The following is a 54316-nucleotide window of genomic DNA, read 5'->3' as shown; positions in this document are numbered from 1 at the left end:
GTCTCAGTCTTGTTTTATCAGTAGCTCTACTAACTGTTAAACGTAAAGAAAAGTAAGACTGATAACTCCCAGCTATAAAAAAGCTAATCGTTATAAATGAAGAGGCTGGGACAAAAGTCCTAGCCTCTCAATTGTCTTTGGAGTGTAGTTCAAGACGTAGTGGTTGAGTGGGCTCTACTACGCTGATTTCATAAGCTTTTACAGCCCTACTCAACTGTGCGGAGGTGGGACGACGAAATCGAATTCTAACGAATTATCGATTTCTGTCCCACTCTCTTTATTAATTGGGTAGTGAGGTGTATAATGAAAGTAAGAGAGTTTGAGGAGAAGGACCATGCTTGTAAAAGTTTGTAAAGCAGATTATAGTCTCCAGTGGGATGGAATCTATCAATTTGCTCTTGAAAACTATCCACAGATTCAAGAATGGGAATTGGAGAAGCTAGCAAAGTTTATTACTTATGAACAGGACCATCATCGTCAGACCATTGTGGAATGTGAGGATCTTGAATTAAATATACAAATTCATGATTACTTGCTAGAGCATAGCTTTTTTCCCCCCTACAGACCAAGTCATCGCCTTGTAGCTTCTACCTATGATATTCAGAGGAAGTTGGTTACCTCAAATTATTGTAGTCATACTTGTACAGTTGAAGTGGCTCAGGCTATTTTTCAGACTGGAAAACTCATGTCAGCGATTAAAGTATTTGGTAAAAGTGGGGCTGAGCTAGTTACAGATAGTCGTAATGCAGCTTCTGATCCAGCAGACTATTTTGACTATATCATGTTTGGATGGTCTAATACGACTTCGGGTTACCGACTCGCTATGGAGCGTTTGTTAGGACGGGCACCTTCTGAAGAGGAATTGCAAGAAAAGTTCATTCCTGGCGTTAGTTTTCATTTTCTGTATGAAGAATTAATTCAAGCACCAGGTTATATCTTTGATGGCTATCATGTTGCGAAGGTAAGAGATAGGTTAGATTTGGATACCTTTCTTCATTTGTGTATCATCCCGTCAAAAGATAAGGCTTGTTTTGAAGGTTTGATTCCTAGTCAATTACAAGATAGAGTGATTTACCTAGACTATGAGGGAGAAGGGTTACAGGATTGGAATACTAGGGTTAATCAAGTGTTACATAGTAAGGTTAAGTTGAAGGAGTAGTGTATGAAAGAGATTGATCAAGTTCTATTGAAAAAAGTTATCATCGAGCGTTCTTGCTCTAGTCATAAGGGAGACTATGGGCGTCTTCTCTTGATTGGAGGGACTTATCCCTATGGGGGAGCGATTATTATGGCTGCCTTAGGTTCTGTTAGAAGCGGTGCAGGCTTGGTGACAGTAGCAACGGATAAAGAGAATATTCCAGCTCTGCATAGCCATATGCCGGAAGCTATGGCTTTTGACCTTGGTGATAAGCAGTTACTTGAGCAACAGTTGCAGAAGGCTAATATTGTCTTGCTTGGACCTGGACTAGTGGATGATGAGCGTGGAAAACAGCTTCTCCAAACAGTGTTTTTTCATTTAAATCAAGATCAGACACTCATACTGGATGGTGGCGCCCTATCTATTTTAGCGAAGGTTGAAATGAAATTTCCTAAAGCCCATCTTGTTTTAACGCCTCACCAAAGGGAATGGCAAGTCTTGTCAGGCTTAGATTTGGATTCCCAAGGAAGCAAGGAAACTGGAGAGGCTTTGAAGAGCTTTCCTTCAGGAACGATTTTAGTCCAAAAAGGTCCTGCGACTCGAATCTGGCAAGCCGGGCATGCTGATTTTTATCAGCTGGGTGTTGGCGGTCCCTATCAGGCGACTGGTGGCATGGGGGATACTCTGGCTGGGATGATCACTGGCTTTGCAGGGCAATTTCCCCAAGCAAGTCTCTATGAAAGAGTGACAGTAGCGACCTATTTACATTCAGCAATTGCCCAAGAACTAGCTGAAGACAACTATGTAGTCTTGCCAACCATGATTAGTCAACAGATTCCAGCCTTTATGAAGAAGATACAAAAAGACACCTGAGGTTTTCAGGTGCTTTTTAATGATTAGAAGAGGCCTTTGACCTTATCAACAAGATTACCGATTCCTTCTGATCCTGAAATCAAACTTTGAGCCTGACTAAGGTACTCACCGAGTTGGTCCTTATTTTCTTCGACAAAGGTTTTTGCGGCAGCCAAATCTTTTTTCTCGATTAGCTCTTTTACTTGATTAAACAAATCTAATGGGTTCATGATGTCCCTCCTTTTCTACACTTCTATTCAATCATTTTTTATAAAAACTTGCAAGAAACTTGACCCTTTCAATAAAGTTCATGGATGTCAAATTGTGTAAATTTTGATATAATTTTTAATGATGAATTTTAGAAATGATCGGTACGTGGTCGTGGATTTAGAGGCGACTAGTACCGGAAGCAGGGCAAAAATTATCCAAGTGGGAATCGTGGTCATTGAAAATGGCGAGATTGTTGACCAATTTACAACTGATGTCAATCCCCACGAACCCTTGGATTCTCATATCAAAGAATTAACGGGCTTGACCGATCAGCGACTAGCAGAGGCACCAGAGTTTTCTCAGGTGGCTGGAAAAATTTTTAACTTGGTCAAGGACGGTGTTTTTGTTGCGCACAATGTCCAGTTCGATGCCAATTTGTTGGCAGAATTCCTCTTTTTTGAGGGCTATGAATTGCGCACTCCTCGTATCGATACAGTAGAGTTGGCTCAGGTTTTTTATCCTCAGCTTGAAAAATACAATCTGGGGATTCTCTGTCAAGAGTTGGGAATTCCTCTAGAACAAGCCCATACGGCCCTATCAGATGCCCAAGCAACAGCAGAGCTCTTTCTTTGTATGCGACAAAAAATGTTTGGACTGCCAAAAGGTTTATTGGAGCGCTTGTTAAGTTTGTCAGATGGTTTATTATATGAGTCTTATCTGGTCATCGAGGAAGTTTATCAGAAGCAGTCCATCCTAGTTGAACATGACTTGGTAGAGGTGCAAGGTTTATTTTTAAGAAAAGAAAAGCCATACCTTTCTCCACGTAAACTATCTAAAGATTTCCAAACCAATATTGCCTTGTTGGATTTGGAATATAGAGCTCCACAAGCTAGCTTTTCTCAAAAGGTTCAAGATTTTCTACAGAATGAGAAAATTGCTTTTGTGCAAGCTCAGACTGGAATTGGGAAAACCTACGGCTATTTGTTACCCGCTTTATCACTAGAAAACGAAAAAGGAATCCTTCTCAGTGTTCCTACTAAAGTTCTACAAAATCAAGTGATGCAAGAAGAAGCTCGTAGATTAGAAGAGGTCTTTCACCTTTCGATTCATAGTCTCAAAGGACCACAGAATTATCTAAAACTAGATGCCTTTCATCATGCACTAGAGGAAGAAGAGTCCAATCGCTTGTACACACGTTTTAAGATGCAACTCCTAGTTTGGTTGACCGAAACAGAAACTGGAGATTTGGATGAGATTGGACAGCTTTATCGCTACCAGCAGTTTTTACCAAACTTGGTACATGATGGGAATCTTCCCAAAGCTTCTCTCTTTTGGTTAGAGGATTTTTGGAGACGGGGTCAGAAAAAGGCTCGCTCTTGCCAGCTACTTGTGACCAATCATGCTTATCTCGTTACCCGACTTGAGGATGATCCCAGTCTACTAGAGGGCCGTCTCCTGATTTTGGATGAGGCCCAGAAGATCTTACTAACTTTGGAAAGTCTTTTACAAAAGAGTTTCGTTTTAAACGACATAGTAGACCAGTTAGATCAAGCTCTAGTTCGAGAAGAAGGGACGCTTCAGAGACGCTTGATGGAGAGTATTCGCTTTGAGCTTTGTCATTTGATGGACCAGTTCCTATCTGGCAAACGAAGAATGTGCCCTGCGACAACAATGGCACAACTCCAACAGGATTTCTCAGAGTTAGAAGTTCAAAGTTTTCAGGATTGTCAGCGATTTTTCTGCACTGATGGAGAATTTTGGCTATCAGCCTCAGACTTGTCTAGCAAGAAGGTTGTCATTTCTTCCAGTCGCAATCAACGTCTGCTCTTTTCGGAAATCTTTCCAGAGAGTTGTCAACTCTTAGCTGTCTCTGCAACCTTGGAAATTAGTAGCAGAGTATCTTTACCAGAACTAATGGGATTTCCGCATGCAGCTTTTGACCGACTGGAAGAGAATTTTCAAGAAAATCAAGAAATTTTGGTTGTCAAGGATTTTCCATTGGTGACAGAAACCTCCCAAGAAGACTATGCCCAGGCTCTTGTAGAAGTTCTGGAAGATTTGTCCTATCTTGAAGAACCCATGCTCGTTTTATTCACTTCAAAAGACCTTTTGTTGCAGGTATCAGACTCTTTATCTCTTTCTCATTTAGCCCAATATAAGAACGGGGATCCGGCTCAACTCAAGAAACGGTTTGAAAGAGGAGACTCTCAACTCTTACTAGGGACAGGAAGTTTTTGGGAGGGAGTTGATTTTGCGACTCACCCTCGAGTGATTGAAGTGGTGACACGCCTGCCCTTCCAAAATCCAGAAGATCCCTTTACGAAAAAAATGAATCAGGAACTGCGTCTGGAAGGGAAAAATCCTTTCTATGACTATCAACTGCCAATGGCTATTATTCGCCTCAAACAAGCAATTGGTAGAACCATGCGTCGTCTAGGGCAACGCTCCTCTGTCCTTATCTTGGATAGCCGAATGACAAGCAAGCGATATGGAAAGCAGATTGGCAAGGCCTTGTCACAGACTAGTCGAGTGAGAGAAGTTGGCAAAGAGCAAGTATTCTCAAAAGTTCAAGAATTTTTACACACAAAATAAAATAAACATCTGAAAGAATGAAGGAGACCTTTATGAAACGTTCTCTCGACTCTCGAGTCGATTATAGTTTGATTCTACCAGTATTCTGTTTGCTGGTGATTGGAGTGGTAGCTATTTACATTGCTGTCAGTCATGACTATCCACATAATATCTGGCCTATTCTCGGTCAGCAACTAGCTTGGATCGTATTGGGAATTGTTATCAGCTTTGTAGTCATGTTCTTTAATACAAAATTTTTATGGCAGGGGACTCCCTATCTTTATGCCCTAGGTCTAGTCCTCATGGTCTTACCCTTGGTTTTCTATAACCCTAGTTTGGTCGCAGCAACAGGGGCAAAAAACTGGGTGTCAATTGGTGGAGTGACACTTTTCCAACCTTCCGAGTTCATGAAAATTTCCTATATTTTAATCTTGGCTCGGGTCATTGTTCAATTCACACAGAAATACAAGGAAAGTGAACGAACGATTCCTTTAGATTTCCTCTTGATATTGTGGATGATTATCTTTACACTACCAGTCTTAGGTTTACTGGCCCTGCAGAGTGACTTAGGAACGGCCTTGGTCTTTGTCGCCATCTTTGCTGGACTCGTCTTGCTTTCTGGAGTATCATGGAAAATCATCATTCCAGTTATTGTAACAGCTGTATCGGGAATCGCAGGATTTTTGGCAATTTTCATCACAAAAGATGGGCGTGCCTTCATGCATCAAATCGGGATGCCAACCTATCAGATTAACCGTATCCTTGCCTGGCTCAATCCCTTTGATTATGCTCAGACGACCACCTATCAACAAGCGCAAGGGCAAATCGCCATCGGTAGTGGAGGCTTGTTTGGTCAAGGATTTAATGTATCCAATCTCCTCATTCCCGTTCGTGAGAGTGATATGATTTTTACAGTCATTGCAGAAGATTTTGGTTTTATCGGCTCTGTCCTCGTAATTACACTTTATCTTCTACTTATCTATCGAATGCTAAAAATCACTCTCAAGTCCAATAATCAATTTTATACCTACATTTCAACTGGATTTATTATGATGCTCTTGTTCCATATCTTTGAAAATATTGGGGCGGTGACAGGCCTACTACCTCTGACAGGGATTCCTTTGCCGTTCATTTCCCAAGGGGGCTCAGCCATTATCAGTAATCTGATTGGTGTCGGTCTGCTTCTATCGATGAGTTATCAAACGCATCTAGCCGATGAAAAGAGCGGTAAGACAAGATTTAAACGGAAGAAAGTTGTTTTGAAAAAAGTTAAATAAGGAGTAAATCATGGCTAAAGTTGCAGTTATCTTAGCAGATGGCTTTGAAGAAATCGAAGCCCTAACAGTTGTGGACGTATTACGTCGTGCCAATATTACTTGTCATATGGTTGGTTTTGAAGCCCAAGTGACAGGATCACATGCCATTCAAGTACAAGCAGATCGTGTGTTTGATGGTGATTTATCTGACTACGACATGATTGTCTTACCAGGGGGTATGCCAGGATCAGCTCACTTGCGTGATAATGAGCAATTGATTGCTGAACTTCAAAAATGTGAACAAGTCGGTAAAAAAATAGCTGCCATCTGTGCAGCACCAATTGTTCTGAATCGGGCTGGTCTCCTCAAGGACAAAGAGTTCACCTGCTACGATGGTGTTCAAGAGCAAATTGCTGATGGTCACTATCGCAAGGAAACAGTTGTTGTCGACGGTCAGTTAACAACTAGTCGCGGTCCAGCTACTGCACTTGCCTTTGCTTATAACCTAGTGGAACAACTTGGTGGCGATGCAAATGGTTTGAGAGAAGCTATGCTTTATCGTGATATATTTGGTTTAGATTAAGTGAAACGAGAAGAATCTGTCTATTAAAGGATTCTTCTCGTTTTTTACTGTTAAAATAGAAGGAAATCGTCGCTTTTTTCATAAAAAAATGCTATAATGAAGGGTATGAAATATCACGATTACATTTGGGATTTAGGTGGAACTCTACTTGATAATTATGAGACTTCGACCGCGGCTTTTGTGGAAACATTAGCTCAATTTGGAATCGAAGAAGAACATGATAAAGTTTACAATGCCTTGAAAGTGTCAACCGCTTTTGCGATTGACCGTTTTGCCCCAACAATAGAGAATTTTTTAGAAAAATACAAGGAAAACGAAGCGCGAGAGCTTGAACATCCTGCCTTATTTGAGGGAGTACCTGCTTTATTGGAGGAAATCTCAGACCAGGGAGGACGGAACTTTTTAGTTTCGCATCGTAATGACCAAGTTTTGGAAATCCTTGAAAAGACTGGAATTTCCAGCTATTTTACAGAGGTGGTAACAGCTAGTTCTGGCTTCAAGAGAAAACCCAATCCAGAGTCAATGATTTATTTGCGAGATAAGTACAAGATAAGCTCTGGCATCGTTATTGGTGATCGACCTATAGATATTGAAGCTGGACAAGCAGCTGGCTTAGCGACACATCTCTTTGAAAATATCGTGACATTGAGACAAGTATTAGACATGTAAGAAAAAGGAAAAAAATGACAGAAGAAATCAAAAAACAACAGGCACAGGATTATGATGCCAGTCAGATTCAAGTTTTGGAAGGTCTGGAAGCCGTTCGTATGCGTCCTGGTATGTATATCGGATCAACTGCCAAAGAAGGACTTCATCACCTTGTCTGGGAAATTGTAGATAACTCTATCGATGAGGCCTTAGCAGGATTTGCTAGCCACATCCAAGTCTTTATTGAACCAGATAATTCGATTACGGTTGTCGATGATGGACGTGGGATTCCAGTTGATATCCAAGAAAAAACTGGTCGACCTGCTGTTGAGACAGTCTTTACCGTTCTTCACGCTGGAGGTAAATTCGGCGGAGGCGGATACAAGGTTTCAGGTGGACTCCACGGTGTAGGTTCATCCGTTGTAAATGCTCTCTCAACTCAATTAGATGTTCATGTTCATAAAAATGGAAAAATCCATTATCAAGAATACCGTCGTGGGCATGTAGTAGCAGACCTTGAAGTGGTCGGCGATACGGATCGTACTGGAACAACCGTTCACTTCACACCAGATCCAGAGATTTTTACAGAAACGACTGAGTTTGACTTTGACAGATTAAACAAACGGGTGCAGGAACTTGCTTTCCTTAACCGTGGTCTTCAGATTTCTATTACAGATAAACGAGAAGGTCAAGAGCAAACCAAACATTACCACTATGAAGGTGGGATTGCGAGCTATGTTGAGTACATCAATGAAAACAAGGATGTCATTTTTGAAAACCCAATCTACACAGATGGTGAAATGGATGACATCACAGTAGAAGTTGCTATGCAGTACACAACGGGCTACCATGAAAATGTCATGAGTTTCGCCAACAACATCCATACCCATGAAGGTGGAACCCATGAACAAGGTTTCCGTACAGCCTTAACTCGTGTCATTAACGACTACGCTCGTAAAAACAAACTCCTCAAAGACAATGAAGATAATCTAACAGGTGAGGATGTCCGTGAAGGATTGACTGCTGTTATCTCTGTGAAGCATCCAAACCCACAGTTTGAAGGACAAACAAAGACCAAGCTTGGAAATAGCGAAGTTGTAAAGATCACTAATCGTCTCTTTAGTGAAGCATTTTCAGATTTCCTGATGGAAAATCCTCAGATTGCTAAACGTATCGTTGAAAAAGGGATTTTGGCTGCGAAAGCGCGTGTTGCTGCCAAGCGTGCGCGTGAAGTTACCCGTAAGAAGTCAGGTTTAGAAATTTCAAACCTTCCAGGTAAGTTGGCAGATTGTTCCTCAAACAATCCAGCTGAAACTGAACTTTTCATCGTCGAAGGAGACTCAGCGGGCGGTTCTGCAAAGTCTGGTCGTGACCGTGAATTCCAAGCAATTTTACCAATCCGCGGTAAAATCCTCAACGTCGAAAAGGCCAGCATGGATAAAATCCTAGCCAATGAAGAAATCCGTAGCCTTTTCACAGCTATGGGAACAGGCTTTGGTGCGGAATTTGATGTCAGCAAGGCACGTTATCAAAAACTCGTCATCATGACGGATGCCGATGTCGATGGAGCCCATATCCGTACCCTCTTGTTAACCTTGATTTATCGTTATATGAAACCCGTCTTAGAAGCAGGTTATGTTTATATCGCCCAACCACCAATTTACGGTGTTAAGGTCGGCAGTGAAATTAAAGAATACATCCAGCCAGGGGCAGATCAAGAAATCCGTCTCCAGGAAGCCTTGGCTCGCTATAGTGAAGGTCGTGCCAAACCAACTATTCAGCGATATAAAGGTCTCGGAGAAATGGATGATCATCAGCTTTGGGAAACAACTATGAATCCTGAACACCGTCTCATGGCGCGTGTATCAGTGGATGATGCTGCAGAAGCAGATAAAATCTTTGATATGCTCATGGGTGACCGTGTAGAACCACGTCGAGAATTTATTGAAGAAAATGCTGTTTACAGTACGCTTGACGTTTAAAAAAATTTGGAAATAGTTCCCATGGTTTGAAAAATATGATATAATCATTACAATTGTTTCAAGTATAAAAAGGAGTTTGATATGTCTGATAATCTGTTGATTATTATTATGATTGTAATCGCGACTCTACTGATTATTGCTTATGTTGTAGCGATTTTGTTACGCAAACGCAATGAAGGTAGGCTTGCAGTACTAGAAGAAAGAAAGGAAGAGTTATATAACCTTCCAGTAAACGATGAAGTAGAAGCCGTTAAAAATATGCACCTGATTGGTCAAAGTCAGGTTGCCTTTAGAGAATGGAATCAAAAATGGGTAGACCTATCCCTCAACTCATTTGCTGATATTGAGAACAATCTCTTTGAAGCAGAAGGCTACAATAGCTCTTTCCGCTTCCTGAAAGCTCAACACAAAATTGACCAAATTGAAAGCCAAATTACTCTGATTGAAGAAGATATTGCATCTATCCGAAATGCTCTGGCAGAGTTAGAAAAACAAGAATCAAAAAACAGTGGCCGTGTCCTTCACGCTTTAGATTTATTTGAAAGCTTACAAATGACAGTCGCTGAAGATTCTGAAAAATATGGTCAAGCACTTCCTGAAATTGAAAGACAATTGGAGAATATCCAATCAGAGTTTTCTCAGTTTGTAACCTTGAACTCTTCAGGAGATCCAGTTGAGGCAGCAGGTATTTTGGATAATGCTGAAAATCATATCCTTGCCTTGACTCATATTGTGGAGAGAATTCCTGCAATTGTTGCTAATCTAACAACTGCCCTTCCAGACCAATTGGAAGATTTAGAGGCTGGCTATCGTAAGTTGCTTGATGCCAACTATCACTTTGTAGAAACTGACATTGAATCTCGTTTGCAGTTATTGTATGAAGCATTGAAGAACAACCAAGAAAATATTAAAAAATTGGAATTGGACAATGCTGAATATGAAAATACTCAGGTTCAAGAAGAAATCAATGCTCTTTATGATATCTTTACGAGAGAGATTGCTTCCCATAAGGTTGTTGAGAACTTGTTAGCAACCCTTCCAACCTATCTTGACCACTTAAAAGACAACAATCAGGTCTTGGTGAAAGATATTGAACGCTTGAGCAAAACTTACTTGATGTCTGAGAGTGATGTAAATCACGTCCGTCGTATTCAAGCAGACCTAGATTCTTTAGATATCACCATCAGCGATATGACCTCAGAACAAGAGGAATATTCTGAAGCCTACTCTGTATTAGAAGAACGTTTAGAAAATGTTCAAGCTACATTAAAAGAAATTGAAGATGATCAGGTTTCAGTTAGTGAACGTCTGGTGCAAATTGAAAAAGACGATGTCAACGCTCGTCAAAAAGCAAATGTCTACGTCAATCGCCTCCACACCATTAAGCGATACATGGAAAAGAGAAATCTTCCAGGAATACCACAGAACTTCTTGAAATTGTTCTTTGCAGCTAGCCACAGTACCGAAGACTTGATGGCAGAGTTAGAACAGTCGCAAGTCAACATTGAGTCTGTCAACCGTATTTTAGAAATTGCAACTCACGATATGGAAATTCTGGAAACAGAAACATACAGCATCGTACAATATGCTACCTTGACTGAACAATTGCTTCAATACTCTAACCGCTACAGATCATTTGATGAAGGGATTCAACAAGCCTTCCACGAATCTTTAGAAATCTTTGAAAATGCCTTTGATTATCAAGCATCTTTCGAAAAGATTTCCCAAGCTTTGGAAGTAGCTGAACCAGGAGTGACAAATCGCTTCGTTTCTTCTTATGAAAAAACAAGAGAAACTATTCGTTTCTAAACAAAAGAAAGTCCTAGGGAGATCTAGGATTTTTCTTTTACCTTTCTTTGCCTTAAAATTGGACATTTTTCTATTTTTCATTGAAATTATAGTTTTGATTTGATATGATAAGACTATGACAAAAAAGAGAACAAACCGTAGAACAAACGACAAGAAGAAGAGAAATTTATGGATTATTGTGGGGCTTCTATTTTTCACAATCTTAGCATTAGGTGGAACCATCACTTATCAAGTTCTGACCAAGCAAGCTTTTGAACAAAAAATCCAAGCATTGAAAAAAGAAAAGGATGATTCCTATTCACAAGGCAGTCAGAAGGACCATTTTCGTAAGGGAAAGGCAGAGGTTATCACCTACTATCCTATGACAGGAGATAAAGTCATTGATTCTGTAAAGGATATCATTGTAAAAGATATCTCAGAAAAGGTAGAAGATAAAGAACATTTGATTTTTTACTATTCTGAAAAAGATATATCCTCTATCAAAGGTATTGAGAGTCACCTTATAAAAAAACAGGCCTATGACTTAAGTAATTCTAATGTTGTTGAATTGGAAAACACTTCATTGGAACAGCTTTACCTTAAAGAAGATGGTAATCCTTTCACACTTGATCAGCTATTTACTGATGCTAGCAAGGCTAAGGAAAAGTTACTAGAGGATATCAAGACCACGCTCCTTGATAAAAAGGTTGAGCAAACGCTTGTTGATCAAGTAATAGCTGATTTTTCAGCTATGGATTTAACGACCTGGAAGTTTGCCTATAAGGATAGCCAGTTGCTTCTTTACCCAGCCAAACAATCGGGTAATGGAGAAGAAATCGCAATACCGATCTCAAATTTCTTTGATTTTATCGAAGCATCTTACTTAACAGAAAAAGACGCAGAACTTTATAAAACAGTTCAAGCTGAAAAACATAAAAAAGTGATAGCTCTTACCTTTGATGATGGACCTGACGGAAATACAACACCACAGGCATTGGACACCTTGGCTAAATACAAGATCAAAGCAACTTTCTTTGTCCAAGGTAAGAACATCGCTGGAAATGAAGCAATTCTTAAACGTATGCAGGCTGAAGGTCATGAAGTTGGAAACCATAGTTGGAATCACCCAGTTTTAACAAAACTGTCATTGGAAGACGCCAAGAAGCAAATTACGGATACAGAAGATGCCATTAAAAATGTCCTTGGAAAAAGTTCAAAATTAATGCGTCCTCCGTACGGTGCGATTTCAGATGATATCCGCAATAGCCTTGATTTAAGCTTTATCTTATGGGATGTGGATAGTCTGGATTGGAAGAGTAAAAATGAAGCATCTATTTTTACAGAAATCCAACACCAAACGAGCGATGGGTCTATTATTTTATTACACGATATCCATCAGCCTTCAGTTAATTCGCTACCAAAAGTAATTGAGTATTTACAGGAACAAGGCTATAGTTTCGTGACTGTATCAGAGCTACTGAATACTCGTTTGAAGCCACATGAGATTTACTATTCTCGTAATCAATAGATTACAAGTCGGCAAAATAGAAAAAAATTAAAAAAAGATAGTTTTTATCTTGACAAGTAGGGGAAAACTTGATATTATATAGAAGTTGAGAAAAGCAGAAGTGAGAACTTCTCGCCTTGCGACTAACGTTGTCTGGCCCCTACGGATCAAGTTTCAGTAATGAACTATAATCATGTAGTGCGGATTTGCGTTAGCAAGTCCGCTCTTGTTTTTCTCTAAACTAAAAAAAGAGGTGAAAACCATAGCAAAGCAAGACTTATTCATCAATGATGAAATTCGTGTACGTGAAGTTCGCTTAATCGGTCTTGAGGGTGAGCAATTAGGTATCAAACCACTTGGTGAAGCGCAAGCACTTGCGGATGAAGCGAACGTGGACTTGGTTCTTATTCAACCTCAAGCTAAACCTCCTGTTGCTAAAATTATGGACTATGGCAAGTTCAAATTTGAGTACCAGAAGAAACAAAAAGAACAACGCAAAAAACAAAGCGTTGTGACCGTGAAAGAAGTTCGTTTGAGCCCTGTTATCGACAAGGGAGATTTCGAAACTAAACTTCGCAATGCTCGCAAGTTCCTTGAAAAAGGGAACAAAGTGAAGGTATCCATTCGCTTTAAGGGGCGTATGATCACCCATAAAGAGATTGGTGCAAAAGTTTTAGCCGAGTTTGCTGAAGCAACACAAGATATTGCTATCATCGAACAACGTGCTAAAATGGATGGTCGCCAAATGTTCATGCAATTGGCGCCAGCAACTGACAAAAAATAATTGTCAGAAAGTTAAATAAAGGAGAAAAAATCATGCCAAAACAAAAAACACACCGCGCATCAGCTAAACGTTTCAAACGTACAGGTTCTGGTGGACTTAAACGTTTCCGTGCTTACACATCTCACCGTTTCCACGGAAAAACTAAAAAACAACGTCGTCATCTTCGTAAAGCATCTATGGTGCATTCAGGAGATTTCAAACGTATCAAAGCAATGCTTACTCGCTTGAAATAATCGCGTATTTGTAAGTAAAGAATTCTAGGAAATATTTGGAGGAAATATAAATGGCACGTGTTAAAGGTGGCGTTGTATCACGCAAACGTCGTAAACGTATTCTTAAATTAGCAAAAGGTTACTATGGAGCTAAACATATCTTGTTCCGTACTGCAAAAGAACAAGTAATGAACTCTTACTACTATGCATACCGTGACCGTCGTCAAAAGAAACGTGACTTCCGCAAGTTGTGGATCACACGTATCAATGCGGCAGCTCGTATGAACGGTCTTTCATACTCACAATTGATGCATGGTTTGAAATTGGCTGAGATCGAAGTAAACCGTAAAATGCTTGCTGACTTGGCTGTTAACGATGCAGCAGCTTTCACAGCTCTTGCAGACGCAGCTAAAGCAAAACTTGGTAAATAATTATTAAAAAGTTTCATTCTGGCTCTTTTGGTCTTTAACCATTTGAGTTGGAATGAAACTTTTTTTTAAGGTTATACATTGGTTTTGATTATAGGGGGCAAGATTTACTATTCAAAAGTAGGAGTATTCCTGTATAATAGAAATATCTAGTAAAAGATGGAGTTTAGATAAGATGATTGTAGGGATTGATTTAGGGACAACCAATTCTTTAGTTGGAGTCTATCAAGATGGTCAGGTTAAGCTGATACCAAATGCTTTTGGTGATTTTTTAACGCCATCTGTTGTTGCCTTAGATGATAATAATGAAGTGATAGTTGGAAAGGCAGCAAAGGAACGTTTGGTTACTCATCCAGATAAAACAGTTGCTCAATTTAAACGTTTTATGGGAACCAGCCATAAAATCTTATTGGGGAATAGCACTTACACGGCTGAAGAATTAAGCTCCTTTATTATTCGTAAGTTGGTAGATGATGCAGAGACTTTTCTTGGTGAAAAAGTTGATGAAGTGATTGTTAGTGTGCCAGCTTATTTTAACGATGCTCAACGTTATGCGACAAAACTAGCAGGAAAATTTGCAGGTATTAACATTGACCGTATTATTAATGAACCATCTGCAGCTGCTCTTGCTAAGAAATTAGAGAGTGAGATTGATGATGACTCTTTTATCGTGGTCGATTTTGGTGGCGGTACTCTGGACATTTCTGTTGTAGAGTTGTTTGATAACGTTGTTGAGATTGTTTCTATCGCAGGAGATAATCGCTTGGGTGGAGAGGACTTTACTGGCGCAATTGCTGAGGAATTCATGCATGTAAATCAATTAAAAAGGGAGTCTATTTCACGAGAGTTCTATAGTAAAATCCTATTACAGGCTGAGAAAACAAAATTAGACTTAAATGAAAAAGAAGAAGTCCAGATGTCCGTCTTTGACCATAATAAAGAATATCGGCTAGACTTAAGCTATCAACGTTTTTATGAACTTTGTCATCCCCTACTAGTGCGCGTTAAGGCAGTTTTGGATCGAGCCTTGATGGATGCTCGCAATAGTCAGGTTTCATCTGATAATTTTGTTCTCGTTGGAGGTACTTCAAAATTAAGATTGGTGCAAGATTTCCTATCATTCTGTATCAATCAAGGGGTTGAAGTATCAGGGGACCCTGATAAAATGATTGCACAAGGATGTGCCCTTCTTGCAGGAATCAAGGAGCGTCAGGGAGAAATACGTGACTTGTTACTGTCTGATATCTGCCCATTTACACTTGGCATTGAGATTGTTGGTGGTCATTTTTCACCGATTATAGAGCGTAATTCTACTTTACCTACTTCACGTGTTGAACAATATTACACATCAGAACTGGGACAAAGTCATGTGAAAGTACAGGTCTATCAAGGAGAGATGATGAAGGCATCTCAAAACTTGTTCCTGGGGGAACTTGATGTTCCAGTTCCTATCAATCATAAGGAACATGAAGGGCTCACTGTTCGTTTCACCTATGATCTGAATGGTATTTTAGATGTTGAAGTGAAGATAGATACAACACAGGAAGTTTTCAATCATGTCATCTTGCAAGAGAGTATTACTTTGACGGATCAAGAAATTAAGAAAAAACAAGACGCCTTGGCTCGTTATAAGATTAATGCTCAGGAAACAGAGGTATATCGCTTCTTGATTGAGAAAGCCAACCGTCTCTACAGCATGATTTTAGGAGTAAAAAGGGAAGAACTGATGACAGCTACAAGGCAATTTGAGGAAGAAGTTAAACATTCCTCTATTCACCATCTTCCTAAGATCTATCAAGCCTTCTCTAGTTACTTGGAACTTCTAGAGAGAGGATTATAGGAAGGCGCTGGTATGAATATTTGGAAAATTTTAGGGATAGAGCCAACTCAAGATGTCAAGGTTATCAGGAGACGCTACGCTGAACTAGTTCGCTTATACCACCCAGAAGACCAACCGGAACTCTATCAAGAAATTGTTCAAGCTTACCAAGAAGCTTTAGCTTATGCACGATCTAGTAAAATTGGTCAAGAATCTGATACAAGAACTGGTTTTGAACAGCATCAAGGGCAGAAACAAGAGAAGTCAAATGAAACAAGAGTGAATTCACCCAACTTTGATACTTTTGAGTATGAAAAGGGATCACAGCAGGAGCAAGAAGAATTAAACTCGCTTGATTTTAGCGACTATAGAGATACTGCCTATTTAATTCGAACATCTATTGACAGTATATTAGGGAATGCTGACAATAGTTTTGAAGAACAAGAAAATCTGTGGCAGCAGTTCTTTTACCATTACCGCTATAGCATGAATATTGTAAAAGCGGTTCTCGAAGAAATGGATGTCTACACGTTTAATCGATATGAACATTTTGCCATCTTACTTCCTCTCCTAGAAGAATATATGATCGATTATCGAGACTGGGGCTACTATTATAAGCTCAAGTATTGGCAAAATCGAAGGGCTATTGCCAAAGAAAATGGCAGTCCTATGGAAACTGCAAAAAAGGAAACTGAGCAATTTTACGATTCTTATCTTTGGTGTCAAGATATTTTGAATGATTATCAAAAAGCAAATCAAATCAGAACTTGGATAGATTACTTTAAACACCCCTATGTTTCTGGCATAGTTCTCTTTCAAGTGAATCGAAAATACCAAACAATCGAGAGTATTCCAGTTTTATGTTACATTCTTGAGAAAATCAAGCAAAATTTAGATGAAGTGGATGAAGATTCCTACGAAGAATTAGTAGCTTACATTGAGGTATTAAAAGAGGAATCGAATGAAAAGATTGATTTACAACAATTCTCTCTCGATGATTCTGAAGAGGTTGAGCTAGCCTTTTATCATCTCCTCTATGCTTACTATTCTGATGAATATAGCCTTTTACGAGATTGGCAAACTCTATTTGAGCAGGTAGAGGACAAATCAATATTACTTGCTTTATTAGAAAAGATTGATGTCTATCCTCTAACAAATACTAAAGTTTTGTCTCTGATTCTTCCATTTGTAGAGAACTACAGTACTGAAAAAGATAGTTTCTATTTGAAGAAACTGCAATTCTGGAAAATTGTTCAATCTTATCCTGCTCTAGTACAGGAATTTGAACTGAATAAAAAAGAGAATTTTGAGTACTGGTATCATGAGGGCTATCTACTTGTAGAAAGGATAACAAGTAGTGATGATCTCATCAATGACTGGGATAAGTGGAAGGAATATCTTAAAGCCAAACCTCGAATAATAACTGTCTTTTTGGAACAGTTGTATAGGGAGTATCATCGCTTCAAAGATGGACAACTCTTGAGGTATGTTCTTGGAGTATTTCCTACATCAAAAATATCCCCTCAGATCATGACAGAGGAAACCGATCAAAAACTAGAAGAGATGACTGCTTATGCCTACGAACTCTGTTATCCCAAGTCAATAGTACCTTTTATGATTTGGAAAAAGGGAATTTCTGCAATGAACAAGCACCTTTTGGCTATCTTTGGGCTTCTGACTATTTTTAGTCTGATACAAAGTTTCAATGAAAAAGCTGGTTCTAATACCTGGGTCTATATTGGTATGCTATCGCTTTTTTACTTCTTTTTATTGAAGAAGCAACAAAGATTTATCGAAGCAGGGTTGATTACAAGATGGATAAAACCAAAATTGTACTACAACTTAACTTTGTGGGTTCTAGGAATATTGTCCCTTATCTTTTTCCTCCCTTCATTACCTCTTGGATTAATAGCAGCTCTATGTTTCATTACTCTTTTTACTTTCATTGATAATCTAAAAGTGGATAGTAAAATTATTTGGGATTATCCTATCGATAAAATCCATTCTGTTGGTTTTTTGCTGACTACTGGATTCATAACTTCCTTAATATTGCATAACGAATTCGTTATTGCTGTGCTATTCCTGTATTTCTTTCTATTTATAAATGTTTTTTTCCTCTTCTTATATAAATTCATAGATTTCAGTGTGCCCGCTTCTGCGAAGGAAGTCGGTATTAAGGAAGTTGGAATCCCTTGTTTTTTGAGTTTGCAATTGTTTCGTTTAGTACCATATTTTAAAAATCGAGTGAACTTGTTTAGTCCAATTATAATGAGTAAAGAAACATTTTCCTTAAGCTTATTACTATTTATAAATGCAATTGCCTTGTCTTACTTTACAAAAGAGAGGCGCTCGACTTTAGCTGTTAAAAAAATCTTTGTGATTTTTAGCTTACAACTCTTCATTTTCTTAAGACGTCTTTATAGAATTTTCTTTGGGCCGGTGTTAGACTTACTTAGCAAACAAATTGAACCAGATATTCTTTTACAGAACAGTGAGTTTGCTTTCTTCTTTCTAGAATTAGTCTTTATCCTCTTGTTGATACTGCTTGTACGAAATATTCGTAAGGAAAATGGTGAGGGTACTGACTGGAACTGAAGCATTGAGTAAAGATCTATGGTTCAATTTCCTAGTAAATTTTCCTAAATAAGAGTATAATAGAATTATTAATATGAAAGAGGTAATGAAATGGCTTCTAAAATGCTACACACTTGTTTGCGAGTAGAAAATCTTGAAAAATCAATCGCTTTTTATCAGGATGCTTTTGGTTTTAAGGAATTACGTCGTAGAGACTTTCCAGACTATGCTTTCACTATTGTTTATCTTGGACTTGAAGGTGATGATTATGAGTTGGAGTTGACTTACAACTATGATCACGGACCTTATGTTGTCGGTGACGGTTTTGCTCACATCGCCCTAAGTACACCTGACCTTGAGGCTCTTCATAAAGAACATAGCGACAAAGGCTATGAAGTGACAGCACCTAATGGACTTCCAGGGACTCAACCAAACTATTACTTTATCAAAGATCCAGATGGATACAAGGTAGAAGTGATTCGTGAGAATTCATTATAGTTCGTGAGAGTGGGACAGAAATCGGTAATTCGTTAGAATTCGATTTCGTCGTCCCACCTCCGCACAGTTGAGTAGGGCTGTAAAAGCTGATGAAATCAGCGTAGAAGAGCCCACTCAACCACTGCGTCTTGCTCGACAATCCAAAGACAATTGAGTGGCTAGGACTTTTGTCCCAGACTCTTTTTTAGAATTTGTGGTAGAATGAAAGAAAAAGAATGGAGGCAAGGTCATGAAAGTTCATGTAAAAGATGATTTTTGGCAACTATTTCCAGATGCTCAAATCTCTGTATTGGTGGTAAAAGGTCTCAACAATACTATTGATGAGAGTGACGATCCCTATTTTAAAGCTTTATTAGATGAAGGAACAAAAAAAGCCCGGACTTTTATAGCAGATGAAAATTTTACTCAGAATGAAGTGATTCAAGAATGGCGTCAGGCATTCACTAAATTCAAAACCAAAAAAGGTGCTCGTTCTTCTATTGAAGCCTTATTAAAGCGTGTAAGTCAAGGAAGAGAATTTAATCCAATAAATCCTTTGGTAGATATCTATAATAGCGTCTCACTTTCTTACGCTGTTCCTTGTGGGGGAGAGGATTTAGCTAAGATTGTTGGTGACTTATGTCTTGGAAGAGCTCAAGGGAATGAATCCTTCTTTCCACTAGGGGCTGAAAGTGATGCTCCTGCCTTAGCTGATGAAATGATTTATTTTGATGAACAAGGTGCAGTTTGTCGGTGTTTAAACTGGCGTGAAGCCCAAAGAACCATGTTAACAGAAGAAACCAAAGATGCTGTTTTAGTCATTGAAGCTATCAATGAAGAACAGGCATCACGAGCTCGGGAAGCAATGCTAGAATTACATACTAAAATTGAGGAATATTTTGGTGTTAGTGGCAAAATCAGCCACTTGACAGCTACAAATCCTATCTTGGAAATAGAATGATAAGTGAGAATCACGGTTAATTCAACTGTGGTTCTTTTTTCTACAAGGGAAGAAAGAAATTGTTTTTCTATTTTCTAAAATGGTATAATATAAGGAGAAAAAGGGAGGTGATAGTGAGTGATTGCACAACTTGATACTAAAACGGTTTATAGTTTTATGGAGAGTATGATTTCCATTCAGAAGTATGTTGACCAAGGGAAAGCTTACGGCTACTCAGCACTTGGAATCATGGATGTTGACAATCTCTATGGAGCTTATTATTTTATCAAAGAGTGCCAAAAGCAAGGGATCCAGCCCTTATTAGGTCTTGAGATGACCGTTCATCATAAGGAAGAACTGATTAATCTGCGCTTTCTAGCCCTATCAAATCGTGGTTATCGAAATCTTATGAAGCTGTCGAGTCAAAAAATGACAGGTAAAAAGGAATGGACTGATTTTTCTCCCTATCTAGAAGATGTTTGTGTTATTGTTCCCTATTTCCATGAAATAGCTCACTTAGATTTGGGACATGATTATTATATCGGAGTGTATCCAGATACAGCTCAGTCGAATTTTTCTCAACCCATCCTACCACTTTATCGTGTTAATTCTTTCGAACCTGAGGATTTAGAAACGCTTCAAATGCTCAAGGCGATTAAGGAAAATGTGACCTTGCGAGAGGTGGATGTTCAATCTCAACAGGGATTGTTTTTGCCAGCCCATCGCTTAGAGCAAGTATTTCAAGAAAAGTTTCCACAAGCTTTAGAAAATCTTTCTGGACTGATTGGAGCAACTACTTATGAGATTGATAGTAGTCTCAAGCTTCCACGCTTCAATCCAGAGAGACCAGCTGTTGAAGAGTTGCGCGAAAGAGTTATTAAGGGCTTAGAACTGAAAGGCTTACTAGATTCAGTTTATCAGACTCGTTTGGAAGAAGAGCTTTCTGTGATTCATGATATGGGATTTGATGACTACTTCCTGGTTGTCTGGGATCTCTTACGTTTCGGTCGTTCGCAGGGATATTATATGGGGATGGGCCGCGGATCTGCAGTAGGAAGTCTAGTCGCCTACGCCCTAGATATCACTGGTATTGATCCTGTTGCTAAGAATCTCATCTTTGAACGCTTTTTGAATCGTGAACGCTATACCATGCCCGATATCGATATTGATATTCCTGATATCTATCGTCCTGAATTTATCCGCTATGTTCGTGACCGCTATGGCAGTATTCACGCTGCTCAGATTGTCACCTACTCAACCTTTGGTGCTAAACAGGCCGTCAGAGATGTTTTTAAACGCTATGGTGTACCTGAGTATGAATTAACGGCTATTACCAAAAAAATCGGTTTCAAAGACACCTTAACAAGTGCCTATGAAGGTAATCTAGGATTTAGACAACTGATTCAAGGTAAGATTGAGTACCAAAAGGCTTTTGAAATTGCCAAGAAAATAGAAGGAGCACCACGTCAAACCTCCATCCATGCTGCGGGTGTCGTGATTAGTGACAAAAATCTAACGGACTATATTCCTCTTAAGTATGGTGAGGATATGCTCATTACCCAGTATGATGCTCATGGAGTTGAAGGAAATGGCTTGCTCAAGATGGATTTCTTGGGCTTGCGAAACCTCACCTTCGCTCAAAAAATGCAGGAGCTCTTACTTGAAACTCAAGGAATTCAGCTAAGGATTGAGGATATTGACCTTGAGGATAGGGAAACTTTGGCTCTTTTTGCAGCTGGGAAGACCAAGGGAATCTTTCAGTTTGAACAACCTGGTGCTATTCGCTTATTAAAGCGCGTGAAGCCTGAAAGCTTTGAAGAAGTAGTGGCAACGACTTCTCTTAACAGACCTGGAGCAAGCGACTATATCGATAACTTTGTTGCTAGAAAACATGGCAAAGAAAAGGTGACAGTTCTTGATCCTGTGCTAGAAGATATTTTAGCTCCTACCTATGGTATCATGCTCTATCAAGAGCAGGTTATGCAAGTAGCCCAACGCTACGCTGGCTTTAGTCTTGGAAAGGCCGATATTTTACGTCGGGCTATGGGGAAAAAGAATGCTGCGGAAATGCATCAAATGCAAGAGAGCTTCATTCAAGGTGCCCTTGAAAAAGGCCACGGAGCAGAGCAGGCTCAGCAGGTTTTTGCTGTCATGGAAAAATTTGCTGGTTATGGTTTTAACCGTTCCCATGCCTATGCTTATGCAGCTTTAGCCTTTCAGCTTGCCTACTTTAAGACACATTATCCAGCAATCTTCTATCAAGTAATGCTCAATTATGCAAGTGGAGACTATATCCTCGATGCTCTTGAGATGGGCTTTGAACTTGCGCCCTCATCTATCAATACGGTACCTTTTCAGGACAAGCTGGCAGAAAAAACAGTTCATTTGGGCTTAAAGAGTATCAAGGGAATGCCTCGTGATTTTGCCTATTGGATCTTAGACAATCGTCCTTTTACAAGTGTTGAAGATTTTGTCACACGCTTACCTAAAAATTATCAGAAATTAAGTCTATTGACACCTCTGGTCGAGATTGGTTTATTTGATAGTTTTGAAAAAAATCGCCAAAAAATCTTATCCAACTTACCTACTCTGTTCATTTTTGTGGAAGAACTAGGAAGTTTATTTGCTGATAGTAGTTACAATTGGATTGAGACTGAAGATTTTACAGAAGTTGAGAAGTTCCGTAAGGAGCAGGAGTGGCTAGGAGTTGGAATCAGTCAGCATCCTTTGGTACAGTTATCTAAGAATCCTTTATACCCCATTACAAGCTTAAGAGAGCTATCTGAAGGACAAGCGACTACTGTTCTTGTTGAGATCCAATCTATTCGTGTCATTCGGACAAAAAAAGGTGAAAATATGGCCTTCTTACAAGTCAGTGATAGTAAGACTAAGTTAGAAGTTACAGTATTTGCAGATCGATACCGGCAATTCAAAGATTTCCTACACGAAGGAAGCTTCTACTATCTAAATGGAAAAGTTCAGGCTAGAGATGGTCGTCTTCAACTAATCTTAAATAGTCTCAAAGAAGCAGTGAGTGAGCGTTTTTGGATTCAGGTAGCTAATCATGATTATGATTCTGAAATTTATCATATTTTAGATCAATATAAGGGACAAATTCCTGTCATTATTCGCTACGAAAATGAACAAAAAAATATTCTTTTGCCTGGTTATTTAGTTGCAAAAGACGCTGGCTTACAAGAATCTTTAAAACAGATTGTCATGAAAACGATTTATCGTTAAAAATCAATGAAAATAAAAGAATTTTAACTTTAAATATGGTATAATCAGTTAGAATGTTAAAAGAAAAAGGAGCAAAACCAAATGAAACGTATTGCTGTTTTGACTAGTGGTGGGGACGCCCCTGGTATGAATGCTGCCATTCGTGCAGTTGTTCGTCAAGCAATCTCAGAAGGAATGGAAGTTTTTGGTATCTATGATGGATACGCTGGTATGGTTGCTGGTGAAATTTATCCACTTGATGCTGCTTCAGTAGGAGACATCATTTCACGTGGTGGTACTTTCCTTCACTCAGCTCGTTACCCTGAGTTTGCAAAACTCGAAGGTCAACTTAAAGGGATTGAGCAATTGAAAAAACACGGTATCGAAGGTGTCGTGGTTATCGGTGGTGACGGTTCTTATCATGGAGCTATGCGCCTGACTGAGCATGGATTCCCTGCTATTGGACTTCCTGGAACAATCGATAACGATATCGTAGGTACTGACTTTACAATCGGATTTGACACTGCAGTAACAACTGCAATGGATGCAATCGATAAGATTCGTGATACATCATCAAGTCACCGTCGTACTTTCGTTGTTGAAGTAATGGGACGTAACGCAGGTGATATCGCTCTTTGGGCAGGTATTGCAACAGGTGCTGACGAAATCATCATCCCTGAAGAAGGCTTCAAATTTGAAGATATCGTAGCAAGCATCAAAGCTGGATATGAACACGGTAAAAAACACAACATTATCGTTTTAGCAGAAGGTGTCATGTCAGCAGCTGAATTTGGTCAAAAACTAAAAGAAGCTGGCGATACAAGTGATCTTCGTGTGACAGAACTTGGTCACATCCAACGTGGTGGTTCACCAACTGCTCGTGACCGTGTATTGGCATCTCGTATGGGCGCACACGCTGTTAAACTCCTTAAACAAGGAATCGGTGGTGTTGCTGTCGGTATTCGTAATGAGAAAATGGTTGAAAATCCAATTCTTGGAACTGCAGAAGAAGGAGCTTTATTTAGCCTAACAGCTGATGGTAATATCGTTGTTAACAACCCTCACAAAGCTGATATTGAACTTGCTACTTTGAACAAGAGCTTGTCTTAATCAACTTTAACTAATCTGGTAAAATGACCATAAAAGGTCGAATTATATAAAGGAGTCACAAAATCATGAACAAACGTGTAAAAATCGTTGCAACATTGGGTCCAGCGGTAGAAATCCGTGGTGGTAAGAAATACGGTGAAGATGGATACTGGAGTGGTAAACTTGATGTTGAAGAATCAGCACAAAATATCGCTAAATTGATCGAAGCTGGAGCTAATACTTTCCGTTTCAACTTCTCACACGGTGACCACCAAGAACAAGGTGACCGTATGGCTACTGTTAAACTTGCAGAAAAAATTGCAGGTAAAAAAGTTGGTTTCCTTCTTGATACAAAAGGTCCAGAAATCCGTACAGAATTGTTCGAAGGTGACGCTAAAGAATATTCTTACGTAACTGGTGAAAAAATTCGTGTTGCTACTAAACAAGGTATCCAATCAACTCGTGAAGTTATTGCCTTGAACGTAGCTGGTGGTCTTGACATCTATGATGATGTTGAAGTTGGACGCCAAGTATTGGTTGACGATGGTAAACTTGGTCTTCGTGTTATCGAAAAAGACGATGCGGCTCGCGAATTTGTCGTAGAAGTTGAAAACGATGGTATCATCGCTAAACAAAAAGGTGTGAACATCCCTAACACTAAAATTCCTTTCCCAGCACTTGCTGAACGTGATAACGACGATATCCGCTTCGGTCTTGAGCAAGGAATCAACTTCATCGCGATTTCTTTCGTACGTACTGCAAAAGACGTTAACGAAGTTCGTGCAATCTGTGAAGAAACTGGAAACGGACATGTTCAATTGTTCGCTAAAATCGAAAACCAACAAGGTATCGACAACTTGGATGAAATCATCGAAGCTGCTGACGGTATCATGATCGCTCGTGGTGACATGGGGATCGAAGTACCATTTGAAATGGTTCCAGTTTACCAAAAAATGATCATCACTAAAGTGAACGCTGCTGGTAAAGTTGTTATCACTGCAACAAACATGCTTGAAACAATGACTGAAAAACCACGTGCAACTCGTTCAGAAGTATCAGACGTGTTTAACGCTGTTATTGACGGAACTGATGCTACAATGCTTTCAGGTGAGTCAGCAAATGGTAAATACCCACTTGAGTCTGTTCGTACAATGGCAACTATCGATAAGAATGCTCAAACTCTTCTTAACGAATACGGACGTTTGAACTCAGATTCATTTGAACGTAACTCTAAGACAGAAGTTATGGCTTCAGCTGTTAAAGATGCTACTAACTCAATGGATATCAAATTGGTTGTAACTCTTACTAAGACTGGTCACACAGCTCGTTTGATCTCTAAATACCGTCCAAATGCTGACATCTTGGCATTGACATTCGACGAATTGACAGAACGTGGATTGATGTTGAACTGGGGTGTTATCCCAATGTTGACAGATGCTCCATCATCAACTGACGACATGTTCGAAATCGCAGAACGTAAAGCAGTTGAAGCAGGTCTTGTACAATCTGGTGACGATATCGTTATCGTTGCAGGTGTACCACTTGGTGAAGCTGTTCGTACAAACACAATGCGTATCCGTACTGTACGTTAATCTAATATTAAAAAGCCTATCATATCAAGCTTTCTAGCCTGTATGATGGGCTCTTTTTTTGTCTATGGGGCAAAAAGGGGGCAAAACTTTTTTTCCTATTTGATGATATTGAATCTAAAAGATCTAAAACTGCATTCTCCATGTTTTTAGTGATGTGAGTGGAGCTTTCACTGGTCACTTTAGTATCTTAATGGCTAATCTTAGCAAGGATTGTTTTTAAAGAGAAGTTGTTACAATAAAAAGCCTATAAGCATATAATTGAGTGAAGTTATAGATGTTTATTGTCGGAAGGAAAAGACAAAAGATGCGACCTAGTAGGACTCAGCAAAATAAAAAAAGCTCTCTGGTAAAACCAGAAAGCCTGAGAGGCATCTCCATGTGAGAAATCGGTTCACACAATTTCTCAAGGTCCGCTCCTGCGTTATGACCTCCTATGCTCAATAGTAGCTCTCGCTACATATCGACTCATCGCATCGTCTATTCTACTATAAGGTCCATAAAATGTCAAGAAAAAATCAGCTCCCTATTAAGGAACTGATCAACAATGCTAATTGCCGGGATCGAACCGGCGACCTCATCCTTACCATGGATGCGCTCTGCCTACTGAGCTAAATCAGCTTACTTAAAAAGTATACTATAGTTTCAAATCTTTGTCAATAAGTTATTTTCTTTAAAATATAATCGACTTTCCGCTCAAAAAAAGGCTTAAGGAGATAGTTCCTAAGCCAGTGTTTCTTTTAGCCTAATTTTTCTTTTATTTTGTCTGGATTCCAGATAAAGCTTGCGATAAAGCTAAAGATGATGGTAACAATTGCAACTAAGACAGCAACAATCAGTGCTGGTATGCGAATAAACCACCACAAAGGATTTGGTTTTTTATTTGTATGCCATTGTTTTGTTTCCTCATCCAGACGTTGGAATTCTGATTGGATACGTTCAGCAACCATCTCAATTCCTTCATCATTCATTTTCTTAATGTCCGAGATATCGATAGGATTTCCGAAGTTCATATCGACACGTTCACGACTGATGAGTCCTTTTAAGGTCATTGGACCAGTATAAGTAACTGGCATGATGCGAACCTTGGCCATTTTAGCAATCAGAGCTACGCCACCTTTTACATCGTTAGAATGACGACTACCGCTTGGGAACATGATGAGAGATCGGTCGCTCTTTTTAAGGACATTGATAGGATACTTAATGGCAGAAGCGCTAGGATTTTCCCGATCAATAGGAAAGGCGCCACACATACGAATCCACCAACCAAAGATTCGGTTGGAGAAAAGTTCCTTTTTAGCCATAAAAACAAACTGTTTCGGTTTGGTCGCAAATGCCATGTAGACAGGATCCCACCAGGTACGATGGGGAGCGACTAGGATATAGTTTTCATCTTGACTTGGAATTTTATCAGTATTATGGTAGTGAGCATTACCGTTGATAGACCATAGGATCAAGACAACAAGCCCACGTAGATAGGTATAAAACATGGTGTCTCCTTCAGTTTTCTTTCTTTTATTATACCTTATCATAGCAGGACAGGCAAACATTTTTTATGGGATCAAGATAGGGTTAGGATGAAATTAGAATTATTCTAAAAAAAGTGATATGATAGAATTTATGGATAAAAATAAAATGATGGGATTAACCCAAGCAGAAGTTAGAGACCGACAGTCACAGGGACAGGTCAATGATTTCCAAGCTTCAGCTAGCACGAGTACCTGGCAGATTGTAAAGCGAAATGTCTTTACTTTATTTAACGCCTTAAACTTTGCCATTGCCTTAGCGCTCGCTTTTGTTCAGGCCTGGACCAACCTAGTTTTCTTTGCTGTTATCTGCTTTAATGCTTTTTCTGGGATTGTAACCGAGCTACGTGCTAAACATATGGTTGATAAACTCAACCTCTTGAATAAAGAAAAAATTACGACAATTCGTGATGGACAAGAGGTAGCTTTGGACCCTGAAGAACTTGTTTTGGACGATGTGATTCGCTTGTCAGCAGGGGATCAGATTCCAAGTGATGCCATTGTTATAGATGGCTTTGCAGAAGTAAACGAAGCCATGTTAACAGGTGAGAGTGATCTAGTTCAAAAAGAAGTTGATGCCTTACTCTTATCAGGGAGCTTCTTAGCCAGTGGGACAGTTCTAGCCAGGGTCAATCATGTTGGAGCGGACAACTATGCAGCTAAACTCATGCTTGAAGCTAAGACAGTGAAACCAATCAACTCTCGTATCATGAAATCGCTAGACCAACTAGCTGGCTTTACTGGAAAAATCATTATTCCTTTTGGAGTTGCTCTCTTGCTTGAAGCCTTGGTCTTAAAAGGTTTGCCACTGAAGTCTTCTGTAGTCAATTCATCTACAGCTCTTTTGGGGATGTTGCCTAAGGGAATTGCTCTCTTGACCATTACCTCTCTTTTAACCGCTGTCATCAAGCTTGGGTTGAAAAAGGTCTTGGTACAGGAGATGTACTCTGTCGAGACTTTGGCGCGCGTGGATATGCTCTGTCTGGATAAGACAGGAACCATCACTCAAGGGAAGATGCAGGTTGAGACGGTCCTTCCTCTTACTCAAGCTTACACCAAAGATGCCATTGCCAAAATACTAACTAGTTATATGGCACACAGTGAGGATAAAAATCCAACAGCTCAAGCTATTCGAAAGCGTTTTGCGGGAGAGGTAGCTTATCCTATGATTTCTAGCCTTCCATTTTCAAGTGATCGAAAATGGGGAGCAATGGAGTTGGAAGGTCTAGGAACTGTTTTCCTAGGCGCACCGGAGATGTTGTTGGATGCTGAAGTTACTGAAGCTAGAGAAGCTCTTGAACGAGGATCTCGTGTCTTGGTGTTAGCGCTCAGTCAAGAAAAACTTGACCATCACAAGCCACAAAAGCCATCTGATATTCAGGCTTTGGCTTTGCTTGAGATTCTAGATCCGATTCGAGAAGGTGCTGCTGAGACGCTAGACTATCTTCGTTCTCAGGAAGTGGGATTGAAAATTATCTCTGGTGATAATCCAGTCACTGTTTCAAGTATTGCTCAAAAAGCAGGTTTTGCAGACTATCAGAGCTATGTAGATTGTTCGAAAATTAATGATGAAGAATTGATAGCCATGGCTGAGGAAACAGCCATTTTCGGACGTGTCTCGCCTCATCAAAAGAAACTGATTATCCAAACTCTGAAAAAAGCAGGACATACTACAGCAATGACAGGGGATGGTGTCAATGATATCCTAGCTCTCCGTGAGGCAGACTGTTCCATTGTTATGGCTGAAGGAGACCCAGCAACTCGTCAGATTGCAAATCTGGTCCTCTTGAATTCAGATTTCAATGATGTTCCTGAGATTCTATTTGAAGGTCGTCGTGTGGTTAATAATATTGCCCACATTGCTCCGATTTTCTTGATTAAGACAATCTATTCCTTCTTGCTAGCAGTTATCTGTATTGCCAGTGCTTTGTTGGGACGTACTGAATGGATTTTGATTTTCCCATTCATTCCGATTCAGATAACTATGATTGACCAGTTCGTGGAAGGATTCCCACCGTTTGTATTAACTTTTGAACGAAATATCAAACCTGTGGAACAAAACTTCCTCAGAAAATCCATGCTACGTGCACTACCAAGTGCCTTGATGGTAGTCTTTAGTGTTCTCTTTGTTAAAATTTTTGGAACCAGTCAAGGCTGGTCAGCCATTGAAATTTCGACTCTTCTGTATTATCTACTAGCGTCGATTGGTTTCATGTCTGTAGTTAGAGCTTGCTTGCCATTTAGTCTATGGCGTGTCCTCTTAATTATTTGGTCAGTTGGTGGCTTCCTTGGAACGGCTCTATTCCCAAGAATCCAAAAACTACTTGAAATTTCAACACTGACAGGACAAACATTGCCTATCTATAGCATTATGATGCTCGTCTTTATTGTGATTTTCATCCTGACAAGTCGTTATCAAGTTAAAAGATAAAGAAAGACTGCAATCCATGATTGCGGTCTTTTTAGGTGCAGGATTGCCAGATAAAATATGGTATAATAAAGGGAAATAGAGTTTTTGAAAGTGAGAGAAGATGATTTCAAAGAGATTAGAAACAGTAGCTTCTTTTGTTCCCAAAGGAGCTGTTTTACTGGACGTCGGAAGCGACCATGCTTATTTACCGATTGAGCTAGTTGAAAAGGGTCACATCGATCGTGCCATCGCAGGAGAGGTTGTAGAAGGTCCCTATCAATCTGCAGTAAAAAATGTTGAGAGTCATGGTTTGACTGAGAAAATCCAGGTTCGTTTAGCCAATGGTTTGGCTGCTTTTGAAGAGGCTGACCAGGTTTCTGTCATCACTATTGCAGGAATGGGTGGTCGCTTGATTGCTACGATATTAGAAGAAGGATTAGACAAACTTGCCAATGTTGAGCGTTTGATTCTTCAACCCAATAATCGTGAAGATGAGTTGCGTTCTTGGTTACAAGAGCATGGTTTTCAAATCATAGCAGAAAGTATTCTAGAAGAAGCTGGGAAATTCTACGAGATCATAGTTGCAGAAGCTGGTGAAATGAATCTATCAGCAACTGATGTCCGCTTTGGCCCCTTCTTGTCCAAAGAAGTCAGTCCAGTCTTCATCCAAAAATGGCAAAAAGAAGCTGCTAAGCTTGAGTTTGCCCTTAGTCAAATTCCAGAAAAAAATCAAGAAGAACGTCAGGTTCTAGCAGATAAAATTCAAGCCATCAAGGAGGTGCTCCATGAAAGCAAGTGAAGTGATTAAGCGTTATGAAGCCTATTGCCCTCAAGAATTTTCTATGGAAGGCGATAGTCGTGGTCTACAAATTGGCACCCTAGACAAGGAAATTCAAAAGGTCATGGTTGCTCTTGATATCCGTGAAGAGACAGTCGCTGAAGCTATTTACAAGGGTGTTGATCTGATTATCGTTAAGCACGCACCTATCTTTCGTCCGATTAAGGACTTGGTAGCTAGTCGTCCTCAAAATCAGATTTATATCAATCTCATCAAGCATGATATCGCCGTCTACGTCAGTCATACTAATATTGATATTGTTGAAAATGGTCTCAATGACTGGTTCTGCCAACTGTTAGATATTAAAGATACAACCTATATACAGGAAACAGGTCCTGAACGTGGGATTGGCCGTATTGGAACTATTAGACCTCAAACATTTAAGGGATTTGCTGACCATGTTAAGGAAGTCTTTGGTCTAGATAGCCTTCGTATGGTGTATTATCAAGAGAAGGATTTGCAAAAGACAATCTCAAGAGTGGCTATCTGTGGTGGCAGTGGGCAATCTTTCTATTCTGATGCTTTAGCAAAAGGAGCAGATCTTTATATCACTGGTGATATTTATTATCATACTGCCCAGGATATGTTATCTGACGGTTTGCTGGCATTAGATCCAGGCCACTATATCGAAGTGCTTTTTGTGGAAAGAATTGCAGCGCTCTTGAACGAATGGAAGGAAGAGAATGCTTGGTTGCTAGAAGTAGTCGCAAGTCAGGCTTCTACCAATCCATTCCATCATATCTAGTTAGAAGGTAAAGACAATGAAAAAAGTTGCCATTGTAGGAGCAGGAATTGTAGGGGCAACAGCTGCCTACTATCTCTCTAAGGAAACAGATGTCGAAGTAACTGTCTTTGATCATGGGTACGGACAAGCTACCAAGGCAGCGGCAGGAATCATCAGTCCTTGGTTCTCTAAACGACGTAATAAAGCTTGGTACAAGATGGCTCGCCTAGGAGCAGACTTTTATGTAGATTTATTAGCTGATTTAGAAAAAACTGGTCAAAAGGTTGATTTCTACCAGCGCTCAGGAGTCTTCCTTCTCAAAAAAGATGATTCCAAGCTCGAGGAACTCTATGACTTAGCCTTGCAACGTAGAGATGAATCTCCCTTAATTGGCGAATTAGCCATTTTGGACCAAGCTGCTGCAAGCAGCCTATTCCCTGGTCTAAAGGGATTTGAGAGATTGCTCTATGCTTCTGGAGGAGCTCGAGTAGATGGGCAACTCCTAGTGAGTCGTTTACTGGATGCCAGTCAGGTTAAGGTCGTAAAGAAAGAGGTTAGTCTAACTCCTTTATTATCAGGCTATCAGATAGACAATCAAATGTTTGATCAAGTAATTTTATCTACGGGAGCTTGGCTTGGACACATTTTGGAGCCTTTAGGCTATGAGGTGGATGTTCGTCCTCAAAAAGGTCAACTTAGAGATTATCAGGTTGATTTAGACATGGCAAGCTATCCTGTTGTCATGCCGGAAGGTGAGTGGGATTTGATACCATTTCCTGGAGGTAAGTTATCTCTAGGAGCTACCCATGAGAATGACATGGGATTTGATCTTACAGTCGATAAAAATTTGCTCCAACAAATGGCGGAGGCGGCGAGTCCATTTTATCCAGCCCTGGCTGAGGCAATTTTATCTGGTGAACGTGTGGGTATTCGGGCTTATACGAGTGACTTTTCTCCATTTTTCGGACAGGTTCCAAACTTATCAGGAATCTATACAGCAAGTGGTCTAGGATCTTCAGGATTAACGACTGGTCCTATTATCGGTTATCATCTAGCTCAAATGCTTCAGGGGAGAAGTGGTGTATTAGATCCAGCAGCTTATCCGATTGCAAAGTATGTCCAACGAAAAGAAATTAAGTAAATGTTTTACTTTATTTTACGTAATCTTTCGGGGTAGCAAATGACATTCCCCATCAAAAATGGTAAAATGAAAAAAATAATCTAAGAATCGAGGAAAAAAGATGCAAGAAAAGATTTTGGTAACAGGTGGTGCAGGTTTTATCGGAACTCACACTGTCATTGAGTTAATCCAAGCAGATCACCAAGTTGTTGTGGTGGATAACTTGGTCAACAGTAGCCGTAAAAGTTTAGAAGTAGTGGAAAGAATTACAGGAGTTGAGATTCCTTTTTATGAAGCTGATATCCGTGATACAGATACTCTTCGTGATATTTTCAAACATGAAGAGCCAACAGGTGTTATCCATTTTGCAGGTTTGAAGGCAGTTGGTGAGTCAACTCGTATCCCTCTTGCCTACTATGATAACAATATTGCCGGTACAGTTAGCCTTTTGAAGGCAATGGAAGAAAATAACTGTAAAAACATTATCTTCAGCTCTTCAGCAACAGTTTATGGAGATCCTCATACTGTTCCAATCCTAGAAAACTTCCCACTTTCAGCTACTAACCCATATGGCCGTACAAAACTGATGCTTGAAGAAATCTTGACAGATATTTATAAAGCAGACTCAGAATGGAACGTTGTGTTGCTTCGTTATTTCAACCCAATCGGTGCGCATGAGAGTGGAGATCTAGGAGAAAATCCAAACGGTATTCCAAATAACCTTTTGCCATATGTAACACAAGTCGCAGTTGGTAAGTTGGAACAAGTTCAAGTCTTTGGAGATGACTACGATACAGAAGATGGAACAGGTGTTCGTGACTATATCCACGTCGTTGACCTAGCAAAAGGACACGTTGCAGCCCTTAAGAAGCTTCAAAAAGATTCAGGACTAAACGTTTATAACCTTGGTACTGGAAAAGGCTACTCTGTTCTTGAAATTATCCAAAATATGGAGAAAGCTGTTGGGCGCCCAATTCCATACCGTATCGTTGAACGTCGCCCAGGTGATATCGCAGCCTGCTACTCAGACCCAGCAAAAGCTAAGGAAGAGCTCGGATGGGAAGCAGGACTTGGTATTACAGAAATGTGTGAAGATGCGTGGCGTTGGCAGAGCAAACATCCAAATGGATTTGAAGACTAAAATGATGATTTCAATCATAGTCCCATGTTTAAACGAAGAGGAAGTACTTCCTCTTTTTTATCAAACTCTTGAAGCTCTGATTCCAGATTTGGGAACAGAAATCGAATATATTTTTGTAGATGATGGGTCAACTGATAGGACTTTGGAAGTTTTAAAGGCATATAGGGAGCAAAATTCTGCAGTACATTATATCTCTTTCTCGCGAAACTTTGGGAAGGAAGCGGCCTTATATGCAGGATTACAGCAAGCAAGTGGAGATTTGGTTGTGGTTATGGATGCAGACCTTCAGGATCCGCCAAACCTCCTGCTTGAGATGAAAGAACTACTAGATCAGAATCCGGATTTGGACTGTGTGGGAACTCGTAGAACTAGTCGAGAGGGAGAGCCATTTCTACGTAGTTTCTGTGCCAATCTTTTTTATCGTTTCATGCAAAAAATTAGCCCAGTAGCTCTTCCCCTAGGGGTTCGTGATTTTCGGATGATGAGAAAATCAGTAGTAGATGCAGTGTTAGAATTGACAGAATACAATCGCTTTTCTAAAGGCCTCTTTGCCTGGGTTGGTTTTCATACTCACTATCTAGAATACCCTAATGTTGAAAGGCAGGCAGGTAAGACTAGTTGGAGCTTTAGGCAACTCTTTTTCTACTCTATCGAAGGGATTGTAAATTTTTCAGATTTTCCTTTGATATTAGCCTTTGTTGCTGGTCTTACGTCTTGTTTTATGGCTTTGGTGATGACCCTTTTTGTAGTTATTCGTACTCTTATGCTTGGGAATCCAACCTCTGGCTGGACATCTCTGATGGCTGTCATTCTATTTCTTGGTGGTGTCCAATTATTGACCATTGGTATTCTGGGAAAATATGTCAGTAAAATTTATCTAGAAACAAAAAAAAGGCCCCTCTATCTGATAAAAGAACAGAGTGAGCCGAGATAGGCTTTGATAAAAATTAGTCCTTCAAAAGACTATAATTTTCTGGAAAAATATGCTAAACTAGAAGAAGCGGGATTTAGAAATATAATCTCCATTAACGATTAAAACTGGTCTTTGATGAGAGCGCGAGTTGGGCAATTTTTAACAGCCTCTAAGACGTCTTGACTAGGAGAAATTTCTTTTTCTAGTTGATCAGGATCATCGTAAAAACGTACAATACCATTATCATGGTAATCAAATAATTCAGAATAAGTTTGGCATAGCCCACAGGCAATGCATCGTTCAGGTATAAGTGTGATTTTCATACTTATATTGTAATAAGAAAATAGAAAAAAAACAAGGAGTAAGGTATGGAAAAGGAACCGTGGCAAGAAGATATCTATAACAATGAGGAAAGCCGTTCGGAGCGTAGAAGCAGAGGAAATAAGGGAACAGGAGTGGTAGCCAACCGTATTCTAACCATTTTAGCTTGTATTTTCTTTGTAATCGTGGTCGGTATGATTGCTGTTTTAATCTATCTGTCTTCAGGTGGTAGTGATCGTACGGCAGCCTTGAAAGATTTTCATGATTCTTCTGCGCCTAAGGTAGAGGAAGTTTCTTCAACATCATCAAGTAGTTCAGTTGAAGCATCAAGTTCTGAAGCAGAATCAACTTCTTCAAGTAGTTCAGAGGGACATGCTAATGCCGAGGGAACTATTACTGTTCTTGCTGGTGAAGGTGAAGCGGCTATCGCAGCTAGAGCAGGAATTTCTATTGCCCAGCTTGAAGCCTTGAATCCTGGTCATATGTCCTCAGGTTCTTGGTTTGCAAATCCTGGTGATGTTCTTAAGACAAGATAGGAGTTAGAATGAAAACAATTCAGATCGCTATTGATGGTCCAGCTTCAAGTGGTAAGAGTACAGTAGCTAAGATCATAGCTAAGGATTTTGGTTACACCTACTTGGATACAGGTGCCATGTATCGTGCGGCAACTTATATTGCCTTACAGCATCAAATTAATCCAGAAGAATCTAGTCAACTCCTTGATCTATTGGATCAATATCCGATTAGTTTTGGGCGTTCTGAGGATGGAGAACAGCTTGTCTATGTCGGTGATGTAGATGTTAGCCATCCAATCAGAGAAAATACTGTGACCAATGCGGTATCAGCTTTTGCTGCCATTCCAGCCATTCGTGAAAAATTGGTAGCTCTCCAGCAAGAAATTGCCCAACAAGGCGGAATCGTCATGGATGGTCGAGATATTGGTACAGTGGTCTTGCCTAAGGCTGAATTGAAGATTTTTCTTGTTGCTTCAGTGGATGAACGTGCAGAACGACGTTATAAGGAAAATCTTTCAAAGGGGATCGAAACAGATTTGGAAACTTTGAAAGAAGAGATTGCTGCGCGTGATTATAAAGATAGTCATCGTGAAACTTCTCCTCTTAAGCAGGCAGATGATGCAATCTATCTGGACACGACAGGACTAAGTATTTTAGAAGTTGTCGAAAAAATTAAATCAGAAGCAGTTAAACATTTTTAATTGAAGCTCATAATCGATTGACCACGATGGTGGTCAATTTTTTACGATTTGTCAAATCTTCTATTTTAGGGTATAATAATTTCTGTTAAAGAAAATTTGACAATCAAACAATCATGCAACTATAAGGAGATAAAATGAACAATCTACCAAATTGCCCAAAATGTAATTCAGAATACGTCTATGAAGACGGAGCATTGCTAGTCTGTCCAGAGTGTGCCTATGAATGGAATCCAGCAGAACAAACAGAAGCTGAAGATGGTGTTGTTGCTATTGATGCTAATGGAAATAAATTAGCTGATGGAGATACAGTAACCTTGATTAAGGACCTTAAGGTTAAAGGTGCTCCTAAAGACCTCAAACAAGGAACTCGTGTGAAAAACATCCGTATTGTTGAAGGTGACCACAACATTGACTGTAAGATCGATGGTTTTGGTGCTATGAAGCTTAAATCAGAATTTGTGAAGAAGATTTAATCATGATTAAAAATGAAAAAGTAATATTTTATAGTCGTATCTTTTTATTTATAGCAGCCTTTACCGGTGTATACTTGGAGATTACCAAACGCGGTGGTTTAGGGATGTTGCTTTACTACACTGTACTTTCTAACCTTTTGGTTGTACTTTTTACAGGTTATCTTTTGTTAAAGATGCGTAGTGGTGGTGATAGTTGGCAGAGTCCTAGTATTCTACGTCTCAAAGGTGGTGTTACTATGAGTATTATGATTACTTGTGTCATCTATCATTTCATGCTAGCTCCTTTGACGACAGATTTTTACCGTTTGGAAAATTTCCTTTGCCATTATATTGTCCCTCTCTGGTTTTTAGCAGATACAATTATTTTTGATAAGAGTCGTCAATATAAGTTAGTTGATCCCATGCTTTGGACTAGCCTTCCTTTGCTTTATATGATTTTTGCCCTTTTAAACGGTTTTGTTTTAAAGATGGATGTCCCTAATGCTAAGGATAGTCCCTTCCCTTATTTCTTTTTGAATGCTACCAAACATGGTTGGGGCTTTGTCTTTAAATGGGCAGCAACTATCTTTGTTGCCTACATGGTTTCAGGATATCTCTTTTATCTTGTGAAAAGTATTAAGAAATCTAAGAATTAAAAGTACCCAATGTGGGTGCTTTTTTTGTGATAGAGATAATTGTACCCGGACAAATCGATTTATTTTATCTTGTTATGCAGTCTTTTATACCTTACAATAAAACTGTAGCTACCAATACAACTATTGAGGATGAAAAAAATGACTGAAAATCGTTATGAATTAAATAAGAATTTAGCACAGATGCTTAAAGGTGGCGTCATCATGGATGTTCAAAATCCTGAGCAAGCAAGAATTGCAGAGGCTGCGGGTGCGGCAGCAGTTATGGCTTTGGAACGAATCCCAGCTGATATTCGTGCAGCGGGTGGTGTCTCTCGCATGAGTGATCCAAAGATGATTAAGGAAATCCAAGAAGCGGTCAGCATTCCAGTTATGGCTAAGGTTCGAATTGGGCATTTTGTTGAAGCTCAGATTTTAGAAGCTATCGAAATTGACTATATCGATGAGAGCGAAGTTCTATCTCCAGCTGACGATCGTTTCCATGTGGATAAGAAAGAATTCCAAGTTCCTTTTGTTTGCGGTGCTAAAGATCTAGGAGAAGCCTTGCGTCGTATCGCTGAAGGAGCATCGATGATCCGTACAAAAGGGGAACCTGGAACAGGAGACATCGTTCAGGCGGTTCGTCATATGCGTATGATGAATCAAGAAATCCGCCGCATTCAAAATCTCCGTGAGGACGAGTTATATGTCGCAGCAAAAGAACTCCAAGTACCTGTAGAATTAGTTCAATACGTTCACGAACATGGAAAACTACCAGTCGTGAACTTTGCGGCTGGAGGGGTTGCAACACCAGCGGACGCTGCTCTCATGATGCAACTTGGTGCTGAAGGCGTCTTTGTTGGTTCAGGGATTTTCAAATCAGGTGATCCTGTTAAACGAGCAGCAGCAATTGTCAAGGCAGTTACAAACTATCAAAATCCTCAAATTTTAGCTCAAATCTCAGAAGATTTGGGAGAAGCCATGGTTGGTATCAATGAGAATGAAATCCAAATTCTCATGGCTGAGCGAGGAAAATAGATGAAAATTGGAATATTGGCCTTGCAAGGCGCCTTTGTAGAGCATGAGAAAGTCCTTGCCAAACTAGGAGTTGAAAGTGTTGAACTGCGAAATCTAGAAGACTTTCAGCAACATCGAGGTGAGCTGTCAGGTTTGATTTTACCTGGAGGTGAGTCGACAGCTATGGGAAAACTCCTACGTGACCAGCAGATGCTACTTCCTCTAAGAGAGGCTATTCTCAATGGTTTACCAGTCTTTGGGACTTGTGCAGGCTTGATTTTGCTAGCGAGACAAATCACTTCTCAGGAAGAGAGCCATCTATCGACTATGGACATAGTAGTGGAGCGCAATGCCTATGGACGTCAGCTAGGAAGCTTTTATACAGAAGCAGACTGCAAGGGTGTTGGCAAGATTCCCATGACCTTTATCCGTGGACCTATTATTAGTGAAGTTGGTAAGGGTGTTGATGTTCTGTCAGTAGTGAACAATCAAATCGTTGCTGCTCAAGAAAAGAATATGCTAGTGACCTCCTTTCATCCGGAATTGACAAATGATCTTCGCTTGCATCAATACTTTATCAATATGTGCAAATAAAAATAGGTCGGGATTTTCCCGGCCTATTTTTACATGTAATAAACAATGGCAATGTATTGGAGGGCAGAGGCAACAAGAATAAAGAGATGCCAGATCATGTGGAAGTAAGGTTTCTTCTTAGCATAAAAACCAGCACCAACTGTATAACAAAGCCCACCTGATACCATAAGAGTCCAAAAGATTGGATTTGTTTGACTGATGATTGCTGGTAGGATAGCCACAACTAGCCAACCCATGATGAGGTAGAGTATCAGACTAAATTTCTCATTGACCTTTTTGGCAAAAATCTTATAGAGAATACCAAATATAGTTGTTCCCCACTGAATGGCGATAATCAGATAACCAAACCAGTTATTCATCAAGGTCAAAACGACAGGAGTATAAGAGCCAGCAATCGCAACATAAATCATGGAATGGTCGATAATGCGCAAGACATACTTATGAGTGGAACCATAAGCCATAGAATGATAAATAGTCGATGAAAGGAACATAAGAAAGAGGCTGATGACGAAGATGGAAACTCCGATAGACGATAAGAAACCATGGGCCTCATAACTGTAAGTAGATGAAATGGGAAGTAGGATGAGCATGATAAATGCTCCTACAGCATGGGTGACACTGTTGGCAATTTCTTCTCCAAAACTAAGTCGTTTACTAAGTTTGAAACTAGTATTCATTTGTTTCCTCCTTTTCGGTTTCTGTATAGACTAGTGCAAGTGTTTGATGATAGAGTTTGACCGTTTGGCAGCTTGCCTGGATAATGGGATTAGCTGGGTCTAGGTCTTCATTCATATAGTCCACAAAAGCATTGTAAAGTTCTTGTGAGTTAGTCTCTGTGTGTAGGGTGTTTAGGGTTTGAGCAATTTCCTGGATTGAAAAAACAGACTTGAGTGTTGTGATAGCAATCAATCGAGCAATTTGTTTGCGTTGGTATTTTTTCTTTTCAGGTTTACTGATATAGCCGTGCTTCACATAGTTGTTCACCATTGATGCAGTTAAACCTTTCTCTTTAGCAAGAGAAATAGGGGAACAAACTTTATTCACATAAAGTAGGACCTGATCCAAATAGAGCTCAATGTTTGGAATTTCGTCCCATTCTGGGTAGGAAAAAGTAGCTTTCATTTCCAACTCCTGTTTATCTAGTTTTGATAACTAGATTATAAAATAATAGAAATAAAAAGTCAAGTTTTAACTGCTTGTAGAAACCCTTAAATTATGCTATGATGAGAGAAACTAGTCAGAAAAGAGGAGATAAGATGGAAATTCGTTTAGCCTTTCCAAATGAAGTTGATGCAATTATGCAGGTGATTGAGGATGCTAAAAAATGCTTGGCGGAAGCTGGTAGCACTCAGTGGCAAAACGGCTACCCAGATGCAGATACCATTATTGAAGATATCATCTCTGGTCAAGCTTATGTAGCCCTAGACGAAGGTGATCTCTTAGCCTATGCAGCAGTGACTAAGAGCCCAGAATCTGCCTATGAAGCTATTTATGAAGGCAAATGGCAAGGAGGAGAGACAGAGTATCTAGTTTTTCATCGTATTGCTGTGGCAGCAGATGTTCAAGGGCAAGGGGTAGCGCAGACCTTCTTGGAAGGCTTGATTGAAGGCTTTGATTACCTAGATTTTCGTTCAGATACGCACGCTGAAAATAAGGCTATGCAACATATCTTTGAAAAGCTTGGCTTTAAAAAGGTTGGGAAGGTTCCAGTAGATGGAGAACGCCTAGCCTATCAAAAATTAAAATCCAATGCCTAAAAAGTATGCAAAAATGCTCTATGTTTCTCCCATAGGGGAGCTCTCACTTGTTGCTGATGACCACTACTTGCTTGGCATTTGGTTTCAAGGTCAGAAACATTTTGAGAGAGGTTTGGAAGCTGGGTGTATCGTTGATGTTCCAAGCCATCCAGTTTTGAACCAAGTTGCTTCTTATTTGGATAGCTATTTTTCAGGACAAGTTCAAGACCTATCTGAGCTTCCTCTGGCTCCTATTGGAAGTGAATTTGAAAAGAAAGTTTGGTCTTATCTACGGGAAATACCCTTTGGGCAGACAGTTACTTATGGTCAAATAGCTAAGGACTTGCATGTAGCTTCTCCTCAAGCTATCGGAGGAGCTGTAGGCCGAAATCCTTGGTCTATCCTCGTACCTTGTCACCGCGTACTCGGTTCCGGCAATCGCCTGACAGGCTTTGCTTCAGGAATTGAGAAGAAGGCTTGCCTATTGAAGCATGAAAATGCAACATTTAAAGAGAAAAAAGAATAGAAAGAGAAGAAAATGTTAGAATTTATCGAATATCCAAAATGTACAACTTGTAAAAAAGCCAAAAAAGAGTTAGATCAACTCGGATTAGAGTATAAAGATGTTCATATTGTAGAAGAAACACCAACTGAGGAAGTGATTTTGACCTGGTTAGAAACTTCAGGTTTTGAATTAAAACAGTTCTTTAATACCAGCGGTATCAAATATCGTGAGCTAGGATTGAAAGATAAGGTCGGAAGCATGTCAAAACAAGAAGCAGCTAAACTCTTAGCTAGTGATGGTATGTTACTCAAACGGCCAATTCTTGTTAAAGGTGGACAGATTCAGCAAATTGGCTATCGTAAAGCCTATGAAGAGCTTGGTTTGAATTAGGTTTTATCTATCTCTTTGATAAAAATAATATATGTCTGGCTTTTCTAAAAGTGTGTTAAACTAGTATTTAGACCCAGAAAGTCTTTACCCGTAGCAAATATTTTTAATCAGAGCAGAAGTATGATAGAATGAATCATTATCAGGAGAGGATGTTTCTATGAACGTTACAACACTTTTAGCATCAGATTGGTATCAAAACTTGATGCAGTATATTCCAGACGGCAAACTCTTTAGCTGGCGTTCGGTTTTTGATGGCATTCCAAGAATTGTCCAACAATTACCCACAACCTTGATGTTGACAGTATGTGGTGCTTTTTTTGGTATTGTGCTAGCTCTACTCTTTGCTATTGTGAAAATTAACAGAGTTAGATTTCTTTATCCATTACAAGCTTTTTTCGTTAGTTTCTTAAAAGGAACTCCAATTTTAGTTCAACTGATGTTGACCTATTACGGGATTCCACTAGCTCTAAAAGCACTGAATCAACAATGGGGAACCTCTTTAAACATTAATGCAATTCCAGCAGCAACGTTTGCCATTGTAGCTTTTGCTTTTAACGAAGCAGCCTACGCCAGTGAAACTATCCGTGCCGCTATTCTTTCTGTCAATCCTGGAGAGATTGAAGCCGCTCGTAGTCTCGGTATGACGCGTGCGCAAGTCTATCGTCGTGTGATTATTCCCAATGCAGCAGTGGTTGCAACACCAACCTTGATTAACTCCTTGATTGGCTTGACCAAGGGAACTTCCCTAGCCTTTAGTGCAGGTGTTGTGGAAGTTTTTGCCCAAGCTCAGATTTTGGGTGGTGCAGACTATCGTTACTTTGAGCGTTTCATCTCGGTCGCCCTAGTTTATTGGGTAGTGAATATCGCCATTGAAAATCTTGGTCGCTTTATTGAGAAAAAGATGGCAATCGAAGCACCAGATAATGTGGAAACAGATGTGAAAGGAGACCTTCGCTAATGATTAAGATTTCAAATTTAAGCAAATCCTTTTCAGGTCAAACCGTCTTGGATCATTTGAATTTAGATATTCAAAAAGGAGAGGTTGTTGCCTTGATTGGTTCTTCAGGGGCTGGAAAATCCACCTTTCTCCGTAGCCTAAACTATCTTGAAACACCTGATAGTGGAAGCATTCAAATCGATGACTTTTCAGTTGATTTTTCTCAAATTACGCAAGAAGAAATTCTAACTCTTCGTCGCAAACTATCGATGGTTTTCCAACAGTTTAATTTATTTGAGCGTAGAACAGCCTTAGACAATGTCAAGGAAGGTTTGCTTGTTGTCAAGAAATTATCGAACGAAGAAGCAACTAAGATTGCCAAAGAAGAGTTGGCTAAGGTTGGGCTTTCAGATCGTGAACAGCATTATCCGCGTCACTTGTCAGGGGGACAAAAACAACGGGTAGCTATAGCGCGTGCTCTAGCCATGAAACCAGACGTGTTACTTTTGGATGAACCAACTTCAGCCCTTGACCCAGAGTTGGTCGGTGAAGTGGAAAAATCTATCGCAGATGCTGCAAAATCAGGTCAAACCATGGTTTTGGTTAGTCACGATATGTCATTTGTTGCTCAAGTAGCTGATAAGGTTTTATTCTTGGATAAAGGAAAAATTATCGAGACTGGAACTCCTGATGAGATTATCAACCATCCTAAAGAAGAACGAACAAAAGAGTTCTTTGCTAGTTACAAACGGAACTATATTTGATATAATAGAAGATAAGAAAAACTCAGTTGGCTAAGCTAACTGGGTTTGCTCTTTAAAAATGTTAGAAATGAGAGAGAGCATGCTACTTCAAATATTTTCCTTGTACTTCCAAAGTTTAGTTTTAACCATGCTACTAGTCTTGATTGTCTTGGGACTTTGGATTGGTTTAAGAGCCCTATCAGGTGTTGATAAAACAGCTAAGGCTCGCCAAGCCCATCTTTACGATATGATTATGATTGGAGTTTTAACAATTCCAGTATTGTCATTTGCAACCATGAGCATTTTGTTGGTTCTCAAGGCTTAATAGTTGTAAAATGGGATTTAATCCGTTAGAATAAAAATAGTTACAACAAGAAAGAAGGAAAGTGAATGTACGATACGATTATTATCGGGGCAGGTCCTGCTGGGATGACTGCAGCCTTGTACGCAGCACGTAGCAATTTGAAAGTTGCTTTGATTGAAGGTGGACTTCCTGGTGGTCAGATGAACAATACTTCTGACATTGAAAACTATCCAGGTTATGCTAATATTAGTGGTCCTGAGTTGGCTGAAAAGATGTTTGAACCTCTTGAAAATCTAGGTGTTGAACATCTCTATGGCTTTGTAGAAAATATTGAGGACCATGGTGATGTGAAGAAAGTAATCACAGACGATGAAGAATTTGAAACTCGCACAGTTATCGTAGCGACTGGTTCAAAACATCGCCTCTTAGGAGTTCCAGGAGAAGAAGAACTGAATAGTCGTGGAGTTTCCTACTGTGCGGTTTGTGATGGAGCCTTTTTCCGTGACCAAGATTTGTTGGTTGTAGGTGGAGGTGACTCCGCGGTTGAAGAGGCTATCTTTTTAACACGGTTTGCAAAATCTGTTACCATTGTTCATCGTCGTGATGAGCTTCGTGCCCAAAAAGTCTTGCAAGACCGTGCCTTTGCCAATGAAAAAATCAACTTCATTTGGGATTCTGTCGTAAAAGAAATTAAGGGTGAAAACCGTGTGGAGTCAGTTGTCATTGAAAATGTTAAAACAAATCAAGTGACTGAACATGCCTTTGGAGGTATCTTCATCTATGTTGGTTTAGATCCAGTTAGCGATTTTACAAAAGATTTACAAATCCAAGATGAGTCAGGTTGGATTGCGACAGATGACCACATGAAGACAAGTGTTGCAGGTGTCTTTGCAGTTGGAGATGTTCGTCAGAAAGACCTTCGTCAAGTCACAACAGCAGTTGGAGATGGTGCGATTGCAGGTCAAGAAGCCTATAAATATATTACTGAACATAGTTAAAAAGGCGGTGGGACAGAAATCGATAGACAAAGTCTCGATTTCGTAGTCCCAGCCCCGCGAGGATGATTAGGAGCTTTTTGGAGTCTAAAAGACGAACAAAAAGTTCAATCAGCTACCGCGTCAAAGTTTGATTACTAATAAAAAGTGAGGTCGGGATCTTTTGTCCCAACCTCACTTTTTTATAATCGATTGCGGAAGACTTCGTACATGAGGATAGCAGCGGCAACACTAGCATTGAGACTTTGTACGTGTCCATTCATTGGAATAGTGATCATCTCGTCCACTTGCTTTTTGATGTTACTTGAGATACCTTTTCCTTCATTTCCGATAATGAGGGCGACTTTACCACTTGTGTTCCATTTATGGCAAGGAGTCCCGTTCATATCAGTTCCAAAAGTCCAAAAGCCCTCTTCTTTAAGTTTGTCCAAGGTTTGACTGAGGTTAGTCACGCGAGCGATAGGAACATGCTCAATGGCACCTGTTGCTGTTTTAGCAACGACAGGAGTAACGCCGACAGCTCGATGTTTGGGAATGATGACACCCGAAACATTGGTTGCATCAGCTGTTCTTAGAATAGAGCCGAGGTTGTGAGGGTCAGTTAGTCCATCAAGGATCAATAGCAGTGGATTTTTCTCTTGACGGGTCTTGGCAAGAATCTGCTCCAGTTCAGTGTAGGCGAATTCTGAAACGCGCAAGACAAAACCTTGGTGAACAGCTCCTTCAGTCATTTCGGAAAGAGACTTTTTTGAAGTCCAAGAGATAGAGACCTTCTTCTCGGTTGCTAGTTCTTTGACTTTTTCAACATTTTTTCCTCTTAAGTCTTCTTGAACATAGAGCTTGTTGCCAGTATTGGCTAAGAGGGCTTCGGTAACGGCGTGAACGCCATAGACAATATCGTTTGTTTTCATAGTTTTAATTTTAAAGTTATAGGACTGAGGCAAACTTATATCATTTTTAGGATACCTGTTGACTCAGTAGTTGCTAGTTTATTCTAGGATGAGGAGTCCTTCTTTGATTTCAAAAGGATCTTTTTCATTGATACGATCGTAGAACATGACGCCATTTAAGTGGTCAATTTCGTGTTGAACGACGATTGAGTTATAGCCCTTGAGTTTGATGCGGTGCTTTTCTCCATCTTTATCAAAATAGTCCACAGTTACTCGAGCATGGCGGATAACATAGCCTGGAACGGCACGGTCGACAGACAAGCAACCTTCTCCCTCGCCTAGAGCAGCATCTTGGACTGAGTGGGATACGATTTTGGGATTGTACATAACAGCTTGTAAGTCATAGGCTTCTTGAGGTGTTTCACCTTCCTCGGTGATATTAGGAACTAAAACAGCAATGATGCGTTTTGAGATATCTAATTGTGGTGCAGCAAGTCCGACTCCTCCACGTAGACCTAACTTTTCAGCCATAACTGGGTCTTGTGAATGTTTCAAAAATTGCATCATTTTTTCTCCGAGAATGATATCTTGATTACTCAAGGGGAAGCTGACTTCTTCAGCAACGGCACGAAGAGTTGGGTTTCCTTCGCGGATAATATCTTTCATATCAATTAAATGAGCAGCTTTGGTAATTCTTTCTATAGCAGACATGTTCTCTCTCCTTTTCTTACTTTACATGATAACACAAAATAGCCTAGAATGAAAGCACATTAGTTCTATCAGGATGCATTCTCCAGATGAAATACTATCTTGTCTATGGTATAATAAGTTAAGGAGACTTGCATCAAAAAGCAGGGAGAAGAAATATGGAAAAACGTAGTAGAAGCAGAAAAAATGGCTCGAACTTTCAAGTTATCAGAACATCTGTTCGATTTTTTAGGAACTATAAACAGTGGAGCAATAGAACTTTTATTGTAGTTTTGTTGGCTTTTGTAGCTCTCTCCATGGTCACGACTTTGTTAGTAGAAGGGGCTCAGGGGATTTCATTGACCAGTAGTGACTCGACTGTAGTACATCATAAATCCAATGCTCAGGAAAAGAGTGAGGATAATGAGAAAGAAACCAGTGCTCGTATAATGGCTCATGGAGATTTGCTTTATCATATTCCTATTTATCGTACAGCTCTAAAAGAGGATGGGAGCTATGATTTTCATGAAAATTTTGACTATGTCAAACCTTGGTTTAAGAAGGCTGATCTAGTCATAGGAGACTTTGAAGGGACTATTAGTAAGGACCATTACCTAGCAGGCTATCCTTTATTTAATGCTCCAGGAGAAGTTATGGATGCGATAAAGGATGCTGGTTATCAGGTGCTGGACTTGGCCCACAATCACATCTTGGACTCCCAGTTGGAAGGAGTTATCTCTACAGCGGATGCGATCGAAAAGGCAGGCATAACTCCAATTGGAGTATATACCCATGAAGCGCGTGATAAGGCGCCTTTAGTGATTAAGGAAGTAAATGGGATTAAGGTTGCTTTCCTAGCCTATTCTTATGGCTTCAATGGTATTGAGGAATACATCTCTAAAGAAGATTACAATAATTACCTGTCCGACTTAAATGAAGATAAGATGAAGGCTGAAATTGAGCGAGCTGAAAAAGAGGCAGACATTACCGTTGTCATGCCTCAAATGGGAATTGAGTATCAATTAGAACCAACTGAAGAACAAAAGATTCTCTACCACAAGATGATTGACTGGGGAGCTGACCTTATCTTTGGAGGGCATCCTCACGTTGTTGAACCAGCTGAAACAGTTGAAAAAGATGGAGATAAAAAACTCATTATCTACTCTATGGGCAATTTCCTATCTAATCAACGGATTGAAACCATGCAGGATGAGGAAAATGCCAAGTGGACGGAGCGTGGAGTCCTCATGGACGTAACCATAAAGAAGAAAGCAGGCAAGACAACTATTGAGACTGCAGAGGCTCATCCAACTTGGGTTAACCGTACTCTAAAAGGCACCTATTCACCTGACGGCTATCCACTTTTTCTTTATCAGACCTATATCTTGGAAGATTTTATAGAAGGTGGGGTTCATCGTGAAAAATTGGATGAGGAAACCAAGGAGAGAGTTGACATAGCCTACAAAGAAATGAATGAACATGTTGGCTTGAAGTGGTAGTGGTATTTCTTAGAGGAGACGAGATGACGATAAAATTAATTGCGACAGACATGGATGGAACCTTATTGGACCCCAAAGGTCAAGTAGATATACCTCGTTTGGAGAAGATTCTTGATCAGCTAGAGGAAAGGGGAATTCGATTTGTCATTGCGACTGGAAATGAGATTCATCGTGTGAAACAATTACTAGGGCATTTGACAGAGCGAGTAGTTTTGATTGTAGCTAATGGGGCGAGAATTTTTGAAGGAAATCAACTTTTACAGGCTCAAACTTGGGATGATGACATGGTTAATCGGGCTTTAGAATTTTTCAAGGGTCGAGAATGCCAAGAACAGTTTGTAGTGACCAGTATGAATGGTGGTTTTGTAAAAGAAGGTACTGTCTTTACAGAACTTGAAAATTTTATGACTCCAGAGATGATTGAACTTTTTTATCAGCGGATGAATTTTGTGGAAAAGTTAGAGTCTCATCTTTTTGGTGGAGTGTTAAAAATGAGCTTGGTGGTCGGTGAGGAGCGCTCTGACTCAGTTTTAGAGGAAATCAATCAGCTCTTTAATGGCTCCGTTCAGGCTGTTTCAAGTGGTTATGGCTGTATCGATATTCTTCAGTCTGGTATTCATAAAGCCTGGGCCTTGCAAGAGCTACTCAAGCGTTGGGACATCAAAGCTGAGGAAATCATGGCTTTTGGTGATAGTGAAAATGATGTAGAAATGCTTCAATTAGCTGGAATTGCCTATGCCATGGAAAATGCCGACGACAAGGCCAAAGCAGTAGCGACTGACTTTGCTCCATCCAATAGTCAGGCAGGAGTTTATCAGGTTTTGGAAGATTGGCTAGAAAAAGGAGAATGAAATGGCAGTGCAGTTGTTAGAAACCTGGCTCCTAAAAGAGCAAGAGAAAATCCAAAACAAGTATCGTGAACTCAATCAAATCTCCCTATTGGATCCAGATATCATTTTTATTGGTGATTCTATCATCGAATATTATCCCTTACAGGAGTTACTAGGACCTTCAAAGATCATGGTCAATCGAGGTATCAGGGGCTACCAGACAGGGCTTTTACTTGATAATCTTGATGCCCATCTCTATGGTGGTGCGGTTGATCAGATTGTTCTTTTGATTGGGACAAATGATATTGGTAAGGAAGTAGAGTTGGAGCAGACCTTGCATAATCTCGAAGCTGTGATTCAGTCAATTGCGCGTGATTTTCCGCTTACCCAAATCAAGCTTCTTTCTATTTTACCAGTTAATGAAGGAACAGAATATCAGCAGACAGTTTATATTCGTACCAATGAGAAAATCAAGGCCTGGAATCAAGCTTATCAAGACTTAGCTTCAGCCTATATGCAGGTAGAATATATCCCAGTATTTGATAGCTTCTTAGATGAAGCTGGACAATTAAAACCTACCTACACAACCGATGGCCTACACCTAAGTGTTGCTGGTTATCAGGTTCTATCAAAAGTGTTGAAAGACTATCTTTTTTAGAATTTTAACAAGTTTGAAAAAAGTAATAGATAAATAATTGACATAAAAAAATTCTTCTTGTAGATGTAAATAGTGATAAAGATTCACTGAAATCTATAGGTTGAATTTTTTCTTTTTATGATAACTTCCCTTGAATACAAAAGTATTTTTGCCATATTCAGTACCAAAGATGCATAAAAACCTATATTTAAATGGAAGAACTTGAAATTACGAAGAGTTAAATATTACTAGAAAATGAATATTATGCATTTTTAGAATAGTTTTAAGGGCGAATTAACCTTGATAGAAAGGCTAGAATATGGTATACTATTAGAGTTACTGTAATGCGGATGAAAGTGTTTTCTTTTCTGAAAATTCCAAATATTCTTGCATATTATTAGTAAAAATGTTTAAAAAAGGAGAACTTATCACATGATAAGAAGAGAGCAACAACGATTTTCTTTAAGAAAATACAAAGTTGGTGTCGCATCAGTTTTTTTAGGAACGACCCTTAGCTTCATGATGGCTAATGGTGGTGCGGTAAATGCTGCTGAGATTGTAGCACAAACAGCAGCTTCTGCTGGGAATACTGAACAAGTCGAAAAGGAAAAGTTGACAGAGCCATCCACGGATGTAGCAAATTCGGCTGTTTCTGAAACTTCAGAAGGTAAGCAAGAAACTTTAACATCTGAAGTTAAGCCTGAAGAAGTAAAATCAGAACCAACTGAAGTAAAATCAGAAGAAACAAAAGCTGAAAAACCTGAGGAAAAAACATCTGTTAGTCCTGAGGCAAAACCAGAGTCTTCTAAGCCAGTAGCAACAACTGCTTCAAAAGCAGAAGAAGTTGTAGTAGCTAAGCCTAAGGCAGAAGAAAAGACTGAATCTAAATCAGAGGAAAAATCTGAGCCTAAAGCAGAACTTTCAGCTGTAGCTGAGGCATCTAGCCTTGATACAAATGTCAGTATAGATAAGGTTGAAGCAAAACCACTCGTTGATAAAGCAACTCTTGCCTTAGCAGCGGAAAATACTGTGAATGCTGGTGCTTTGGCTACAGATGGCGGTCGTCGCCGTAATCGTCGTGCTGCAACTGACCATAACACAGAAGCAATAGCAACTACAACTACACTTAAAGATGGTGAAACAGCAGATCCAGATATGACAGATCCTGTTGGTGCAACTGTTAAGTCCCAGGATGTACCCGCAGGATACGAGAGAAAAGCTGGGGACTACTATACATTTAGTATTCTAGACCTTACAAGATTTAATCAACGCTACAACACCAACTACTATCTTCGTATCTATAAGAACTTTGATGCATCAACTGATTCAGTTGCAGAATTAATTGATAAGAATACAGGGGCTATTGTAGAAACAAAGACAATCACTGCAACCAGTGGTATTCAGCAGTTCTCTACAACAAAAACCAAGTCAAATTCTGAGTTGACCTTCCAAGTTGACTATCAGACTTCTATAGCAGCAGATAAAACAGTTCAGCCTTTTCTACAAACAGGTTATAAGGTGGCTGATAGAATTGCATCGCTAGTAAATCCAGATCATGAACTTACACCGACAGAACAAGCACTTTTGACAGCTGTTTATAATGCTCGTACAACTACTGATGTTATGAACGTAGTAGAGCCTACCTATAATGGACGCACGATTACGGATAGTAACTTCAAAATTCCACGAGTTGTTACCAAAATCACTCACTATAAAGTAGTTGACAAAGCCAATCCTACCTATAATGCTAGTAAAACAGATACAACTGTTCAAGATTATGAGGCGAATGGTAATGAAGTTGAATTAGCTAAGTATACATTGACAGCTACAGAAGGTCAAAACTTCACTGCTTCAGGGAAACGTCAGTTTGCAGGTTACAAACTCTATCAAGAAGCTCCTGCTGATAGTATGACGGGTTATGTTTCTCGTCCATATGTTGTTGGGACTAAATTCATGGATGCGGAGCGTGCGGGTATCAAGCGTATCAAAGAAATCGTCGGAGAAGATGGTTCAGTTGTCGTTCGTGTCTATCTTCTTGATCCAAAGCAACAAAGCAAGCGTTCTGACGGTTCCTTAAGTACAGATGGCTATATGCTCCTTGCAGAAACCAAGCCTATAAAACCTGGAAAGGTAAACACAGAAGATTTAGTTGTTAAGAAGACACCTCTGTACACGATTCCTTTTACTGATAAAAATGGAGTAAACTATCCAAACGGTAAGGAAACTGCATTTGACTTCCAAAGAGCTGCAGGATACACACCTAAGAAAACAGTCTTTGTTCCTTTCCTTGGAGATAATATTGGACACCTTTCTCCAAACGAACAATTAGTAAGGGGAAATAACGGTATTGGTACCAACGTTGACTTGCTTAATGGATTGACGCCATATACGGAAACAGTTTACTACTATGAAAAAGTAGATCCAGTAACCTACACCCCTGAAGTAAGTAAAGTCCTTGAAGGACGTACTTTAAATGATGGTGATTTTAGCTTTACTCTTAAACAAGAAGGTGGTACACACCAAGAAACTGTTACCAACAAAAATGGTAAGGCAACCTTTAGCCAACTAACATTCGAAAAACCAGGTACTTACACTTATAAGATTACAGAAGTTGCTGGTTCAGATACGAATGTTGACTATGATGGTATGGAGGTTACTCTTACAGTTACCGTTACACAAAATGCTCAGGATAAACTAGAAGTTGGAGCAGTCTATACATCAACAGGTGGTCATGCTGAGGGTGAGAATGACAAGGTCTTCAACAACTATGTTGTAGCTCCAGTTAAGACTAAGTTTGACTTCAGTAAGGCTCTGGCAGGTCGTGAGTTGAAAGCTGGTGAATTCAGCTTCGTATTGAAAGATTCAACTGGTAAGATCCTTCAAACCAAGACAAATACTAAAGAAGGTGTAGTAGCCTTTGATGATTTGACTTTTGACAACACACAAGTTGGTACTCACAAGTACACTGTAGAAGAAGTTCAAGGTTCTGAAGCAGGAATGACTTATGACCCAATGAAAGCTGAAGTAACGATCACTGTTACTAAAGAAGGTCACATTCTTAAAGCAACAAACACACTTCCTGCAGATACAGAATTCAACAATACCTTCACACCATCTCCTGTTAAAGTTAACCTTGAATTTGATAAATCACTTTCAAATGGTACCTTGAATGCTGGAGACTTTAGCTTTACTTTGACTGGTGATAACAATGTTAATGAAACTGTAACAAATAAAGCTAATGGTAAGATTAACTTCAGCGAATTGTCATTTGACCAAGCAGGTGTCTACAACTATACTGTAAAAGAAGTGAAGGGCAATAAAGCCGATGTAGACTATGATGCAATGACAATCGCAGTTAAAGTAACTGTAACCAAAGATGCAACTACTGGTCTTTTGTCAGCTAAAACTGAAATGACTTCAACAGGTGGTGAAGCAACTGGTGCAGATGATAAAATCTTTAACAACCATGTAGTGGCACCAGTAACAGCTCGATTTGACTTCAGCAAAGCTCTTGCAGGCCGTAAACTTAAAGCAGGCGAATTCAGTTTTGTCTTGAAAAATTCTGAAGGAACAGTTCTTCAAACCAAGCAAAATGATGCTGATGGAAAAGTTAAGTTTGATGCTTTAACATTTACAAATACTCAAGTTGGAGATCATAAGTACACTGTAGAAGAAGTTATCCCAGAAACTAAAGAAGCTGGTATGACTTATGACACCATGAAGGCTAACGTGACAGTTACTGTTACCAAATCAGGTCATGCACTTACAGCTGTAGCAACACTTCCAGCAGATAAAGAATTTAACAATACCTTTACCCCAACTGCAACACAAGCTCAATTCAAGTTCACTAAGAAACTTGAAGGTAAAGAGCTTACGAAGGATTCCTTCACATTTGAATTAGTTGAAAATGGCAAAGTCATCCAAACTAAGAAAAATGCGGCTGATGGAACTATCCAGTTTGACGCGATTTCTTATGATAAAGAAGGTACTCATACCTATACTGTACGTGAAGTAGCTGGAACAGATACAAATATCGACTACGATTCAATGAATGCAGAAGTAACCGTAAAAGTTACGAAAGATGCTACAACTGGTCTCTTGTCCGCAAAAGTGAGCATGCCAGAAGATTCAGAATTCAACAACTATGTAGTGGCACCAGTAGTTACTAAGTTCGACTTTACGAAGAAACTTGCAGGTCGTGCACTTCAAGCAGGTGAATTTAGCTTCGTATTGAAAGATTCAACTGGTAAAGAAATTGAAACTGTTACTAATAAAGAAGATGGAACAGTTACTTTCACTGAGTTGTCATTTGACAATACTAAAGTTGGTACACATACCTATACTGTTGAAGAAGTAATCCCAGCTTCAAAAGAGCTTGGAATGACTTACGACACCATGAAAGCAACCATTGCAGTTGAAGTTTCTAAGAAAGGCCATGCCTTAACAACTGTAACGAATGTAACATCAACTGGCGGTGTGGATGCTGAGGGAACATCAACTGATGGAACTGCTGATAAAGAATTTAACAACAAGGTTACTCCACCAGAAGCACCTCAATTCCAACCAGAGAAATTTGTTCTTAATACAGAAAAATACGATCTCACTGGTGAGAAATTGCTCGATGATGATGATGAGCTGACAGATGAATATGGTGAAACGAATGCGAATCCGTATGCTGATACAACTGAACATAATGAAGCAGAAAACATCAATACTAAGACGGTTGAACGTGGTGATAAGTTAGTTTATCAAGTATGGTTGGATACTACTAAATTTACTAGTCAGAACAATGTCCAATATGTAGGGATTTCTGATAAGTACGATGCAGAAAAACTTACAGTAGAAGCATCAGCTATTAAAGCTTATGATGGTAAAACTGGTATTGATGTAACTGATAAATTTGATATTACAGTTGAAAATGGTGTTATCACTGCAACCTCTAAGAAAGAATTTGTCAATGGTGACAATGTCATCGACACTACAAAATTCGCCTTTGGTCGCTACTATAAATTCGATATTCCAACAACTGTTAAAGATACTGTTAAAGCTGGTGCAGATATTGAAAACGCTGCAAACCAGATCGTTCATGTTTATAACCCAGTAAGCAAAACAGTCGAAAAACCAGAAAAACCAACTCAAAAACGTGTTAACTCTGTACCAGTTACAGTTGACCTTAAGTTTACTAAGAAGTTGGAAGGTCGTACTCTAGCCGCTGGTGAATTTAGCTTTGTTCTTAAGAAAGACAATGTTGCAGTTGAAACTGTTAAGAATGATGCAGAAGGTAAGATTACCTTTAAGACACTTAAGTTTGGTAAAGATGATCTTGGTAAGACTTATACATACACAGTATCAGAACTTACTGGTAGTGATTCAACAGTAACCTATGACGACATGGTTGCTACTGTAACTATTAAAGTAGCTCATGATGGTACTGCTAAGGCTATCGTAGCAAATGTTACAGACGCTACAGACAAAGAGTTCAACAACGTTGTAACTCCTCCAGAAGAACCTAAGTTCCAACCAGAAAAATACGTTGTAACTGAAGAGAAATTCGATATTACAGGCGACAAGCTTCTTGATGATGATTCTGAGT

49 protein-coding genes, 1 tRNA gene and 1 other annotated feature are annotated in these 54316 nt (G+C 39.6%); of the genes, 42 read left to right on the top strand and 8 right to left on the bottom strand.

The features are described from left to right. Positions 1-334: 334 nt before the first annotated feature. Positions 335-1159, top strand: a complete 825-nt coding sequence (locus tag HMPREF2987_RS10050) for a phosphate ABC transporter ATPase (protein ID WP_075230423.1) — start codon at positions 335-337, stop codon at positions 1157-1159. Positions 1160-1162: 3 nt separating this feature from the next. Continuing rightward, complete coding sequence (locus HMPREF2987_RS10045) at positions 1163-2011, top strand: NAD(P)H-hydrate dehydratase (protein ID WP_075230422.1); 849 nt, start codon at positions 1163-1165, stop codon at positions 2009-2011. 23 nt (positions 2012-2034) lie between these two features. On the opposite strand, the gene HMPREF2987_RS10040 is transcribed toward HMPREF2987_RS10045, so the two are convergent. Then, complete coding sequence (locus tag HMPREF2987_RS10040; protein WP_075230421.1) at positions 2035-2220, bottom strand: hypothetical protein; 186 nt, start codon at positions 2218-2220, stop codon at positions 2035-2037. A gap of 118 nt (positions 2221-2338) precedes the next feature. Here HMPREF2987_RS10040 and HMPREF2987_RS10035 point away from each other — a divergent pair, with 118 nt between their 5' ends. The 17 genes from HMPREF2987_RS10035 (at position 2339) to pyk (ending at position 25669) form a co-directional block, all read left to right on the top strand. Beyond that, entirely contained in the window at positions 2339-4792 is a 2454-nt protein-coding gene (locus tag HMPREF2987_RS10035) for a bifunctional DnaQ family exonuclease/ATP-dependent helicase (protein WP_180364518.1), read from the top strand. Positions 4793-4824: 32 nt separating this feature from the next. Next, positions 4825-6048, top strand: coding sequence for an FtsW/RodA/SpoVE family cell cycle protein (locus tag HMPREF2987_RS10030; RefSeq protein ID WP_075230420.1), 1224 nt, complete (start codon positions 4825-4827; stop codon positions 6046-6048). 10 nt (positions 6049-6058) lie between these two features. Then, positions 6059-6610, top strand: a complete 552-nt coding sequence (locus HMPREF2987_RS10025; RefSeq protein WP_075230419.1) for a DJ-1 family glyoxalase III — start codon at positions 6059-6061, stop codon at positions 6608-6610. Between the two features lie 105 nt (positions 6611-6715). Beyond that, positions 6716-7279 (top strand): HAD family hydrolase, encoded by a 564-nt coding sequence (locus HMPREF2987_RS10020; RefSeq protein WP_075230426.1) that lies wholly within the window; start codon positions 6716-6718, stop codon positions 7277-7279. Positions 7280-7293: 14 nt separating this feature from the next. Beyond that, positions 7294-9240 carry a DNA topoisomerase (ATP-hydrolyzing) subunit B gene (gene gyrB, locus HMPREF2987_RS10015; protein WP_075230418.1) on the top strand — a complete coding sequence of 649 codons (1947 nt, stop codon included), beginning with the start codon at positions 7294-7296 and terminating at the stop codon, positions 9238-9240. 81 nt (positions 9241-9321) lie between these two features. Then, entirely contained in the window at positions 9322-11049 is a 1728-nt protein-coding gene (gene ezrA, locus HMPREF2987_RS10010) for a septation ring formation regulator EzrA (RefSeq protein WP_075230417.1), read from the top strand. Positions 11050-11164: 115 nt separating this feature from the next. After that, a complete protein-coding gene (pgdA, locus tag HMPREF2987_RS10005; protein ID WP_075230416.1) occupies positions 11165-12556 on the top strand; it encodes a peptidoglycan-N-acetylglucosamine deacetylase PgdA in 1392 nt (463 codons plus the stop codon). Between the two features lie 86 nt (positions 12557-12642). Further along, positions 12643-12773, top strand: a sequence feature (ribosomal protein L20 leader region). 15 nt (positions 12774-12788) lie between these two features. Beyond that, a complete protein-coding gene (gene infC / locus HMPREF2987_RS10000; protein WP_075230415.1) occupies positions 12789-13319 on the top strand; it encodes a translation initiation factor IF-3 in 531 nt (176 codons plus the stop codon). A 32-nt stretch (positions 13320-13351) separates the two neighbouring features. Further along, positions 13352-13552 (top strand): 50S ribosomal protein L35, encoded by a 201-nt coding sequence (rpmI, locus tag HMPREF2987_RS09995; protein ID WP_001125942.1) that lies wholly within the window; start codon positions 13352-13354, stop codon positions 13550-13552. Between the two features lie 50 nt (positions 13553-13602). Beyond that, positions 13603-13962 carry a 50S ribosomal protein L20 gene (rplT, locus tag HMPREF2987_RS09990; RefSeq protein ID WP_000124834.1) on the top strand — a complete coding sequence of 120 codons (360 nt, stop codon included), beginning with the start codon at positions 13603-13605 and terminating at the stop codon, positions 13960-13962. 172 nt (positions 13963-14134) lie between these two features. Further along, complete coding sequence (locus tag HMPREF2987_RS09985; protein ID WP_075230414.1) at positions 14135-15799, top strand: Hsp70 family protein; 1665 nt, start codon at positions 14135-14137, stop codon at positions 15797-15799. Between the two features lie 12 nt (positions 15800-15811). Continuing rightward, positions 15812-18373, top strand: a complete 2562-nt coding sequence (locus HMPREF2987_RS09980; protein WP_075230413.1) for a molecular chaperone DnaJ — start codon at positions 15812-15814, stop codon at positions 18371-18373. Positions 18374-18463: 90 nt separating this feature from the next. Continuing rightward, the gene (locus HMPREF2987_RS09975) at positions 18464-18850 is read left to right on the top strand and encodes a lactoylglutathione lyase (protein ID WP_000157160.1); all 387 of its coding nucleotides are present in this window, start codon (positions 18464-18466) and stop codon (positions 18848-18850) included. Positions 18851-19079: 229 nt separating this feature from the next. Next, the gene (locus HMPREF2987_RS09970; protein WP_075230412.1) at positions 19080-19790 is read left to right on the top strand and encodes a B3/B4 domain-containing protein; all 711 of its coding nucleotides are present in this window, start codon (positions 19080-19082) and stop codon (positions 19788-19790) included. 117 nt (positions 19791-19907) lie between these two features. After that, on the top strand, positions 19908-23009 hold the full coding sequence (locus HMPREF2987_RS09965; RefSeq protein WP_075230411.1) for a DNA polymerase III subunit alpha: 3102 nt from the start codon (positions 19908-19910) through the stop codon (positions 23007-23009). 81 nt (positions 23010-23090) lie between these two features. Further along, positions 23091-24098 (top strand): 6-phosphofructokinase, encoded by a 1008-nt coding sequence (gene pfkA / locus HMPREF2987_RS09960; protein WP_075230410.1) that lies wholly within the window; start codon positions 23091-23093, stop codon positions 24096-24098. 65 nt (positions 24099-24163) lie between these two features. Continuing rightward, positions 24164-25669, top strand: coding sequence for a pyruvate kinase (pyk, locus tag HMPREF2987_RS09955; RefSeq protein WP_075230409.1), 1506 nt, complete (start codon positions 24164-24166; stop codon positions 25667-25669). A gap of 545 nt (positions 25670-26214) precedes the next feature. Here the strand turns inward: pyk and HMPREF2987_RS09950 are convergent. Then, a tRNA-Thr gene (locus HMPREF2987_RS09950) sits at positions 26215-26287 on the bottom strand. A 119-nt stretch (positions 26288-26406) separates the two neighbouring features. Then, on the bottom strand, positions 26407-27156 hold the full coding sequence (locus HMPREF2987_RS09945) for a lysophospholipid acyltransferase family protein (protein WP_075230408.1): 750 nt from the start codon (positions 27154-27156) through the stop codon (positions 26407-26409). Positions 27157-27286: 130 nt separating this feature from the next. Between HMPREF2987_RS09945 and HMPREF2987_RS09940 the strand changes: the two genes are divergently transcribed. The 6 genes from HMPREF2987_RS09940 to HMPREF2987_RS09915 all read left to right on the top strand — a co-directional run bounded on the left by HMPREF2987_RS09940 (position 27287) and on the right by HMPREF2987_RS09915 (position 34359). Beyond that, entirely contained in the window at positions 27287-29623 is a 2337-nt protein-coding gene (locus HMPREF2987_RS09940; protein WP_075230425.1) for a cation-translocating P-type ATPase, read from the top strand. A gap of 100 nt (positions 29624-29723) precedes the next feature. Continuing rightward, on the top strand, positions 29724-30401 hold the full coding sequence (locus tag HMPREF2987_RS09935; protein WP_075230407.1) for a tRNA (adenine(22)-N(1))-methyltransferase: 678 nt from the start codon (positions 29724-29726) through the stop codon (positions 30399-30401). Continuing rightward, positions 30388-31185, top strand: coding sequence for a Nif3-like dinuclear metal center hexameric protein (locus HMPREF2987_RS09930; RefSeq protein WP_075230406.1), 798 nt, complete (start codon positions 30388-30390; stop codon positions 31183-31185). Before HMPREF2987_RS09935 ends, HMPREF2987_RS09930 begins: the two co-directional genes overlap by 14 nt. 16 nt (positions 31186-31201) lie before the next feature. Continuing rightward, positions 31202-32305 carry an NAD(P)/FAD-dependent oxidoreductase gene (locus tag HMPREF2987_RS09925; protein ID WP_075230405.1) on the top strand — a complete coding sequence of 368 codons (1104 nt, stop codon included), beginning with the start codon at positions 31202-31204 and terminating at the stop codon, positions 32303-32305. A gap of 100 nt (positions 32306-32405) precedes the next feature. After that, complete coding sequence (galE, locus tag HMPREF2987_RS09920) at positions 32406-33425, top strand: UDP-glucose 4-epimerase GalE (protein WP_075230404.1); 1020 nt, start codon at positions 32406-32408, stop codon at positions 33423-33425. After that, positions 33409-34359, top strand: coding sequence for a glycosyltransferase family 2 protein (locus HMPREF2987_RS09915; RefSeq protein ID WP_075230403.1), 951 nt, complete (start codon positions 33409-33411; stop codon positions 34357-34359). Before galE ends, HMPREF2987_RS09915 begins: the two co-directional genes overlap by 17 nt. A 98-nt stretch (positions 34360-34457) precedes the next feature. On the opposite strand, the gene HMPREF2987_RS10550 is transcribed toward HMPREF2987_RS09915, so the two are convergent. After that, a complete protein-coding gene (locus HMPREF2987_RS10550; protein WP_083312457.1) occupies positions 34458-34661 on the bottom strand; it encodes a ferredoxin in 204 nt (67 codons plus the stop codon). Between the two features lie 45 nt (positions 34662-34706). Between HMPREF2987_RS10550 and HMPREF2987_RS09910 the strand changes: the two genes are divergently transcribed. The 6 genes from HMPREF2987_RS09910 to pdxT all read left to right on the top strand — a co-directional run bounded on the left by HMPREF2987_RS09910 (position 34707) and on the right by pdxT (position 38570). Next, complete coding sequence (locus tag HMPREF2987_RS09910; RefSeq protein ID WP_075230402.1) at positions 34707-35195, top strand: SAG1386/EF1546 family surface-associated protein; 489 nt, start codon at positions 34707-34709, stop codon at positions 35193-35195. A gap of 8 nt (positions 35196-35203) precedes the next feature. Then, positions 35204-35875, top strand: a complete 672-nt coding sequence (gene cmk / locus HMPREF2987_RS09905) for a (d)CMP kinase (protein ID WP_075230401.1) — start codon at positions 35204-35206, stop codon at positions 35873-35875. Positions 35876-36009: 134 nt separating this feature from the next. Further along, entirely contained in the window at positions 36010-36348 is a 339-nt protein-coding gene (locus HMPREF2987_RS09900) for a zinc ribbon domain-containing protein YjdM (RefSeq protein ID WP_075230400.1), read from the top strand. Positions 36349-36350: 2 nt separating this feature from the next. After that, a complete protein-coding gene (locus tag HMPREF2987_RS09895) occupies positions 36351-36983 on the top strand; it encodes a Pr6Pr family membrane protein (RefSeq protein ID WP_075230399.1) in 633 nt (210 codons plus the stop codon). 138 nt (positions 36984-37121) lie between these two features. After that, a complete protein-coding gene (pdxS, locus tag HMPREF2987_RS09890; protein WP_006153788.1) occupies positions 37122-37997 on the top strand; it encodes a pyridoxal 5'-phosphate synthase lyase subunit PdxS in 876 nt (291 codons plus the stop codon). After that, positions 37998-38570 (top strand): pyridoxal 5'-phosphate synthase glutaminase subunit PdxT, encoded by a 573-nt coding sequence (pdxT, locus tag HMPREF2987_RS09885; protein WP_075230398.1) that lies wholly within the window; start codon positions 37998-38000, stop codon positions 38568-38570. Positions 38571-38599: 29 nt separating this feature from the next. Here the strand turns inward: pdxT and HMPREF2987_RS09880 are convergent, their stop codons facing one another. Together HMPREF2987_RS09880 and HMPREF2987_RS09875 are read right to left on the bottom strand one after the other, a co-directional pair. Further along, on the bottom strand, positions 38600-39247 hold the full coding sequence (locus HMPREF2987_RS09880; RefSeq protein WP_075230397.1) for a PAQR family membrane homeostasis protein TrhA: 648 nt from the start codon (positions 39245-39247) through the stop codon (positions 38600-38602). Beyond that, complete coding sequence (locus tag HMPREF2987_RS09875; RefSeq protein ID WP_075230396.1) at positions 39237-39692, bottom strand: DUF1836 domain-containing protein; 456 nt, start codon at positions 39690-39692, stop codon at positions 39237-39239. Before HMPREF2987_RS09875 ends, HMPREF2987_RS09880 begins: the two co-directional genes overlap by 11 nt. Positions 39693-39826: 134 nt before the next feature. On the opposite strand from HMPREF2987_RS09875, the gene HMPREF2987_RS09870 reads away from it, so the two are divergent. The 7 genes from HMPREF2987_RS09870 (at position 39827) to trxB (ending at position 44183) form a co-directional block, all read left to right on the top strand. Beyond that, positions 39827-40327 (top strand): GNAT family N-acetyltransferase, encoded by a 501-nt coding sequence (locus tag HMPREF2987_RS09870; protein ID WP_075230395.1) that lies wholly within the window; start codon positions 39827-39829, stop codon positions 40325-40327. Continuing rightward, positions 40320-40832 carry a methylated-DNA--[protein]-cysteine S-methyltransferase gene (locus tag HMPREF2987_RS09865; RefSeq protein ID WP_049548273.1) on the top strand — a complete coding sequence of 171 codons (513 nt, stop codon included), beginning with the start codon at positions 40320-40322 and terminating at the stop codon, positions 40830-40832. The genes HMPREF2987_RS09870 and HMPREF2987_RS09865 overlap by 8 nt, the downstream gene beginning before the upstream one ends. Positions 40833-40844: 12 nt before the next feature. Then, complete coding sequence (locus HMPREF2987_RS09860; RefSeq protein WP_075230394.1) at positions 40845-41201, top strand: Spx/MgsR family RNA polymerase-binding regulatory protein; 357 nt, start codon at positions 40845-40847, stop codon at positions 41199-41201. Between the two features lie 157 nt (positions 41202-41358). Then, complete coding sequence (locus HMPREF2987_RS09855; protein WP_075230393.1) at positions 41359-42159, top strand: amino acid ABC transporter permease; 801 nt, start codon at positions 41359-41361, stop codon at positions 42157-42159. Then, the gene (locus HMPREF2987_RS09850; RefSeq protein ID WP_075230392.1) at positions 42159-42902 is read left to right on the top strand and encodes an amino acid ABC transporter ATP-binding protein; all 744 of its coding nucleotides are present in this window, start codon (positions 42159-42161) and stop codon (positions 42900-42902) included. Before HMPREF2987_RS09855 ends, HMPREF2987_RS09850 begins: the two co-directional genes overlap by 1 nt. A 79-nt stretch (positions 42903-42981) precedes the next feature. Then, entirely contained in the window at positions 42982-43206 is a 225-nt protein-coding gene (locus HMPREF2987_RS09845; RefSeq protein ID WP_075230391.1) for a DUF4059 family protein, read from the top strand. Between the two features lie 65 nt (positions 43207-43271). Continuing rightward, entirely contained in the window at positions 43272-44183 is a 912-nt protein-coding gene (trxB, locus tag HMPREF2987_RS09840; protein ID WP_075230390.1) for a thioredoxin-disulfide reductase, read from the top strand. Positions 44184-44362: 179 nt separating this feature from the next. Here trxB and rlmB read toward each other — a convergent pair whose 3' ends face one another. Next, positions 44363-45091, bottom strand: a complete 729-nt coding sequence (gene rlmB / locus HMPREF2987_RS09835; RefSeq protein WP_075230424.1) for a 23S rRNA (guanosine(2251)-2'-O)-methyltransferase RlmB — start codon at positions 45089-45091, stop codon at positions 44363-44365. Positions 45092-45169: 78 nt separating this feature from the next. Further along, positions 45170-45781 carry a peptide deformylase gene (gene def, locus HMPREF2987_RS09830; RefSeq protein WP_075230389.1) on the bottom strand — a complete coding sequence of 204 codons (612 nt, stop codon included), beginning with the start codon at positions 45779-45781 and terminating at the stop codon, positions 45170-45172. Positions 45782-45936: 155 nt separating this feature from the next. Here def and HMPREF2987_RS09825 point away from each other — a divergent pair, with 155 nt between their 5' ends. From HMPREF2987_RS09825 to HMPREF2987_RS09810, 4 genes are all read left to right on the top strand, one after another. Next, the gene (locus HMPREF2987_RS09825; RefSeq protein ID WP_075230388.1) at positions 45937-47256 is read left to right on the top strand and encodes a CapA family protein; all 1320 of its coding nucleotides are present in this window, start codon (positions 45937-45939) and stop codon (positions 47254-47256) included. A gap of 23 nt (positions 47257-47279) precedes the next feature. Further along, the gene (locus tag HMPREF2987_RS09820; protein ID WP_075230387.1) at positions 47280-48107 is read left to right on the top strand and encodes a Cof-type HAD-IIB family hydrolase; all 828 of its coding nucleotides are present in this window, start codon (positions 47280-47282) and stop codon (positions 48105-48107) included. A gap of 1 nt (position 48108) precedes the next feature. Then, positions 48109-48744 carry an SGNH/GDSL hydrolase family protein gene (locus tag HMPREF2987_RS09815; RefSeq protein ID WP_075230386.1) on the top strand — a complete coding sequence of 212 codons (636 nt, stop codon included), beginning with the start codon at positions 48109-48111 and terminating at the stop codon, positions 48742-48744. 411 nt (positions 48745-49155) lie between these two features. Then, the coding region (locus HMPREF2987_RS09810) for a Spy0128 family protein (protein ID WP_142995402.1) at positions 49156-54316 on the top strand (5161 nt) is incomplete at its 3' end.

This window comes from Streptococcus sp. HMSC067H01 (assembly GCF_001814775.1).
Taxonomy (GTDB): Bacteria; Bacillota; Bacilli; order Lactobacillales; family Streptococcaceae; genus Streptococcus.
This window is presented reverse-complemented; position numbering and strand designations above follow the sequence as displayed.

Coding starts and splice junctions, on each gene's coding strand:
- HMPREF2987_RS10050 (WP_075230423.1), top strand. CDS start 335: ATGCTTGTAAAAGTTTGTAAAGCAGATTATAGTCTCCAGTGGGATGGA.
- HMPREF2987_RS10045 (WP_075230422.1), top strand. CDS start 1,163: ATGAAAGAGATTGATCAAGTTCTATTGAAAAAAGTTATCATCGAGCGT.
- HMPREF2987_RS10040 (WP_075230421.1), bottom strand. CDS start 2,220: ATGAACCCATTAGATTTGTTTAATCAAGTAAAAGAGCTAATCGAGAAA.
- HMPREF2987_RS10035 (WP_180364518.1), top strand. CDS start 2,339: ATGATGAATTTTAGAAATGATCGGTACGTGGTCGTGGATTTAGAGGCG.
- HMPREF2987_RS10030 (WP_075230420.1), top strand. CDS start 4,825: ATGAAACGTTCTCTCGACTCTCGAGTCGATTATAGTTTGATTCTACCA.
- HMPREF2987_RS10025 (WP_075230419.1), top strand. CDS start 6,059: ATGGCTAAAGTTGCAGTTATCTTAGCAGATGGCTTTGAAGAAATCGAA.
- HMPREF2987_RS10020 (WP_075230426.1), top strand. CDS start 6,716: ATGAAATATCACGATTACATTTGGGATTTAGGTGGAACTCTACTTGAT.
- gyrB (WP_075230418.1), top strand. CDS start 7,294: ATGACAGAAGAAATCAAAAAACAACAGGCACAGGATTATGATGCCAGT.
- ezrA (WP_075230417.1), top strand. CDS start 9,322: ATGTCTGATAATCTGTTGATTATTATTATGATTGTAATCGCGACTCTA.
- pgdA (WP_075230416.1), top strand. CDS start 11,165: ATGACAAAAAAGAGAACAAACCGTAGAACAAACGACAAGAAGAAGAGA.
- rpmI (WP_001125942.1), top strand. CDS start 13,352: ATGCCAAAACAAAAAACACACCGCGCATCAGCTAAACGTTTCAAACGT.
- rplT (WP_000124834.1), top strand. CDS start 13,603: ATGGCACGTGTTAAAGGTGGCGTTGTATCACGCAAACGTCGTAAACGT.
- HMPREF2987_RS09985 (WP_075230414.1), top strand. CDS start 14,135: ATGATTGTAGGGATTGATTTAGGGACAACCAATTCTTTAGTTGGAGTC.
- HMPREF2987_RS09980 (WP_075230413.1), top strand. CDS start 15,812: ATGAATATTTGGAAAATTTTAGGGATAGAGCCAACTCAAGATGTCAAG.
- HMPREF2987_RS09975 (WP_000157160.1), top strand. CDS start 18,464: ATGGCTTCTAAAATGCTACACACTTGTTTGCGAGTAGAAAATCTTGAA.
- HMPREF2987_RS09970 (WP_075230412.1), top strand. CDS start 19,080: ATGAAAGTTCATGTAAAAGATGATTTTTGGCAACTATTTCCAGATGCT.
- pfkA (WP_075230410.1), top strand. CDS start 23,091: ATGAAACGTATTGCTGTTTTGACTAGTGGTGGGGACGCCCCTGGTATG.
- pyk (WP_075230409.1), top strand. CDS start 24,164: ATGAACAAACGTGTAAAAATCGTTGCAACATTGGGTCCAGCGGTAGAA.
- HMPREF2987_RS09945 (WP_075230408.1), bottom strand. CDS start 27,156: ATGTTTTATACCTATCTACGTGGGCTTGTTGTCTTGATCCTATGGTCT.
- HMPREF2987_RS09940 (WP_075230425.1), top strand. CDS start 27,287: ATGGATAAAAATAAAATGATGGGATTAACCCAAGCAGAAGTTAGAGAC.
- HMPREF2987_RS09935 (WP_075230407.1), top strand. CDS start 29,724: ATGATTTCAAAGAGATTAGAAACAGTAGCTTCTTTTGTTCCCAAAGGA.
- HMPREF2987_RS09930 (WP_075230406.1), top strand. CDS start 30,388: ATGAAAGCAAGTGAAGTGATTAAGCGTTATGAAGCCTATTGCCCTCAA.
- HMPREF2987_RS09925 (WP_075230405.1), top strand. CDS start 31,202: ATGAAAAAAGTTGCCATTGTAGGAGCAGGAATTGTAGGGGCAACAGCT.
- galE (WP_075230404.1), top strand. CDS start 32,406: ATGCAAGAAAAGATTTTGGTAACAGGTGGTGCAGGTTTTATCGGAACT.
- HMPREF2987_RS09915 (WP_075230403.1), top strand. CDS start 33,409: ATGGATTTGAAGACTAAAATGATGATTTCAATCATAGTCCCATGTTTA.
- HMPREF2987_RS10550 (WP_083312457.1), bottom strand. CDS start 34,661: ATGAAAATCACACTTATACCTGAACGATGCATTGCCTGTGGGCTATGC.
- HMPREF2987_RS09910 (WP_075230402.1), top strand. CDS start 34,707: ATGGAAAAGGAACCGTGGCAAGAAGATATCTATAACAATGAGGAAAGC.
- cmk (WP_075230401.1), top strand. CDS start 35,204: ATGAAAACAATTCAGATCGCTATTGATGGTCCAGCTTCAAGTGGTAAG.
- HMPREF2987_RS09900 (WP_075230400.1), top strand. CDS start 36,010: ATGAACAATCTACCAAATTGCCCAAAATGTAATTCAGAATACGTCTAT.
- HMPREF2987_RS09895 (WP_075230399.1), top strand. CDS start 36,351: ATGATTAAAAATGAAAAAGTAATATTTTATAGTCGTATCTTTTTATTT.
- pdxS (WP_006153788.1), top strand. CDS start 37,122: ATGACTGAAAATCGTTATGAATTAAATAAGAATTTAGCACAGATGCTT.
- pdxT (WP_075230398.1), top strand. CDS start 37,998: ATGAAAATTGGAATATTGGCCTTGCAAGGCGCCTTTGTAGAGCATGAG.
- HMPREF2987_RS09880 (WP_075230397.1), bottom strand. CDS start 39,247: ATGAATACTAGTTTCAAACTTAGTAAACGACTTAGTTTTGGAGAAGAA.
- HMPREF2987_RS09875 (WP_075230396.1), bottom strand. CDS start 39,692: ATGAAAGCTACTTTTTCCTACCCAGAATGGGACGAAATTCCAAACATT.
- HMPREF2987_RS09870 (WP_075230395.1), top strand. CDS start 39,827: ATGGAAATTCGTTTAGCCTTTCCAAATGAAGTTGATGCAATTATGCAG.
- HMPREF2987_RS09865 (WP_049548273.1), top strand. CDS start 40,320: ATGCCTAAAAAGTATGCAAAAATGCTCTATGTTTCTCCCATAGGGGAG.
- HMPREF2987_RS09860 (WP_075230394.1), top strand. CDS start 40,845: ATGTTAGAATTTATCGAATATCCAAAATGTACAACTTGTAAAAAAGCC.
- HMPREF2987_RS09855 (WP_075230393.1), top strand. CDS start 41,359: ATGAACGTTACAACACTTTTAGCATCAGATTGGTATCAAAACTTGATG.
- HMPREF2987_RS09850 (WP_075230392.1), top strand. CDS start 42,159: ATGATTAAGATTTCAAATTTAAGCAAATCCTTTTCAGGTCAAACCGTC.
- HMPREF2987_RS09845 (WP_075230391.1), top strand. CDS start 42,982: ATGCTACTTCAAATATTTTCCTTGTACTTCCAAAGTTTAGTTTTAACC.
- trxB (WP_075230390.1), top strand. CDS start 43,272: ATGTACGATACGATTATTATCGGGGCAGGTCCTGCTGGGATGACTGCA.
- rlmB (WP_075230424.1), bottom strand. CDS start 45,091: ATGAAAACAAACGATATTGTCTATGGCGTTCACGCCGTTACCGAAGCC.
- def (WP_075230389.1), bottom strand. CDS start 45,781: ATGTCTGCTATAGAAAGAATTACCAAAGCTGCTCATTTAATTGATATG.
- HMPREF2987_RS09825 (WP_075230388.1), top strand. CDS start 45,937: ATGGAAAAACGTAGTAGAAGCAGAAAAAATGGCTCGAACTTTCAAGTT.
- HMPREF2987_RS09820 (WP_075230387.1), top strand. CDS start 47,280: ATGACGATAAAATTAATTGCGACAGACATGGATGGAACCTTATTGGAC.
- HMPREF2987_RS09815 (WP_075230386.1), top strand. CDS start 48,109: ATGGCAGTGCAGTTGTTAGAAACCTGGCTCCTAAAAGAGCAAGAGAAA.